Origin of the sequence: Capillibacterium thermochitinicola, assembly GCF_013664685.1 — a bacterium.
GTDB lineage: Bacteria > Bacillota > UBA4882 > UBA10575 > UBA10575 > Capillibacterium > Capillibacterium thermochitinicola.
This window is the reverse complement of the sequence record NZ_JAAKDE010000012.1, coordinates 1-56,322: the sequence shown is the minus strand read 5'-3', so window position 1 is coordinate 56,322 and position 56,322 is coordinate 1. Positions and strand designations below refer to the sequence as shown.

62 protein-coding genes and 1 tRNA gene (1 of these 63 only partly in view) are annotated in these 56,322 nt (G+C 54.5%); 50 read left to right on the top strand and 13 right to left on the bottom strand.

The features are described 5' to 3' along the window. The 3 genes in view from G5B42_RS06205 to recN are tightly spaced (at most 46 nt apart) and all read left to right on the top strand, a layout consistent with a single transcriptional unit that may run on beyond the window. Positions 1-144 carry the 3' portion of an NAD(+)/NADH kinase gene (locus tag G5B42_RS06205; protein ID WP_181339591.1) on the top strand. It extends 714 nt beyond the left edge of the window, so the window shows 144 of its 858 coding nt (coding positions 715-858); the start codon falls outside the window, past its left edge; its stop codon occupies positions 142-144. A 46-nt stretch (positions 145-190) separates the two neighbouring features. Next, entirely contained in the window at positions 191-643 is a 453-nt protein-coding gene (gene argR, locus G5B42_RS06200) for an arginine repressor (RefSeq protein WP_181339590.1), read from the top strand. 4 nt (positions 644-647) lie between these two features. After that, positions 648-2,393 carry a DNA repair protein RecN gene (gene recN, locus G5B42_RS06195; RefSeq protein ID WP_181339589.1) on the top strand — a complete coding sequence of 582 codons (1,746 nt, stop codon included), beginning with the start codon at positions 648-650 and terminating at the stop codon, positions 2,391-2,393. Positions 2,394-2,465: 72 nt separating this feature from the next. Here recN and G5B42_RS06190 read toward each other — a convergent pair whose 3' ends face one another. Beyond that, complete coding sequence (locus tag G5B42_RS06190; protein ID WP_181339588.1) at positions 2,466-2,651, bottom strand: hypothetical protein; 186 nt, start codon at positions 2,649-2,651, stop codon at positions 2,466-2,468. Here G5B42_RS06190 and G5B42_RS06185 point away from each other — a divergent pair. From G5B42_RS06185 to holA, 3 genes are read left to right on the top strand one after another with little or no spacing between them, the layout of a single operon-like run. Continuing rightward, positions 2,650-2,958, top strand: coding sequence for a ComEA family DNA-binding protein (locus G5B42_RS06185; protein WP_181339587.1), 309 nt, complete (start codon positions 2,650-2,652; stop codon positions 2,956-2,958). The two genes, G5B42_RS06190 and G5B42_RS06185, sit on opposite strands and share 2 nt — an antisense overlap. Next, positions 2,955-5,291, top strand: a complete 2,337-nt coding sequence (locus G5B42_RS06180) for a DNA internalization-related competence protein ComEC/Rec2 (RefSeq protein WP_181339586.1) — start codon at positions 2,955-2,957, stop codon at positions 5,289-5,291. The genes G5B42_RS06185 and G5B42_RS06180 overlap by 4 nt, the downstream gene beginning before the upstream one ends. After that, the gene (gene holA, locus G5B42_RS06175; RefSeq protein ID WP_181339585.1) at positions 5,288-6,301 is read left to right on the top strand and encodes a DNA polymerase III subunit delta; all 1,014 of its coding nucleotides are present in this window, start codon (positions 5,288-5,290) and stop codon (positions 6,299-6,301) included. The genes G5B42_RS06180 and holA overlap by 4 nt, the downstream gene beginning before the upstream one ends. A gap of 48 nt (positions 6,302-6,349) precedes the next feature. Here the strand turns inward: holA and rpsT are convergent, their stop codons facing one another. After that, positions 6,350-6,625 (bottom strand): 30S ribosomal protein S20, encoded by a 276-nt coding sequence (gene rpsT / locus G5B42_RS06170; RefSeq protein ID WP_181339584.1) that lies wholly within the window; start codon positions 6,623-6,625, stop codon positions 6,350-6,352. 142 nt (positions 6,626-6,767) lie between these two features. Here rpsT and G5B42_RS06165 point away from each other — a divergent pair, with 142 nt between their 5' ends. Genes G5B42_RS06165 through G5B42_RS06155 form a run of 3 tightly spaced genes read left to right on the top strand, consistent with a single transcriptional unit; the run spans position 6,768 to position 8,412 of the window. Further along, positions 6,768-7,094, top strand: a complete 327-nt coding sequence (locus tag G5B42_RS06165; protein WP_181339583.1) for a phage holin family protein — start codon at positions 6,768-6,770, stop codon at positions 7,092-7,094. A 25-nt stretch (positions 7,095-7,119) separates the two neighbouring features. Continuing rightward, entirely contained in the window at positions 7,120-8,079 is a 960-nt protein-coding gene (gene gpr / locus G5B42_RS06160) for a GPR endopeptidase (RefSeq protein ID WP_181339582.1), read from the top strand. Between the two features lie 60 nt (positions 8,080-8,139). Continuing rightward, a complete protein-coding gene (locus G5B42_RS06155; protein ID WP_181339581.1) occupies positions 8,140-8,412 on the top strand; it encodes a hypothetical protein in 273 nt (90 codons plus the stop codon). Between the two features lie 106 nt (positions 8,413-8,518). Here G5B42_RS06155 and G5B42_RS12125 read toward each other — a convergent pair whose 3' ends face one another. Then, entirely contained in the window at positions 8,519-8,647 is a 129-nt protein-coding gene (locus tag G5B42_RS12125; protein WP_269206176.1) for a hypothetical protein, read from the bottom strand. A 17-nt stretch (positions 8,648-8,664) separates the two neighbouring features. Here G5B42_RS12125 and murJ point away from each other — a divergent pair, with 17 nt between their 5' ends. From murJ to mtnA, 15 genes are all read left to right on the top strand, one after another. Continuing rightward, positions 8,665-10,116: a murein biosynthesis integral membrane protein MurJ gene (gene murJ / locus G5B42_RS06150; RefSeq protein WP_331274056.1), complete on the top strand. Its 1,452-nt coding sequence runs from the start codon at positions 8,665-8,667 to the stop codon at positions 10,114-10,116. Between the two features lie 140 nt (positions 10,117-10,256). Next, entirely contained in the window at positions 10,257-10,937 is a 681-nt protein-coding gene (locus G5B42_RS06145; protein WP_181339579.1) for an RNA polymerase sigma factor, read from the top strand. Further along, positions 10,912-11,382, top strand: a complete 471-nt coding sequence (locus tag G5B42_RS06140; RefSeq protein WP_181339578.1) for a hypothetical protein — start codon at positions 10,912-10,914, stop codon at positions 11,380-11,382. Before G5B42_RS06145 ends, G5B42_RS06140 begins: the two co-directional genes overlap by 26 nt. Positions 11,383-11,573: 191 nt before the next feature. Then, entirely contained in the window at positions 11,574-12,104 is a 531-nt protein-coding gene (locus G5B42_RS06135) for a hypothetical protein (RefSeq protein WP_181339577.1), read from the top strand. Positions 12,105-12,170: 66 nt separating this feature from the next. Beyond that, positions 12,171-12,614, top strand: coding sequence for a GreA/GreB family elongation factor (locus tag G5B42_RS06130; RefSeq protein ID WP_181339576.1), 444 nt, complete (start codon positions 12,171-12,173; stop codon positions 12,612-12,614). 119 nt (positions 12,615-12,733) lie between these two features. Continuing rightward, positions 12,734-13,471, top strand: a complete 738-nt coding sequence (locus tag G5B42_RS06125) for a DUF554 domain-containing protein (protein WP_181339575.1) — start codon at positions 12,734-12,736, stop codon at positions 13,469-13,471. Positions 13,472-13,659: 188 nt separating this feature from the next. Next, the gene (locus tag G5B42_RS06120; RefSeq protein WP_181339574.1) at positions 13,660-15,255 is read left to right on the top strand and encodes a spore germination protein; all 1,596 of its coding nucleotides are present in this window, start codon (positions 13,660-13,662) and stop codon (positions 15,253-15,255) included. Beyond that, positions 15,245-16,426 carry a Ger(x)C family spore germination protein gene (locus G5B42_RS06115; protein ID WP_181339573.1) on the top strand — a complete coding sequence of 394 codons (1,182 nt, stop codon included), beginning with the start codon at positions 15,245-15,247 and terminating at the stop codon, positions 16,424-16,426. The genes G5B42_RS06120 and G5B42_RS06115 overlap by 11 nt, the downstream gene beginning before the upstream one ends. A gap of 21 nt (positions 16,427-16,447) precedes the next feature. Continuing rightward, positions 16,448-17,539: a GerAB/ArcD/ProY family transporter gene (locus G5B42_RS06110; protein ID WP_181339572.1), complete on the top strand. Its 1,092-nt coding sequence runs from the start codon at positions 16,448-16,450 to the stop codon at positions 17,537-17,539. Next, on the top strand, positions 17,536-17,760 hold the full coding sequence (locus G5B42_RS06105) for a hypothetical protein (protein WP_181339571.1): 225 nt from the start codon (positions 17,536-17,538) through the stop codon (positions 17,758-17,760). Before G5B42_RS06110 ends, G5B42_RS06105 begins: the two co-directional genes overlap by 4 nt. Positions 17,761-17,894: 134 nt before the next feature. Further along, positions 17,895-18,749 (top strand): DegV family protein, encoded by an 855-nt coding sequence (locus tag G5B42_RS06100; RefSeq protein WP_181339570.1) that lies wholly within the window; start codon positions 17,895-17,897, stop codon positions 18,747-18,749. A gap of 54 nt (positions 18,750-18,803) precedes the next feature. Then, positions 18,804-20,156 (top strand): glucose-6-phosphate isomerase, encoded by a 1,353-nt coding sequence (locus tag G5B42_RS06095; protein ID WP_181339569.1) that lies wholly within the window; start codon positions 18,804-18,806, stop codon positions 20,154-20,156. Between the two features lie 168 nt (positions 20,157-20,324). Beyond that, a complete protein-coding gene (locus G5B42_RS06090) occupies positions 20,325-21,620 on the top strand; it encodes a serine/threonine-protein kinase (protein WP_181339568.1) in 1,296 nt (431 codons plus the stop codon). A 170-nt stretch (positions 21,621-21,790) separates the two neighbouring features. Next, entirely contained in the window at positions 21,791-22,588 is a 798-nt protein-coding gene (gene mtnP, locus G5B42_RS06085; RefSeq protein WP_181339567.1) for an S-methyl-5'-thioadenosine phosphorylase, read from the top strand. 2 nt (positions 22,589-22,590) lie between these two features. Continuing rightward, complete coding sequence (gene mtnA / locus G5B42_RS06080) at positions 22,591-23,646, top strand: S-methyl-5-thioribose-1-phosphate isomerase (protein ID WP_181339566.1); 1,056 nt, start codon at positions 22,591-22,593, stop codon at positions 23,644-23,646. Positions 23,647-23,648: 2 nt separating this feature from the next. Here mtnA and G5B42_RS06075 read toward each other — a convergent pair whose 3' ends face one another. Together G5B42_RS06075 and G5B42_RS06070 are read right to left on the bottom strand one after the other, a co-directional pair. Then, positions 23,649-24,098, bottom strand: a complete 450-nt coding sequence (locus G5B42_RS06075; protein ID WP_181339565.1) for an ImmA/IrrE family metallo-endopeptidase — start codon at positions 24,096-24,098, stop codon at positions 23,649-23,651. A gap of 48 nt (positions 24,099-24,146) precedes the next feature. Next, on the bottom strand, positions 24,147-24,524 hold the full coding sequence (locus G5B42_RS06070) for a helix-turn-helix domain-containing protein (protein WP_181339689.1): 378 nt from the start codon (positions 24,522-24,524) through the stop codon (positions 24,147-24,149). Positions 24,525-24,785: 261 nt separating this feature from the next. Here G5B42_RS06070 and G5B42_RS06065 point away from each other — a divergent pair, with 261 nt between their 5' ends. From G5B42_RS06065 to G5B42_RS06035, 7 genes are all read left to right on the top strand, one after another. After that, positions 24,786-26,036, top strand: coding sequence for an adenosylhomocysteinase (locus tag G5B42_RS06065; RefSeq protein WP_181339564.1), 1,251 nt, complete (start codon positions 24,786-24,788; stop codon positions 26,034-26,036). A 24-nt stretch (positions 26,037-26,060) separates the two neighbouring features. After that, complete coding sequence (locus G5B42_RS06060) at positions 26,061-27,371, top strand: amidohydrolase (protein WP_181339563.1); 1,311 nt, start codon at positions 26,061-26,063, stop codon at positions 27,369-27,371. Positions 27,372-27,784: 413 nt separating this feature from the next. After that, entirely contained in the window at positions 27,785-29,008 is a 1,224-nt protein-coding gene (locus G5B42_RS06055; RefSeq protein WP_181339562.1) for a BaiN/RdsA family NAD(P)/FAD-dependent oxidoreductase, read from the top strand. Between the two features lie 195 nt (positions 29,009-29,203). After that, positions 29,204-29,671 carry a transcriptional regulator NrdR gene (gene nrdR / locus G5B42_RS06050; protein ID WP_181339561.1) on the top strand — a complete coding sequence of 156 codons (468 nt, stop codon included), beginning with the start codon at positions 29,204-29,206 and terminating at the stop codon, positions 29,669-29,671. Positions 29,672-29,770: 99 nt separating this feature from the next. Continuing rightward, a complete protein-coding gene (gene nrdD, locus G5B42_RS06045) occupies positions 29,771-31,792 on the top strand; it encodes an anaerobic ribonucleoside-triphosphate reductase (RefSeq protein WP_181339688.1) in 2,022 nt (673 codons plus the stop codon). Between the two features lie 540 nt (positions 31,793-32,332). Continuing rightward, complete coding sequence (locus tag G5B42_RS06040; RefSeq protein WP_181339560.1) at positions 32,333-33,760, top strand: alpha-amylase family glycosyl hydrolase; 1,428 nt, start codon at positions 32,333-32,335, stop codon at positions 33,758-33,760. A gap of 139 nt (positions 33,761-33,899) precedes the next feature. Continuing rightward, positions 33,900-33,975 (top strand) — tRNA-Thr (locus G5B42_RS06035). 115 nt (positions 33,976-34,090) lie between these two features. On the opposite strand, the gene G5B42_RS06030 is transcribed toward G5B42_RS06035, so the two are convergent. From G5B42_RS06030 to G5B42_RS06015, 4 genes are all read right to left on the bottom strand, one after another. Next, positions 34,091-35,251 carry an ABC transporter permease subunit gene (locus tag G5B42_RS06030; RefSeq protein ID WP_181339559.1) on the bottom strand — a complete coding sequence of 387 codons (1,161 nt, stop codon included), beginning with the start codon at positions 35,249-35,251 and terminating at the stop codon, positions 34,091-34,093. A gap of 6 nt (positions 35,252-35,257) precedes the next feature. Continuing rightward, positions 35,258-36,334 carry an ABC transporter permease subunit gene (locus tag G5B42_RS06025; protein ID WP_181339558.1) on the bottom strand — a complete coding sequence of 359 codons (1,077 nt, stop codon included), beginning with the start codon at positions 36,332-36,334 and terminating at the stop codon, positions 35,258-35,260. A gap of 1 nt (position 36,335) precedes the next feature. After that, positions 36,336-37,937, bottom strand: coding sequence for a sugar ABC transporter ATP-binding protein (locus tag G5B42_RS06020; RefSeq protein WP_181339557.1), 1,602 nt, complete (start codon positions 37,935-37,937; stop codon positions 36,336-36,338). 115 nt (positions 37,938-38,052) lie between these two features. Further along, positions 38,053-39,186: a DUF3798 domain-containing protein gene (locus G5B42_RS06015; RefSeq protein WP_181339556.1), complete on the bottom strand. Its 1,134-nt coding sequence runs from the start codon at positions 39,184-39,186 to the stop codon at positions 38,053-38,055. Positions 39,187-39,480: 294 nt separating this feature from the next. Between G5B42_RS06015 and G5B42_RS06010 the strand changes: the two genes are divergently transcribed. Beyond that, a complete protein-coding gene (locus G5B42_RS06010; protein WP_181339555.1) occupies positions 39,481-39,693 on the top strand; it encodes a DUF3006 domain-containing protein in 213 nt (70 codons plus the stop codon). Here G5B42_RS06010 and G5B42_RS06005 read toward each other — a convergent pair. Genes G5B42_RS06005 through G5B42_RS05995 form a run of 3 tightly spaced genes read right to left on the bottom strand, consistent with a single transcriptional unit; the run spans position 39,669 to position 42,141 of the window. Further along, entirely contained in the window at positions 39,669-40,430 is a 762-nt protein-coding gene (locus tag G5B42_RS06005) for an ABC transporter ATP-binding protein (protein WP_181339554.1), read from the bottom strand. The two genes, G5B42_RS06010 and G5B42_RS06005, sit on opposite strands and share 25 nt — an antisense overlap. Before the next feature lie 6 nt (positions 40,431-40,436). Next, positions 40,437-41,192, bottom strand: a complete 756-nt coding sequence (locus G5B42_RS06000; RefSeq protein WP_181339553.1) for an ABC transporter permease — start codon at positions 41,190-41,192, stop codon at positions 40,437-40,439. Then, positions 41,167-42,141: an ABC transporter substrate-binding protein gene (locus G5B42_RS05995; protein WP_181339552.1), complete on the bottom strand. Its 975-nt coding sequence runs from the start codon at positions 42,139-42,141 to the stop codon at positions 41,167-41,169. Before G5B42_RS05995 ends, G5B42_RS06000 begins: the two co-directional genes overlap by 26 nt. 504 nt (positions 42,142-42,645) lie before the next feature. Here G5B42_RS05995 and G5B42_RS12120 point away from each other — a divergent pair. From G5B42_RS12120 to G5B42_RS05905, 18 genes are all read left to right on the top strand, one after another. Beyond that, positions 42,646-43,083 carry a biotin operon repressor gene (locus G5B42_RS12120; protein WP_181339551.1) on the top strand — a complete coding sequence of 146 codons (438 nt, stop codon included), beginning with the start codon at positions 42,646-42,648 and terminating at the stop codon, positions 43,081-43,083. A 1-nt stretch (position 43,084) separates the two neighbouring features. Then, positions 43,085-43,618: a biotin--[acetyl-CoA-carboxylase] ligase gene (locus G5B42_RS12115; RefSeq protein WP_269206175.1), complete on the top strand. Its 534-nt coding sequence runs from the start codon at positions 43,085-43,087 to the stop codon at positions 43,616-43,618. A 119-nt stretch (positions 43,619-43,737) separates the two neighbouring features. Beyond that, entirely contained in the window at positions 43,738-44,223 is a 486-nt protein-coding gene (locus G5B42_RS05980) for a biotin transporter BioY (protein WP_331274053.1), read from the top strand. A gap of 332 nt (positions 44,224-44,555) precedes the next feature. Beyond that, on the top strand, positions 44,556-44,933 hold the full coding sequence (gene gcvH, locus G5B42_RS05975; RefSeq protein WP_181339548.1) for a glycine cleavage system protein GcvH: 378 nt from the start codon (positions 44,556-44,558) through the stop codon (positions 44,931-44,933). Further along, positions 44,933-45,799: a lipoate--protein ligase family protein gene (locus G5B42_RS05970; protein ID WP_181339547.1), complete on the top strand. Its 867-nt coding sequence runs from the start codon at positions 44,933-44,935 to the stop codon at positions 45,797-45,799. Before gcvH ends, G5B42_RS05970 begins: the two co-directional genes overlap by 1 nt. Beyond that, on the top strand, positions 45,796-46,017 hold the full coding sequence (locus tag G5B42_RS05965; protein WP_181339546.1) for a DUF951 domain-containing protein: 222 nt from the start codon (positions 45,796-45,798) through the stop codon (positions 46,015-46,017). Before G5B42_RS05970 ends, G5B42_RS05965 begins: the two co-directional genes overlap by 4 nt. A 108-nt stretch (positions 46,018-46,125) precedes the next feature. Beyond that, positions 46,126-46,410 carry a 30S ribosomal protein S6 gene (gene rpsF, locus G5B42_RS05960; RefSeq protein WP_181339545.1) on the top strand — a complete coding sequence of 95 codons (285 nt, stop codon included), beginning with the start codon at positions 46,126-46,128 and terminating at the stop codon, positions 46,408-46,410. A 33-nt stretch (positions 46,411-46,443) separates the two neighbouring features. Continuing rightward, positions 46,444-46,866 carry a single-stranded DNA-binding protein gene (locus G5B42_RS05955; protein WP_181339544.1) on the top strand — a complete coding sequence of 141 codons (423 nt, stop codon included), beginning with the start codon at positions 46,444-46,446 and terminating at the stop codon, positions 46,864-46,866. A 25-nt stretch (positions 46,867-46,891) separates the two neighbouring features. Further along, on the top strand, positions 46,892-47,119 hold the full coding sequence (gene rpsR / locus G5B42_RS05950; RefSeq protein WP_181339543.1) for a 30S ribosomal protein S18: 228 nt from the start codon (positions 46,892-46,894) through the stop codon (positions 47,117-47,119). A gap of 122 nt (positions 47,120-47,241) precedes the next feature. Then, positions 47,242-47,562, top strand: coding sequence for a MazG-like family protein (locus G5B42_RS05945; protein WP_181339542.1), 321 nt, complete (start codon positions 47,242-47,244; stop codon positions 47,560-47,562). A gap of 61 nt (positions 47,563-47,623) precedes the next feature. Continuing rightward, positions 47,624-48,076 carry a 50S ribosomal protein L9 gene (gene rplI, locus G5B42_RS05940; protein WP_181339541.1) on the top strand — a complete coding sequence of 151 codons (453 nt, stop codon included), beginning with the start codon at positions 47,624-47,626 and terminating at the stop codon, positions 48,074-48,076. 73 nt (positions 48,077-48,149) lie between these two features. After that, positions 48,150-50,072 (top strand): Lon family ATP-dependent protease, encoded by a 1,923-nt coding sequence (lonC, locus tag G5B42_RS05935; protein ID WP_331274066.1) that lies wholly within the window; start codon positions 48,150-48,152, stop codon positions 50,070-50,072. 109 nt (positions 50,073-50,181) lie between these two features. After that, positions 50,182-51,528 (top strand): replicative DNA helicase, encoded by a 1,347-nt coding sequence (gene dnaB, locus G5B42_RS05930; RefSeq protein ID WP_181339539.1) that lies wholly within the window; start codon positions 50,182-50,184, stop codon positions 51,526-51,528. 17 nt (positions 51,529-51,545) lie between these two features. After that, a complete protein-coding gene (locus tag G5B42_RS05925) occupies positions 51,546-51,875 on the top strand; it encodes a hypothetical protein (protein ID WP_181339538.1) in 330 nt (109 codons plus the stop codon). Between the two features lie 93 nt (positions 51,876-51,968). Then, positions 51,969-52,529: a GerMN domain-containing protein gene (locus G5B42_RS05920; RefSeq protein WP_181339537.1), complete on the top strand. Its 561-nt coding sequence runs from the start codon at positions 51,969-51,971 to the stop codon at positions 52,527-52,529. Positions 52,530-52,672: 143 nt separating this feature from the next. Then, positions 52,673-53,305 carry a transcription factor FapR gene (gene fapR, locus G5B42_RS05915; protein ID WP_181339536.1) on the top strand — a complete coding sequence of 211 codons (633 nt, stop codon included), beginning with the start codon at positions 52,673-52,675 and terminating at the stop codon, positions 53,303-53,305. Continuing rightward, positions 53,298-54,227, top strand: coding sequence for an enoyl-[acyl-carrier-protein] reductase FabK (gene fabK / locus G5B42_RS05910; protein ID WP_181339535.1), 930 nt, complete (start codon positions 53,298-53,300; stop codon positions 54,225-54,227). The genes fapR and fabK overlap by 8 nt, the downstream gene beginning before the upstream one ends. Before the next feature lie 25 nt (positions 54,228-54,252). Continuing rightward, a complete protein-coding gene (locus G5B42_RS05905; protein WP_181339534.1) occupies positions 54,253-54,918 on the top strand; it encodes a DUF6062 family protein in 666 nt (221 codons plus the stop codon). A 118-nt stretch (positions 54,919-55,036) separates the two neighbouring features. Here G5B42_RS05905 and G5B42_RS05900 read toward each other — a convergent pair. Next, positions 55,037-56,322, bottom strand: a 1,286-nt coding sequence (locus G5B42_RS05900; RefSeq protein ID WP_181339533.1) for a xylulokinase, incomplete at its 5' end; no start/stop codon positions are given.

The following is a 56,322-nucleotide window of genomic DNA, read 5'->3' as shown; positions in this document are numbered from 1 at the left end:
GCCGATGGCCAGGAATGCCTGGGCTTGGAGGCTGAAGATGGGATCAAAATCTACACGGCACCGCACCGGACCAAGTTTATTCGTTTTAAGGAGAAAAGCTTTTATCATATTTTGCGCGAAAAGGTTAAAGAAGGAAAATTGTAAAGCTTTTGCGTTGTAAAACGCAGCAAAGGAAAAGGGAGGGTGAAGCATGAAAGCCCGTCGCCACGGTTTGATCCTGTCGATCATTAAGGAAAAACCGATCGAAACCCAAGAAGCGCTTGGTGCAGCGTTGAAAGCCGAAGGGATCGAAGTGACCCAGGCCACCCTTTCACGGGACATCAAGGAACTTGGCCTCATCAAAGTGCCAACGCCCAGTGGCGGCTACCGTTATTCGCTGCCTTTGGACCGCAGTTTTCCCGATCTTTTAAAGCGGGCGGAACGGATGTTTGAGGGTGCGGTGATCAGTATTGACCACACCGATAATCTGATCATGATCAAAACAACCAGCGGGGCCGCCCATGGCGTGGCGGCGGCTTTGGATGATTTGGATTTGAGCGAGGTAATGGGGACAATCGCCGGGGACGATTCGATTCTGGTGATTGTCCGGCGGAAAGACCAAGTCGAGCAAGTACTGGAGCGGTTGTATAAGCTGAGGAGGTAAGAGGATGCTGCGCGAGCTGATGATCGAAAACTTTGCCCTGATTGACCGGTTAAGCCTGGAGTTTGGGCCAGGGTTTAATGTTTTGACCGGCGAGACGGGTGCCGGGAAATCGATCATAATTGATACGGTCAGCTTGCTTTTGGGGGGACGTTCTTCTTGGGAACAGATCCGGGCCGGAGCCGAATCGGCCAGGATTGAAGGGGTGTTTGAACTGGAAGAGCGTCCGGAGATCGACAACCTCCTTGCCGGCTGGGGGATCCCGGTGGGCGACGACCGCCTCCTGGTGGTCAGCCGGGAAATTAAAATGTCGGGGCGCAGCCGTTGCCGGATGAACGGCCAAAATGTGACCGTCCTCACCCTCAATGAGGTCGGTCGTTTACTTATGGATATCCACGGCCAGCATGAACACCAGTCCCTGTTCTCCCCCGTTTTCCAGCGGGCGCTTTTGGACCGGTTTGGCGGGGAGCATTTAAAACAAGAAGCCGCCCGGGTGGCGGAGTTATACACCAAATGGCAGGGGGTTAAGAAGGAGCTGGCCGACCTGGAGATGGACGAAGCCGAGGAAAAGCGGCGGGTGGAATTGTACAGTTTTCAGTTGCAGGAGATTGAAGCCGCCCGGTTGCAACCGGGAGAAGAAGAAGAATTAAGCCGGGAGCGGAATCTCCTGGCCGGCGCCGAACGGCTTTATACATATGTTTCCGAAGCTTACCACCGTTTTTACGGGAGAGACGACGGGGGCGCCATCCTGGATCATTTGGGGACCAGTGTTGAAGCCCTGAGCAGAGCAGCGGAGATTGATCCCCAACTAAGACCGTGGGTTGAGACGGCAAACCGGGTGGCCTGCGAGGTCGAAGAAGTGGCCCGGGAGCTTCGCGCCTACCGGGATCAGATCACTTTTGATCCGGAACGCCTGAACCAGGTGGAAGAACGGCTGGATGAGATTGCCAAGTTGAAAAGGAAGTACGGCCCGGGAATCCCGGAAATTCTGGATTACGCGGCGAAATTACGAAAGGAACTGGCTTCCCTCAGCGACCGTACCGCACGGCAGCAGGAGCTCACGCAGCAGCTGGCCACCCTGGAAGCGGAATTAGGCCGGGCCGTACAGGCCCTTTCCGCTTTGCGGCGGGAGACGGCAGACCGCTTGGAGACGGCCGTTATGGAGCAACTGCACGAGGTGAATATGGGAAAAACCGTCTTTAAAGTGGCGTTGAACCGGATTCCCGATCCCCGGGACGGGCTTGAAATAAATGGGGAAAAAGTTGCGGTGGGCAAGGACGGTATCGACCAGGTGGAGTTTATGGTGGCCCCGAACCCCGGGGAAGGCCTGCGGCCTTTGGCGCGGATCGCGTCCGGCGGTGAGCTCTCCCGGTTAATGTTGGTGCTGAAGGTGATTTTGGCCGAAGCCGACCAGATTCCGGCGATGGTTTTCGACGAAATTGACACTGGGATTGGCGGGCGGACGGCGCAGGCGGTGGCGGAGAAGCTTTTACTTTTAGGCTGTACCCACCAGGTGATCTGTGTCACCCATCTGCCCCAGATCGCCAGTCTGGCCCATCACCATTATTATATTGAAAAAACAACGCACGACGAACGGACAACGATAAAGGTCCGCGCTTTGGACCAAGAGGAACGGGTGGAGGAACTCGCCCGGATGCTTGGTGGTGCGGAGGTGACAACAACCACGCGCGAACATGCCCGTGAGATGCTGCAGTTGGCAGCGACCCTGCGTTCGGACAGGAACAGAACATAGTTTGTCCCGCAACCTTGACGACGCTCAGGACCTAATGGGTGACGTGAGGTGAAAAGGATGCTTAACGAACTCTCAAGGCAGCAAAGGAGGGTTCTCCTTCTGCTGGTAGCCGCGATTCTCCTTGGTGCGGGCCGGTTGGGCTTTCGTGCCCTCTCCCGGGGGGATCTGGAGGTGCATCTGGTGGCGCCGGTAAACGTGGCTTGGCCCGGCCCGGTCCGGGGGGGGAACGGAACTGGTTGTCGGGCGGGCGGGGGCCATGACCCCTCCGGACGAAAGCGGACCGGCGGCGGGGGCACAGGGGGAACCGGCCGAAGAAACGGCACCGCCTGCCCCCGGCGACCAGGCGGTGGAAGAGGAAGCGGCTTCCTTCCGTCTTGATCCGAATACGGCCAGCTACGAAGAGTTGCAGACTTTACCGGGGATCGGACCGGTCCTGGCCGCCCGGATTATTGAATACCGGGAGACGATGGGTAAGTTCCGGACCATCGACGATCTGCTGGCGGTGAAGGGGATCGGCGAAAAAACACTGGCCAAAATCCGGCCTTATCTTGTGATTAAAGAATGACCTCCCGCTCCCCTCTCCTGTGGGCCCCCTTTTTCCTGGGCGGCGGGATCATCACCGGATGGTACAGCGGATGCTGGCGGACGGCCATCTTTCTCCTTATTGTTATCGGCCTTGTCCTGTTCCTTGGCGGGTGGCGGTTCCAGCGGCGCAAAGGAACCGGACTTGTTTTTTGTTTGCTTTTGGGGGTTATTTTAGGCGGGACCGAAGCCATGCTCCACCTTCGTTACCGGGCGGTCCTTGACGACCACTACGGGCAGCTGGTTGAGGTGGCCGGGACGGTCCTTGAGACCCCGGCCCCGTGGCGCGAGGGTTTAAGGTTTGTTTTTCGGGTCGAAGCACTGTCCGGCGCAGATTTAACCGTCCGGCCGAAAGTAGAAGTGTTCCTGCCGGTCCCGGGGACCTATCACTATGGTCAGCGTCTGGCGCTCAAGGGCCGTTTGTTCGGCGCCGAGCAACATGCCGGTTCGGAATGGGTCCGGGAACGGATTACCGGCGGGCTACTGGTCCAAGGCTTGCCGACGGTGTGCGGCCGTGGGAAGGTCCCGGGGGTGGGCCGCTTGGTCAACGCTGTGCAACAGAAGATAATTGCGGTTGGGGAGGCGACCTTACCACCGCAGGCGGCGACGATCCTCCACGGGATGCTTTTGGGACGACGGGAACCTGGCCTGTCGGCGCTGACCTTCGAACGGGTCGGGGTTGCCCATTTACTCTCCGTCAGTGGGCTCCATCTTACGTTTTGGCTTAGCCTGTTTTGGGGGTTGGGGAAAGCTTTCCGGCTACCCGACCGGGTGCTCGCCATCCTGGCGGTGCCGGCCGTGGTCCTTTTTCTCTTGGTGGCGGGCGGCGGTGCCCCGGCCCTACGGGCGGGGATCATGGGTTTACTGGCTTTGTTTGGTGATCTGATGCAGCGGCGCACGCAACGACCGCTGCACCTGGCGGTCGCGGCTATGATCATCATGCTCCTGCGTCCCCTGGAGGTTTTTGCCTTTGGCTTCTGGCTGTCGTTGGCGGCCTGTGTTGGCTTGTTGGTGGTTTATCCCCGTTGGGAGCAATCTTTCGCCGCTTATCCTTGGTTTGTAAAGGGCCGCCCGTTTTTTCTTTCTTTAGCCGCCCAATTGATGGTGGCACCATTGATCGCCAAGGTTTACGGCGGATTTTCCCTAGTGGCACCGCTGGCCAACTTGCTGCTGGTCCCTTTGGCCGGTTTCGCCGTGCAAATCGGTTTGGTGGCGGCCCTGGCCGGCATGGCCTATCTGCCGTTGGCACGCCTTTTGAATGCCGGAAATGCGGTCATTATAGAAGGTTTTTGGCAGCTAACGGTTTTTTTGGCGTCCTGGCCGGGATATCTTCGATTTCCCCCGTGGCCGTGGTTGACGGTGGGGGCGAGTTATGGGGTGATCTTTTTGCTCACTTGGGGCCTGACGGTTAATCCGGTGACCAAAAAAAGAAGGTTGCCTTTATTCCATGCCTTGCTGGTCTTGCTGTTGGTGGTCCTGGCCGTTACCGGCTACTATCTGGTGCAGGATCTAACACCCTGTCTCGAGCTGGTCTTCTTTGATGTAGGGCAAGGCGATGCGGTTTTAATCTCCGTCCCGGGGGATTATCATCTTTTGGTGGATGGTGGGGAAACAGGCGCTTACGCGCAGGAGATCCGCCCGTACCTGCAGGCCCAGGGGATTCGGGCCCTTGATCTGGTGGTGGTAACCCACGCCCATGAGGACCATCTGGGCGGGGTGGTACGCCTTTTGGAAGACGGCCGGATCGAAGTAGCCCAGATCCTGGAGAGCGGTTACGCCCACACGACCCGGCTCTACGAAAGGTTCCTCGCGTTAGTTCTGGAACGTGGAATTCCCCTGCGTCAGGGCGTCGAGGGGACGACGCTGCAAGTAGGTGGTCTGAAAGGAATGGTACTCCACCCGCCGGTCACCGCCTGGACGGGGACGGATCTGAACAACAATTCCCTTGTTTTACTTTTGGACTGGCATGGAGTGCGGATCCTTCTCATGGGGGATGTGGAGGCCCAGGGCGAAGGACGGTTACTGGCGGTTTACGGGGACGGCCTCCGTGCCAACCTCCTGAAGGTAGGCCACCATGGCAGCGCGACCGGAACCGGACGGGCGTGGCTGGAGAAGGTCCAACCCGAATTAGGAGTGATCAGCGTGGGTGCCGGTAACCCCTTTGGGCATCCGGAGCCAACTGTTCTTTCCCGTTTAGAGGAAGCCGGGGTTAAAGTTTACCGCACCGACCAAAGGGGCCGGTTAACCTTCCGGATTCGCCCGGGTCGCCGAGGCGGTCCGGCCCAGATCCAAGTCCGAAGCGAGGTTAGAAAATGAAAGCATCCGATTTTCTTTACAGTTTGCAGCAGAAGGGGGTTGACCGCCTGACCCGTCCGGTCTTGTTTTTGGGAGAGGAAGAATACTGGATGGTCGCCGGGATAAACCGGATAAAACAGTTGCTTTTTCAAAGCGCGGAAGAGGATTTTAACGTAGTGGTGATGGAGACCAAAGAGGTGGAAGCGTCGTTGCTCGGGACCGAACTGGCGACCGCCCCCTTCTTTAGTAGCCGGCGTCTTATAATTCTAAAAGGGTTGGAGGAGCTGAAAGCAGCCCACGAAGAGACGCTCCTGGCGGCGCTCCCCCACTTGCCGCCGGAGGTTTTTCTCGTCTTAACCGCCCGGAACCTTGACCAGAGAAAAAAAGGGGTCAAACAGTTAAAGACTTTCGTCGAGACCGTGTACTGTGAGCCCTTAAAAAGTTATGAAGCAAAGGGATGGCTCCGCCAGGAAGCAAAAGCACTGGGGCTTGATCTGGCCCCCCATGAGCTGGATTTGTTGTTGGAAGCCAAGGGGACTTCGTTGTTTAGTTTAAAAAATGAATTGGAGAAGATTAAAACCTACTGTGCGCACGGGGCGAAACCGGCGTCAATGGCGGAGTGGCATACGCTGCTGGGGGAAGCGGGGGAGACGAATATCTTTGCCATGATTGACGGGGCGATCGAAGGAAAAACCGGCGTGGCGCTTAACCTCCTCCAACGGCTGCTAGCTGCGGGTGAGCCGGAGACGAAAATTCTGGCCCTTTTGGGAAACGAGGTACGCCGGATGCTTTTCGGCTGGTTCCTGCTGCAGAATGGGCGAGGCCATGAAATCCAGAAGGAGTTGGGTTGCCATCCCTACGTGGCGGAAAAAATAAGAAAAAAAGCCGCCGGTTTGACCTTTACTCAGCTACGCCGGGCCCACCAGCGGATCCTGGCCGCCGACTACCGCTTGAAGACCGGCCAAACCGAGCCCGGCTTGGAACTTTATGCCGTGGTGCTGGATTTGGGTTCCTGTTTAACAGAAAAATAACCTTAAGCCCTAAGAAAGACTAAACCGCCCGTTTAAACGGGCGGTTTATTACGCATTAACGGCCGCTGTCCGCTGGTTGAATTTGCGCATCAGGCGGCTTTTTTTCCGTGCCGCGGCATTTTTGTGGATCAGCCCCTTACTGGCGGCTTGATCCAGCTCTTTTATGGTAAGGGTAAGTAGGTTTTGCGCTTTTTCAAGGTCAGTTTCCATCGCCAGTTGGGTGTTTTTGATCAGGGTTCTCAGTTTGGAGCGTTGACTCCGGTTCCTTAAACGGCGTACTTCAGAAACAGCGACCCTTTTTTCGGCGGATTTGATATTGGGCAACAAGTTCACCTCCCACTATTCCTTCGGCTCACTATATTTTACCCTTTTTCGCCAACGAATGCAAGGTCTTTCTTGATTTCAGCATAATTTGCCTGACGCCGGGGGAGGATAACAATAAGAATTCGAAAAGGGAGGTAGTTCTATGATTGGGGCAGTAGTTCGCTTTGTGGTCTCCGCTTTAGTCTTGTTGTTTGTTAGCTTTCTGGTTCCAGGGTTTAAAGTGGGAGGCTTTGTTGGGGCGTTAATTGCCGCCGTGGTGATCTCGGTCCTCGGTTATATTGTCGAAAGTCTTTTCGGCCGGGAAGTTTCCCCTCAAGGGCGGGGGCTGGTCGGCTTCTTCACCGCGGCGGTTGTTATTTATCTGACCCAGTTCATCGTGGCCTCGATGGAAGTGTCGATCATCGGTGCCTTGTTGGCATCCGCAGTCATCGGGGTGATTGATGCCATCGTCCCGACGGAACTGAGATAAACGTAGGGCAAAGGAGGCCGGTTAAATGAGTTATGCACAGACCCTGGGCGAGATCCGCACCGACCTGGCAATGGAGACCCACCAGCTCGTGGCGGGAACAAGTGGCTCTTCCGTACCGGGAGTCGAATCTTACACCGAAGAGAAAGGGACAACAAAGATTACCCGGGTGATCATCCAAACCCCCGAAGCCAGTCAAGCTTTAGGGAAAAAACCAGGCTATTATGTGACGGTCGAATCCCCGGCCTTGCGCGGGCGGGATAAGGATGAGCTGGAAGAGGTCGCTCAGGTGATCGCGGCAGAGCTCCGCACCTTCATTAGCGGTTTTAGGCTAAGTGACGAAGCCAGCTGTTTAGTTGTGGGTTTGGGGAACTGGAACGCCACCCCGGACGCCCTCGGTCCCAAAGTGGTGGAGAAGATCCTGGTGACCAGGCATCTCTTTGAGAGTGCCCCGCCGGAAAAACGCGGCGGTCTGCGCCCGGTCTGTGCCGTTTCGCCGGGTGTTTTAGGGATCACCGGCATCGAAACCAAAGAGATCGTTGCCGGAATTGTCCAGCGGGTGAAACCCGCTTTCCTCCTGGTCATTGATGCGCTGGCCTCCCGGAGCACGGAGCGGATGGGGAGCACGGTCCAGATTGCCAACACCGGCATCAATCCCGGGTCTGGGGTGGGAAACCACCGGCTGGGACTAACCTACGAATCCTTGGGGGTACCGGTGATCGCGGTTGGTGTCCCAACGGTGGTCGAAGCCCGGACAATTATCCACGACGCCCTTGAGCAAATTACTAGTATGGGTGGGCCTTCAATGCAGGCGTACCGGAAAGAGGTCATTGACCGGGTGCTTTCCCCCTATTTCCAGGATCTCATCGTGACACCGAAGGAGATTGACGTGCTGATCAACGATATTGCCCGGGCGTTGGCGGGAGCGATCAATATTGCTTTGCACCCGGGGGTCACCGCCGAAGAGGTCTTCCGCTACCTGGAGTAAGAAGCAAGACGTATAACACCTCCCCGGCTTACATAGAATAAAGGGATAGGGGGGGTGGCCATGGGAGCTAACCGGCATCCGGTGCGGATTCCTCCGGCGGTCGTCAAAAACTTCTTGTGTTTAAACTTGCTGATCATCTTAACTTTAGCTTTTACCGCCTTCGGTTTGCATTATTTTCTCCGGCCGAAAGCCCACCCCACCCTCGCCCGGACCGGTGGGCGTAACGACCGGGCCAGCCATGGGGTTATGGTTTTCTGGGAGATTGAGACCGAACGGGCCAAACGGATCCTTTTTGAAGGGATGCCAATTTTAAAACGTCGTTACAACCCCTAGCCTTATTTAGGTATGGGGTTTTTTGCTAAAGTTTTCGTTTCCTTGTTTTACGAAAGGAAGGAGTTTTCACAAGCACAGGGAATGTTTGGAGAGATAGAGATAGATTTTAGTAAGGAAGGATATGGAAATTGAAGACAACACCTGTTTCATCGGGGCAACTGGCCCGGGCCGCCGGGATGATCTCCGGGATGATCCTGTTCAGTCGTTTATTGGGTTTTGTCCGGGAAGCCCTCACCGCCAATTTATTTACCCGTGCCGAAACGGACCCCTTTTTTGCCGCGTTTATTATTCCGGACTTTATGTACTATCTTTTGGTGGGGGGGGGCCTTGTCGGCCGCCTTTATTCCCCTCTTTTCGGAATACTTGGCCAAGGGGGAGGAAACCGAGGGGTGGAAGATGGCCAGTACCTTTTTGAACGTGACCATCATTCTGCTGGCCTGCTTTTCGCTGCTGGGAATGGTCTTTGCCCGTCAGCTCGCTCCCCTGCAGGCTTACCAAATGAAAGAAGGCAAACTGGAGCTCCTGGTGGAACTGACCAGGATGATGTTTCCGGCCGTCTTTTTTACGGCTTTAGCCGGCTTGATGGGCGGGGTCCTCAATTCCTACCAACGGTTTTTTATTCCGGCCTTTGGGCCCATCTTATATAACGTGGGGATTATCTTGGGCGCCTGGTTTTTGGGACCCCGTTTCGGGATTAAAGGAATGGCCTTTGGGGTGGTGGCGGGGGCGATTACCAACTTTCTGACCCAAGCCTTTGCCGTGAAAAAAATCAGCGGTTACAACCCATTTTATATAAACCTGCAACACCCGGGGTATAAAAAAATGATCCGGCTGATGGTCCCGGCCATTTTGGGGCTGTCCGCCACCCAACTGAACATTTGGGTAACCACCAATATGGCTTCGGCGTTGCCGGAAGGAAGCATCACTTATCTCCGTTTAGCCCAGAGGCTGGTCTTGCTTCCATTGGGAATCTTTGCCTCCGCGGTCTCCACCGCTTTCTTCCCCACCTTGTCGCAGCTGACTGCCGTTGGCAAATGGACGGAGTTTAAAGAGAATCTTATTTTGGGCATCCGGGTGATCCTCTTTATTACTATCCCGTCCGCCTTTGGTTTTATCAGCATGCGGACGGAGATCATCCGTTTACTTTACGAAAGGGGCGAGTTTACCCCCCTCCAGTCGGAGCTGACCGCCTATGCCTTGTTCTTCTACAGTTTGGGCTTGTTTGCCCATGGGGTGATTCAGATCTTGCCCCGCGGTTTTTATGCCCTGAAAGATACCGTTACACCGGTGAAAGTCTCCCTGGTCACCGTGCTGTTAAGTATCGGCCTGAACTTTCTGTTCTTAAAATATACTCCGTTGCAACATGGCGGTTTGGCCCTTTCCTTTTCCTTGATGGGGGTTGCCAATATGTTGCTCTCTTTCTTTCTTTTGCGGCGAAAGGTCGGCGGTCTCCGCAGCGGGAAACTGATCAAAACCGGCCTGCAATCCATCCTGGCGGGACTCGGGATGTCCGTGGTCATCCGGTTGTTTTTACCGTTTTGGAACCGGTTCTTGGCCGGAATGGGACTTACCGTCAACCTGTTCCGCCTGCTCCAAGTGATGGGTGGGATTGGGATTGGTGTCATCTTTTATCTGGCGTTGGCGGCTGTTTTACGCATGGAAGAGGTTAAGCTGATAGAGAAAATAATTCGGAAAAACGGCTAAGTAACGGGAGGACCCGCGTGGGGAGTGGTTGGGATAGAGCCAACCACTATTTTTATTTTTTGGGAAAAGAGGGAGTGAAGAAGGATTTCCAGCGCGGGGAGAGAAGGAACAAGGGAAGAGAGGTCTAAGGGGGCGTCTGTTTGCGCAAAAAAAAGATCCTTAACCGACTGCTTAACTCCACACTCCGGCGGAAATCCTTGGTTTTGGCCACACCCGCCGGGCAGGCAAAGGCCGGAACAGATCAGAAGGAAGCCCTGTTAATCAGGAAGGCGAAAGCCCGTGATGAGGAAGCCTTCCGGTCTTTGGTCGAGTTGCATAAGGCCAAAGTGTACCATCTGCTTTTAGGGATGCTCCGCGATGAAGACCAAGCGCAGGAACTCACCCAGGAAACCTTTGTTAAGGCTTGGAAGGGTTTGCCGTCTTTCCGTGGGGACTCCACCCTTTGGACCTGGTTATACCGGATTGCTTACCATACGGCTCTGGATTTTTTACGGAAAAAAAAGCGGCAGGAAGATCTGGTTGTCTTGGAAGAGACCGGCGGTGAGCTTCCGAAAGGACCGGAGAACGACCCCTTGGAATTGGTGATCAAGCGCGACAAAGAGGAAGACTTGCACCAGGCTTTATCCCGTTTGTCGTTTCGACAGCGCGCCGTATTGATCCTCTATTATTTTCAGGGTCTCTCCTACCGGGAGATCGCCGCGGTCACCCGTCGCCCTTTAGGCTCGATCCGGGCTGATTTACACCGCGGAAAAGAGCGGTTGCGCCAACTGATCATTAAAAAATGGGGGTTGCGAGATGCAGAAACGCGACCACGGGCTTGAACAAGGGAAAAATGACCAAGTCGATCTGCTTTTGGCCAATCTTCACCGGCTGCAACGTCCTGATAAGTTTACCCCGCTCGCCGAGGCTTGCGGTTGGGTAAAAAAGGAAGTCCCCTCCGGTCTGGTGGAGGGGATCATCCTCAGGATCCAGCGGGAGGAAAGACGACGCCGTTGCAGGCGGCTTTGTCTTTCCGGAAGCCTCACCTGTCTGCTTCATGTCTATATTTTTATCGCGGCGGACCGGGTAATGAATGCGACGGAAACCGGCAAGTACGCGCCTGGACTGGTAGGAAGCTTTTGGTTACTGGCCAGTCTCTTGGTGGGCTTTCTGCTTCCCGTCTGGTTTTTCTTGGCCTATGTCGTACGGCAAGAAGGAAAAGTGCAATCGGGGTTTACCGCTTCGGCACGGAATTTTCCTTATGCTCTTTCCCGAAAGAGTTCGTAATTAGTTCGCGTAAACCCGAGGTGTCCCCGCTGAGGATTAGATGTTTAATTAGTTTTTCAACCCCATTATTCTGCATCAATCAAACCTCCTTTTTGAACTACAAGGATTAGTTTATGCGGCGGCCAAGAAAAAGGTGACTCCCAGTACGATTAACTACTGGTTAAAAGGGCGCAATCAGGAGGTGAAAGGAGATGAGAGTTAGTATGTCTTTAAACGGTGTGTTTTGGGGTGTTTTCCTAATTATCCTTGGTTTGTTCGCGGTCTTCAAAACAGTTTTCCATATCAACGTCTCTTTGTTTCGAATCGGGTTTGCACTTTTGCTTATTTATATCGGCCTGAGTATGTTATTTAACGGGTCGCCCTGGCGGGGCGAAAAAAACACCGTGCTCTTCGACAACCGGGATTTTGTCCTGGACAAACAGGGTGAGTACAACGTGATTTTCGGGCGTGGGCTCCTTGATCTGACCACCCTCCCGTCTCAGCCCCAAGGCCAGCGCATTACGGTTAATGTGGTTTTTGGGGAAGGCGTGCTCAAGATGAAACGGGATATGCCGCTCACCATCAAGGTTAATGCGGCCTTTTCGGGAGTGAGGCTGCCCGACGGTAATCAGATTACCATGGGTGAGTATACTTACCGGGCGGGCGAGCCGACGGAGAACAGTGGCAGGATCCTGGTCGAGGTGAATGTGGTCTTTGGCAGTTTGGCATTTAAAGAAGAATAACTGGTCCGGGAGGACTTATCCATTGGCAAGGATAATCAGTATATATGAATTTAAGGAGGAAAGGTGATGGGCAAAAGTGTCTTGTTGGACGAGATTAGAGAAGCTTTAGTCGCGCACTTGGTAGCGGTGGAAGAGCAAAGTGCCGGTTTTATTGAGGAATTTTTCCCCGCTTCTCCGGAACGGGAGAAAGTCGAAGCGATCGTGGCGGAATACATAAAAAAGCTGGAAGGTCTCGTTCAAGAAGCACACTTACTGAACAACCCGGGGGCTTTCCCTCTGGTGATTATTGGTAGTCGTGTTGAAGTGGTAGACCTAAAAACCAACGAAAAAATGGCTTTTCAACTTATTTCTCCCCTTGGCGAACTGCCGGGCGAAAACGGCATCTCCCCCCTTTCGCCGGTGGGAAAAGCCCTGTTTTTAAAGGCGATTGGGGATGAAGTGCAGGTGGAAGCCCCGGGGGGTACCTTTTACTACCGGATCACCGCGGTTCACTACCCGGCGGCCGGATAAAGGTCAGGAAAGCGGTGTTTGTTCTTACCTATCTTCCGGAAGCCGGTTTTGGTTTCCGGTTTTCTCGTTTTAAAGTGGAACCAGATACAAGCCAAAGCAACAAAAACGGAGGCTGGGTAATGATCGGAAAAGGAACAATCATTAATGTGATCGCTATTATGGTCGGGGCCGGCGGCGGGCTCTTACTCAAAAACGGGATCCCGGAGCGGATGAAGCAAACGATTATGCAAGGAATCGGCTTGGCCGTGGTGATGCTTGGCCTGTCCGGTGCTTTGCAGGAGCTTTTTCAGATCACGGCGGCAGGCGGTTTGGAGCGCCGTTTTACAATGCTGATGATCTGTTGTTTAGTGGTGGGCGGGATGATCGGGACCGGTTTCCGGATCGAAGAACGGTTGGAGCGGTTGGGAAAACGTTTGGAGCGGAAGTTTAGCAGGCTTGGTGGTAATTTTGCGCGGGGCTTCATCACCGCCAGTCTGGTTTATTGTGTCGGAGCAATGGCCGTGGTCGGTGCCCTGGAAGACGGCTTAACCGGCAAGATCGAGATCCTGCTTTCCAAATCCATTCTGGACGGGATCAGTGCCGTCATTTTTGGGGCCAGTCTGGGACCGGGTGTGCTTTTTTCCGCGGTTTCGGTCTTTCTGTACCAGGGTACCCTGACCATTCTGGCCGGCTTGGTTAAAACGGCGATGAGCCCGGAAGTGCTTAGTCAGATGTCGCTGCTGGGCGGGATCTTGATCATGGCGATCGGCTTCAATCTCTTGGAGATCGGTAAAATAAAAGTGGGGGACTTCCTCCCAGCCATCTTCCTACCGCTCCTGTTTGAGCTGGTCCAAAAGGGATTACGGGTTTTAGGATAAAGAAAAGACCGAAAAGATCCGGTTCGTGGCGAGACCGGATCTTTTTAATATATGGGACACGGTTCCTGACGAAAGAGGAAGAAGATAACGTTCAAAAACCCCGGTGGGGGTTTTTCTTTTTGCCCTCCTCCCTGCCGGTTAGTTTGCCAAGTTACCGCCCATACTAAGATCAAATAAGGGGGAAGACGATGTTTGAGATGCTCTGGCGGAAGTTGCGCCTTGCCCATCACCGGAAAAGGGCACCGTCTTCGCGGTCGTACCGGGATTTAAGCCCAAGCCTGGAAGCGAACCTGACTGCTTTTTTCCAGGAACTGGGGAAGAGTCCGGATCTGATCGTCCGGCGTTTAACGTTGGGGCCCAGACCGGGAAGGACCGGGGCTTTGCTTTTCATTGACGGTCTGGTTGATCCGCAGGTCGTCAACCGGGATGTTTTGCTTCCGCTTTTGAACGATGGCAATTGGGAAAAAGGCCCAGGGGAGATTGATCTCCTGGCCTATCTGGCTGAAAACTTGCTGGCGGTCGGTGAAATCCAGCGGGAGACGAATTTTCGCCAAACGGTGCAAGCCCTTTTAACCGGAAATACCATCCTCCTGGTTGACGGCCGAGGCGAAGCATTGGTTCTGTCCACGAAGGGATGGGAAAAAAGGGCAATCCGGGAGCCGGAAGCGGAGCAGATTATCTTAGGGCCTCATGAAGGGTTTACCGAGAACCTCCGGACCAACACCGCGCTCCTGCGGCGGAAGATTGCCACAGCCGGGCTCCATATTGAAGAACTGAAGCTGGGGCAGCGGACGCAGACCACCGTCGCCATTGCCTACCTGAAAGGAGTGGTCAACCAGAAACTGGTCGAAGAGGTTAGAACCAGGTTAAAGCGGATTAATATCGATTCTATTCTTGACGCCAATTATCTTCACGAGTTTATTACCGACGCCCCCTACTCCCTCTTTCCGACCATCGCCTCGACGGAACGGCCGGATGTGGCGGCGGCGAAACTTTTGGAAGGGCGGGTGGCCATCTTTGTCGACGGGACACCGGTGGTCACTACAGTACCCGCTTTATTCGTGGAGTTTTTCCAAAGCCCGGATGACTATAATTTCCCCTATCAATACGCCACCATGGTCCGTTGGTTCCGCTACCTCTCTTTTTCCATTGCGGTACTGGCCCCGGCGTTTTTCGTCGCTTTAGGCTCTTACCACCAGGAATTGATTCCGACACCGCTTCTGCTCACCCTAACGACGGCGACGGAAGGAACCCCCTTCCCCTTGGTTGTCGAGATGGTCATGATGGGGTTGGTCTTTGAGATTCTCCGCGAAGCCGGGGTGCGCCTGGCCAGACCGTTTGGACAGACCATCAGTATCGTGGGGGCACTGGTCATCGGCGAGGCGGCGGTCACCGCCGGACTGGTGGGGGCACCTACGATCATTGTCATCGCTTTGACCGCGATCACCACTTTCGTGGTGCCGGGGTTATTGGGACCCGGGATCTACCTCCGCTTAATCTATACGATTCTCGCCGGGGTGCTGGGGGCTTACGGAATTTTGACCGGGGTGCTTTTTACCCTCCTCCACCTGGCTGCTTTGCGTTCCTTCGGTGTCCCCTACATGGCCCCGTTGATGCCGGTCATTCCCGCCGATCTGAAAGATGTGTTGGTAAGGGCGCCCGTTTGGGCGCTGTGGACCCGCCCCCGCTTGATTGGTTGGCCGCAACCGCAGCGCCAACCCTTTGGCTATGTTCCGGACCAGGAAGAAAAGGGTGAGGATGAGGAGGCCGAAGATGACGGGTGAAGGAGACCGGAAGCGACAATTGACCAAAAGACTCTGGCTATTACTCCTGGTGATAGTGGTTTTCGTCAGTGGCTGTTGGGACAGGCGGGAATTGGAGAATTTAGCGGTTGTCCTTGGGATTGGGGTCAACCGCCCGCCGGAGGGGGATGGTTATGAAGTTTCCTACCAAATTGTGCGGGCGGCGCAGATCTATAACCCGGGCGGCACCGGCGGCGGGCAGGATCTCCGGCCCTTTTGGATTCTGCGCTCCAGCGGGCCGACGGTTTTTGAGGCGATCCGTAACGCCACGTTTCAAAGCAGCCGCCGCCTTTTCTTATCCCATTGCCAGGTGATTGTGGTCAATGAAGCGGTGGCCCGGGAAGGGCTGACGTCCATCATGGATTTTTTCACCCGTGACCATGAACCCCGTTTTACCCAGTGGTTGTTGCTCACCCCCGAAGATCCGGTCCAGATCTTTGATGCCTCGGCGGGGCTGGAGCGGGTCTCGAGCCAGGCCATCTCCGACCTGTTACAACAGTATCATGTAACTTCCAAAATCCGACCGGTTCGACTGGCGGAATATGTGAGGTTGACCATGGCCAAAACCGCCGACAATACCTTGCCCATTATCAAAACAATAGAGAACGCGGGGAAAAAGGAGTTTGTGCTCGATGGGAGCGGGGTCATTAAGGGGGATAAACTGGTCGGCTACTTGGACCCGAGGGAAACGCGGGGTTTACTATGGGTCCTTGGTGAAGTACGAGGGGGTTTGGTCACCGTTGAAGTTCCCGGGGAAAAGGGCAAAGCCACTATGGAAATCTATAATTCGTCTTCCAAGGTGAAGGTTGAGGCGAAAGCGGATAAGGTACACGTGAAAATTGAAGTGCGGGTCCGGGCCGGGCTTGGTACCCAAACCACCACCGCCGACCTCTTCGCTCCGGACCGGTTCGAAGAGTTGGAAAAACAGCAGGAGGAAACAATCAAAGGAGAGATCGAAGCGGCTCTGGTAAAAGCACGGGAATATAAGGCGGATATTTTTGGTTTTGGCCGGTATCTCTTCAGCCATGACTACCGCGTCTGGCAGCGGTTGTCGGCGGACTGGGAGCGGCACTTTGTGGCGGCGACCGTCGAAATCAAGGTGAAGGCGACCCTGGATAAACTGGGCCTGATTACCAGACCGGCGCTGAAATAAAAGACCAAAGGAGGAGCCCGCGTGACAAAAGAACAGATCTCACCCCGGCAATTAACTTTTCTGGTGATGAGTTTTACCATTGGCAGTTGGATTGTGCTACCGTCGGGGATTGATGCTTGGCAAAACCTATGGTTGCTTATTCTGCTCGCCATGGGACAGTCCTTGGTCTTTGCCTATCTTTGCCTGTTCCTTTTCCGTCGTTATCCGGGGAAAACCCTCTTTGAGGTTCACGAGATCGTTTACGGGCCAGTAATCGGCCGCCTGTTTTCCCTCCTGTTTATGTGGTTTTTCTTGCAGATCGGCGCGAACGCCCTGGCGGTCTTCGTCACCCTGCTGAAGACGAGCGTCTTTACCGCCACCCCGGTCCTGGCTCTGGTGATTCCCTGGGTAATCACAGTGGTTTATGGTTGCCGCCGCGGACTGGAAGTCATCGCCCGGTGCAACGAACCTTTGCTCCTGGCGACCGTGGGGTTGATCCTGCTCTCCGTTTTCCTGGTCCTTAATATCTTCGAACTGGAGAACCTTTTGCCCCTTTTTAACCTGCCGCTGCCGACGGTGTTATGGAACACGCTGGGCATTTCCCTTTTTCCCTTTGGCCAGAATGTGGTCTTTTTAATGCTTTTGCCCCAGGTCAACCGGCCGCAGAAGGTGAGGACGGCGATTTTCTGGGGGATGCTGGCCGCCGGCGGTCTTTTGAGCCTGCTTCAATTTTTGGCCGTCGGCGTTCTGGGGAAAACCGGCGAGCTTTTTGTCTTTCCCACCTACGAATTTTACCGGATGATCAACATTGGACAGGTCTTTACGCGGTTGGAACTAATCCCGCTGCTCAACTTTTTGACGATGGGTTTCATCAAAATCATGCTTTGTTTATATATCCTGGCGGTGGGGACCGCCCAGGTATTTAACTTACGCACCTACCGGCCGCTGGTCTTTCCGTTGGGGATTATGATCTTATTTATTGCCCAGCAACTTTACCCCAGTATCAGCCTTCATCTGGAGTACATAAAATTTGTGCAACCCTTCTTCAGTCTCATTTTCTCTCTTTTCCTGCCCCTGCTTACCTTAGGGGTATCTTTCCTGCGGGGCGGTGCACGGCAGGAGACGGTGTCATGATCGTCCTTATCGTGTTGATCTTTGTCGGGATCTTCCTCTCCGAAGCCCGTGGTTTAGTGGCCGAAGAGTACTGGCGGGAACTGGCGGTCTTTACCCTGCTGATGCTTTTGGGCTTGTTTTTAAGCATTTTGTTGGCCAGCGGGGCGGATCTGCCGTATGTGGAAAGTCTTTGGCTTGACCTTTTTGCGGGATTACGCAAGGGACTGTTCCCCGGTTCTTAATTGGGCATCCTTACTGGCAAGTTGGCCTTACAGGCAAGTTGGGGAGTCGGCGCCGAAAAAAGCTGTAACTTTTCGGTGGCCGTCACGTCAAATAAAAGTAAACGTATCTTTTTGGTAAACGAAGGAGGGATTTAATGAATAAAGTTAAAATATTAACCGACACCGCTTGTGATCTAACCATGGATTTCCTAGCGACCGAGGGGATTGGCGTTGTCCCGATGACCATTAATTTTCCCGACCGGTCCTATCGGGACGGGTTTGACCTAGGCCGTGAGGAGTTTTACCGGCTCCTGACGTCCTCGGCGAAGCTGCCGACGACGGCGCAACCGACCCCCGGCGACTTTCTGCAGGTGATGCAGGAAGCGGTGGCGGCGGGTCAGGAGATTGTGGTGATTACGATCTCTTCCGCGTTGAGCGGTACTTACGAAAGTGCCTTGATGGCCCGGGAGCAGATCGACCAGAAGGAGCGGATTGCGGTCTTCGATTCCCGCACCGCCTCGCTGGGCCAAGGACTGTTAGTGCTCAAAGCGCAGGAGATGGCGGCGGCGGGCAAGGGTAAAAACGAAATTATCAAGGAATTGACGGGGATGCGCTCCCGTTTGTTCTCCGTTTTTACCCTGGACACCCTGGAATACCTCCAGAAGGGTGGCCGGATCAGCCGGGTTCAGGCGATGATGGGTGATGTCTTGAACATCAAACCCATTCTCGAAGTGAACAAAGAAGGCCGGATTGTTCCGCGGGAGAAAGCGCGGGGCCGGCGGCGTGCCATCAAACGCCTGCTGGAGATCATGGCGGCCGATGGACGCGAGTTGTATAACCAGTTGATCGCCATTGGCCACTCCCGTTGTGCGGAAGAAGCGGAGGCTTTGGCCGCTGAGATTAAAACGCTTTATAACGCCAAAGAGATCCGGATTGGCGAGATCTCTTCCACCGTCGGGACGCATACGGGCCCCGGCTGTATTGCCGTTTTCTTCCAAGGGGAAAGTTAGATCCGGTGCAAGCGGGGAAAAGAAACTACTAGCGGAAAGGGTTGTGGTGAAAAGTTGGGTCAGCGGGGCGTAGTTCTGGATTATAGCGGAGCATTGAAATTTTTCCGGCGGGAAGAATTGGACATGCTTGCCCCCCGGGTGCAGGCCATCCACCGGCAAATGGCGGAGAAGCAAGGCGCGGGGAATGATTTTCTGGGGTGGCTCGACCTTCCGGCCAGCATCGACCAAGCAGAACTGGAGGCGGTTAAAGCGGCGGCCGTCCGGATCAGGGAAAGCTCAGAAGTATTGGTAGTGGCTGGTATCGGCGGTTCTTATCTGGGTGCCCGGGCGGCGTTGGAGATCCTGAAGCCCTATTTTCGCCCCACGCCACCCCGGGTGGGCGATCCGGAAGTGATCTTTGTCGGCCACCATTTAAGCGGGGCCTATCTTGAGCAGTTGTTAAACTACATAAAAGAAAAAGAGTTCAGTATCAACGTGATCTCGAAATCCGGGACGACCACCGAGACCGCGGTGGCCTTCCGGTTCCTGAAGCAATTGGCGGAGGAGAAATACGGGAAAAAAGGGGCGGCGGCCCGGATCTATGCCACCACCGACCGCCGGCGGGGTGCTCTGCGGCGGTTGGCGGAGGAAGAGGGCTACACGACTTTCGTGATCCCTGATGACCTCGGCGGACGCTATTCGGTTTTATCACCGGTCGGGACCTTGCCGATTGCCGCGGCGGGCATTGACCTCGATCCGATCCTGGCCGGGGCGGCGGCGGCTTACGACGCCTGTTCCCAACCGGATCTGGAACGGAACCAGGCCTACCTGTACGCCGCTTTGCGCTACATCTTCTACCAGAAGGGAAAAAGCATCGAGTTAATGGTCAACTATGAACCGGCCTTGCATTATTTTGCCGAGTGGTGGAAACAGCTGTTCGGGGAGAGCGAAGGCAAAGACGGGAAAGGACTCTTCCCGGCGGCCGTTGATTTCACCACCGATCTGCATTCGCTGGGCCAGTACATCCAGGAGGGGCGGCGGTTGTTCTTTGAAACCATCCTGGCGGTGGAGCAAGACCGGTCCGCTTTAGTGCTGCCGGAGGCGCCCGGCGATCCGGATGGTTTAAACTACATCGCCGGTCAACGGGTTGATGAGATGAACCGGCAGGCGCTCCGGGGAACTCTTCTCGCCCACCAGGATGGCGGTGTTCCCTGTTTGGTCGTGAAGATTCCGGAGTTGTCTCCGTTCTTCTTCGGTTATCTGGTTTATTTCTTCGAAAAAGCCTGTGGGATGAGCGGTTATCTCCTGGGGGTCAATCCCTTCGACCAACCGGGCGTCGAGGAATATAAGAAGAATATGTTTGCCCTGCTGGGCAAACCCGGTTTCGAAGAACGGCGCCAACAGTTGCTGGCCCGCCTGGAGAAGTAAAAAGAAAAGAAAAACCGTCGGTCCGGCCGACGGTTTTTTGCTGTGCGGTGCGCCGTTTTCTCTTCGGGATTATGCGCTCCGGCTGCTTGCCAACTTTAATTCTCCGGATACGATGGAGAAAGATTTGGCAATGCTAACAAGAGAGCACTGATCACGAGGAGATGTTCGATGGCTGAATATATCTTTACACCGGTCAACTATATGGACGGGATTCCCTTTTATTACGCCAAAAGTGCCGGCGACCAAAGGTTATTACGTTGGGAACCGGTTGCCACCCGGTTGCGGTGGGGAGAAGCGGGGAACCTCCGCAGTAATGCACTGGCCCGGAAAGCGCTTGCCGGGGAAACAGGTGTAACGGACGGCATTCTTCTGGTGGAGGGCCCTGTAATCTATCAGGGGCAAACCCTCATCGGTTGGGAAGCCCGCCCGGGGCAACCCCTCTTTCCCAACCTGGCGGCGACGTTGTCACTGGAGGAAAGATTGACCGCCCTGGTACCCCTCCTCCGCTCCTACCATGCCTTTCACCGGCAGGGAGTGACCGTGGGCTGTCCCGACTGGCGGCGGATTAACTGGGGCCCGGGCGGGATCTATATGCCCGATCCTATACTCCTCCCCTATCTGCACCAGCCGAAACGGCAACTGCCAAGAGGGCTGGCAGCCTGCCATCCGCCGGAGGTTTACCGCGCGCAACCCCTCAGTCCGAAAGGGGATCTCTTTTACTTCGGCGTCCTTGCTTATCTGGTCATGACCGGGGAGTTGCCTTATCTCCTAGTACGGGGCTGGCCAACGGCCGCCCTGCAGGAAGGTTTGGTCATTCCGCCGGCCAGGTGGCAACCGGGCTTACCGGCGGTTCTGGCCCGTGCGCTGGAAGATCTGCTGGCGGTGGAACCGGAGAAAAGGCCGGACACCGATGAGCTGCTTTCTGTTTGGCGGGAAGCCAAAACCCGGCGGGTCCCTGTTGGGATGGGACAAAAGAAAAAGGCGGCCCTCGGCTGGCTCCGGGGCCGGTTGTTTTGGCGTTTATACCGTCGTCAGTGCGGGCTGGCCGCCCTGGCTTTCTCTCTCCTCCTCTTTCTCGGTGCCTGGGGGTTGGGACGAGACTCCTCCTCCGGTACGGCTCCGGTTCCGTTCCGGCCGGAAGATTTAACCGGACTCTTCCAAACGGTGGCCGACCCCGGTTTTCCCGATGAGCGGCTGCCGGGTGGCCGGGCGGTCTGGAGTGACCTGATAAGAGCAAAGGAAGAACGCCGCACGCTGGTCGCTTCCCTTCAGACCCATCCCTTGGTTGAAGTGGAACAAGTTGCTGTTCTGCGGCAGGACGAAAATTCCGCCCTACTGGAAGCGGACCTGATTTGGTACCACTGGCGGGACTTCCGCTGGCAGGCGACGAAAGTGCGGGAGCAAATTAAAATGGTCCGCGCCGGTTTACGCTGGGAGATTGTTGAACGGAGGCGGCTTCCGTAAAAGGTGGGCTTGCCCGTAAACCCATGCCAATGGGTTTTCTTTTTTGGCAGGAATCTTCCAGGCCGGACCCGAATGATCGATTTAATGGGTTTTTCTTATGTACCGCGGGAAAAAAGAGAGTATATTGTTTTTAAAGAAGGGCGAGGGAAGAGAAGAAAGGAGCGATTAAGATGGAAGTGGCAATTATCGGCGGGACCGGTGTCTATGACCCGGCGATCCTTACCAAGACGAGAGAGGTCAAGGTCCAAACGCCCTATGGCGAGGTTAGACCGACTGTCGGCGAGTACAACGGCGTTGAAGTTGCCTTTCTTCCCCGGCACGGCGCAGGCCATACCGTGCCGCCGCACCGGATTAATTACCGGGCGAACATCTGGGGACTACGGCGTTTGGGAGTGAAGCGGATTTTGGCGACTACTGCCGTTGGGAGTTTAAATCCGGAGATGCGCCCGGGGGAGATGGTTCTGATCGACCAATTCCTCGATTTTACCAAAGGACGGCCCAGTACGTTCTTTGAAGGGGGGCCGGATGGGGTGATCCACGTCGACTACACGGAACCCTATTGTCCGGAGCTCCGGGGGGCGGTGCTCAAGGCCGCTGCGGAGTTGGGCTATAAAGCTCATGACCACGGGGTATATGTCTGCACCGAAGGACCGCGGTTTGAGACCCCGGCCGAGATTCGCATGTTTGCCAAGCTGGGTGGGGATTTGGTCGGGATGACCAATGTCCCGGAGGTGGTTTTAGCCCGGGAAGCCGGAATCTGTTACGCCACCATCTCGCTGGTGACCAACTATGCGGCGGGGATCGCGGACGGGCCGTTGACCCACGAGGAAGTGGTCGCCTTGATGGCCGAGAATAACGCGCGCTTGAAACAACTCCTGATGCGTGTTCTGGTCGCCCTGCCTCCGGAGAGAAACTGCCGTTGCCTGCAGGCCTTTCCCAAGGTCGACCGGTTCTTTGAGGGGGAGTAACTTTGGGTGAGACTTTTGCCACGCTCCGGTGGGAAGAGCGGTCACTAATCTTGCTGGACCAGACGCAGCTGCCGGAGCAGGAGGTTTATCTGACCTGCCAGGACTACCGGGCCGTGGCCGAGGCGATCCGGCGCCTCGCGGTGCGGGGTGCACCGGCCATCGGTATCGCCGGGGCTTTCGGGGTGGTTTTGGGCGCGTATGAGCTCGTCCAGAAGAGAGAGGAGGATTTTTTCGCCGGATTGGAAGCGGTCTTTACCGAACTGGCCGGGACGCGCCCAACGGCGGTTAATCTGTTTTGGGCTTTGGACCGGATGAAAAAGGTCGTGGCCGCCAACCGGGACGGCTCCCCGGAAGCGGTGGCGGCGGCATTGGAAACGGAAGCCCTCCGTTTATACCAGGAAGATATTGAGGCCAACCGCCGCCTGGGGGCCCATGGCGCCGCATTGTTGACCGACGGGATGACGGTTTTGACCATCTGCAACGCGGGAGCGCTGGCCACGGTTGCCCACGGGACGGCGTTGGCGGTGATCCGGGCGGCCGTCCAGGAGGGGAAACGCCTCCAAGTGGTGGCCTGCGAAACCAGGCCGTTATTGCAAGGGGCCAGGCTGACCACTTGGGAGCTGATGAAAGACGGCATCCCGGTTACCCTAATCACCGATAATATGGCGGGTTACTTAATGCAGCAAGGACGGATCCAGGCGGTAATAACCGGAGCGGACCGGATTGCCGCCAATGGGGATGTGGTGAACAAGATCGGCACCTATACGTTGGCGGTCTTGGCCCACGCCCACGGGATTCCCTTTTATGTGGCGGCACCGCTGTCCACCTTTGACCTGACGCTCCCTGACGGGCAACGGATTCCCATCGAGGAACGGGCGGCGGAAGAGGTTACCAGCTTACGCGGGCACCAAATCGCCCCGGCGGGAGTGACGGTCTACAATCCGGCCTTTGATTTAACACCGGCCCGCTTTGTGCGGGCATGGATCACCGAGAAAGGAGTTATTCGGAACCAAGGAGGGAAGATTATCCTGGGGGATGAGGGTTTGCAAGAAGAGTAAATTCACGGCTGAGGGTTAACTTGTTTGAGGCAGTCCAGTAGCTTGTCTTTGGAGAGGCTTAATTTGAAGGCCATAAACTCCGGATCGACCCGGAAAAAGTCCTTCAGTTTCCACGGCGGCATAAGCTTATACGCCTTTTCTAGTTCATCGTCGGGGATGAGATAATTGACGGCCCAGACCAGCGCTTGGTACTCTTCACGGTAGATGCCGATCCGGTTCCGGCAGTGGTAGTGGATGATGTTCGTCTCCTGCCGGGTTGTAAAAAAGTGGCCAAGTTCTTCCGCGAGGACGCAACGGAAATGGTTTAAATCCTTTGTGATCCGGTAATCCAAACCGATGACCGGGTTTTTCCCCGGGTAGTAAAAATAAATTGCTTCCACCGGCGGATGGAACTCCCAAAACTTCAGCGTTATCTTGTTCTCTTTGGCGAGGGCGATTAAATCATCTGGCAAAGGCAACCCCCCACTTTTTGGAGCCAAGTTTTTCGCGGAGAGAGAAATTCAGTCTTCGATCCCCAACTCCTCTTTGACCATTTTTATAAAACTGAGCACGGATTTACGCGCGTTTTCCGGTAAATCCAGGATGGGGTCGTCGCTGCGGTGGGCGGCCACGATCTCGATTGGGCTCCGGATATCGGTGCGGTCGAGAAGGAAATCGATGGACACATTAAAGAAATCGGCAATCTTCCGTAAAGTGTTTTGGTCGGGAAATCTTTCGTTATTCTCGTAATTACTGATCGTCTTCTGGGAGAGACCTAATTTCTCTGCAAGATCTTTCTGGTATAATCCTTGTTCTTCGCGTAAAGCGCGCAGTCTTGCTCCAAAGGACACTTGATCACCACCGTTATCGACGCTTCGCTTGAATCCATCCGGTACCATCGGCACCGCAACAATACCGGTTGCTGTTCGCCGCCGGTATAATAGAACCTTGGCCATCCTCAATCAAGGAGACAAGGATTGAAAAGCTTACCTAAAGGTTTAAAAAGGAATCCCTGACTACTAATTTAATCGTAGCGTTGGCCTTAAAAGTTAATAGTTTTTTCGGCCAAAAATTTACCTGCTCTCCATTTCTTTTGGGCTTTGAATAATATAATTGGGTGATCGAGGAAATAAAAGATATGACCGGGAAGGAGTGGTTTGATGGTAGCCAATCAGATCCGCGATCTTAACCTGGCGCCGGCCGGGGACCAGAAGATCGAATGGGTTAGTAAACATATGCCGATTTTAAACCGGATTCGCGCGAAATACGCGGCCGGCCAACCTTTTAGGGGCCGCCGGGTGGCGGTCTCGGTTCATCTGGAAGCAAAAACGGCCTATTTGGCCTTGACCCTGAAGGAATTGGGCGCGGAACTGGCCGTGACGGGCAGTAATCCTTTGTCCACCCAAGACGACGTGGCAGCGGCTTTGGTGCGCCGGGGGATCCCGGTTTTTGCCTGGCACGGGGCGACGAACGAAGAATATTTCGCCCACCTGGCCGCCACCTTGCAACACAAGCCGGAGTATATCATTGATGACGGGGGCGACCTGGTGAACCTCCTCCACACCCACCTGCGGGAGCTGCTTCCCTTCGTCAAAGGCGGTTGTGAAGAGACGACCACCGGTGTGCATCGCCTCCGGGCGATGGCGGAACAAAAACAACTGGCATTTCCGATGATCGCGGTTAACGATGCCCTGTGCAAACACCTTTTTGACAACCGCTATGGAACCGGCCAGTCGACCTGGGACGGGATCATGCGCACCACCAACCTGGTGGTAGCCGGGAAAACGGTGGTGGTGGCGGGTTACGGTTGGTGTGGACGGGGCGTTGCTCTCCGGGCGAAAGGCTTGGGGGCCCGGGTTATTATTTGCGAGGTTGATCCGGTCAGGGCTTTGGAGGCCTTAATGGATGGCTATACGGTGATGCCGGCTTTGGAAGCCGCCCGGCTCGGCGATCTGTTCATCGCGGTGACCGGGTGCAAAGACGTTTTTACCGGGACTCATTTTGCACTGATGAAAGACGGGGCAATTCTGGCGAATGCGGGCCATTTTGATGTGGAGTTCAACAAGGAAGACCTGGCGCAGATGGCAACGGCGGTCACCGCAGCCCGTCCAAACATCACGGCCTATCATTTAAAAGACGGACGCTGCTTGTACCTGCTGGCTGAAGGGCGTTTGGTCAACCTGGCGGCCGGCGACGGTCACCCTGCCGAAATTATGGACCTCTCTTTTGCCTTACAGATTTTGTCCCTGCTGCACTTGATCGACGCCGAGAAAGAAGGAGGACTGGCGGCAGGAGTTTATCAGGTTCCGCAGAAGATTGATCACTTGGTAGCCCAGTTGGCTTTGGAGGCCAATGGGGTGAAGATCGATACATTAACCGAGGATCAGAAGCGATACCTTAATAGTTGGTAAGGTAGGACAGAAAGGAGTGGCGTGATGCCAACGGAGGTAATTCACTGTGCATGGCTCCTCACCATGGCCGAAGGGGCTGAGCCGATCCCCGATGCCTATGTGAAGATTGTTGACGATAAAATTGTCGAAGTCGGTCCCTGGCAGGATGGAGTGGCGGCCGATGCCGATGTGGTGACGGACGCGCGGACGAAATTGGTCTTGCCCGGATTGGTCAATACCCATACCCATGCGGCGATGGTGCTGTTCCGGAGTCTGGGGGATGATTACCCCCTGTACACCTGGCTACAGGAGAAAATCTGGCCCCTGGAGGCAAACTTAACCGCCGAAGATGTTTACTACGGAACCCGACTGGCCATCAATGAGATGTTGTGTTCGGGGACGACTACTTTTGCCGATCAGTATTTTTTCATGGATGAAGTGGCGGAAGCGGTTGCCGAGTCGGGGATCCGGGCCGTGTTGTCCCGCGGACTTCTCGGCTCCGACGCGGAAGTCGAAACAAAGCTGGAAGAGGCGATTGAACAGGCGAAGAAATGGAAAGGAAAGGCGGACGGGCGGATTACCGCCATGTTGGGACCCCATGCACCCTATACTTTATCGCCGGCGGCCCTCCGGCAGATAGTCACCGCGGCCCGGCATTATCAGTTGTCCCTCCATATCCATGTGGCGGAAACCCGGGATGAACTGGAGGAGATTGGGAAAAACTACGGGAAGCGTCCTGTTGCCTACTTGGCAGAACACGGGCTTTTTTCCCGTCCGGTCTTGATGGCCCATGGCGTATGGTTGGATGAAGGGGAGATCTCTTATCTGGCCAAACAAAAGGTGGCGGTGGCCCACAACCCATCCAGCAACATGAAACTGGCCAGTGGTATTGCCCCGGTGGCACAGCTGCTCAAAGCCGGGATAACGGTCAGTCTCGGGACCGACGGCGCGGCCAGCAACAACCGCCTTGACATGTTCACCGAGATGCGAACCGCCTCTCTCTTGCAAAAAGTGGCCAACAATGACCCCACGGTTCTACCGGCGGAGACCGCTTTAAAGATGGCGACGATCGACGGTGCCCGCGCTCTGGGTTTGGGCGACCAGATCGGCAGCCTGGAGCCGGGGAAGAAGGCGGATTTGATCATGATTGATCTGGAGCAGAACCATTTAACCCCCTGTTTCAACCCGGCCTCGCTCTTGGTCTATTCGGCACGGGGCAGTGATGTCGCGGCGGTGATGGTTAACGGCAAGTGGTTGGTCAAAGAAGGAAGGATTTTAGCGGGGGATGAGGAGAAGGTCCGGACGGCGGCCGCCGAGTGTGCCAAACGATTGGCCCAGCTACAACAGGGGAAATGAGGTAAACTGGGCGAAAAATGGAGGAAAAAGAAGTAAGAATGATTTAGAAGGAAGAAACAAGCCTTAAATCCCAATTATGGGCTGGTAACTAAATTGCGGTTTCGACCCTAATCTGTTAAAATCAGAGTACAAACTCTTTGCGGGTCCGTTTTCGCAAAGGGTTTGCAGAGCGTCATTCCGACGCCAGGCGCCAGCTGAGGGGTGAGGCTCGCCCTGCCTCTGACCACGCCGGCAGTCGGGGTAGGTGTCAAAATTTCCGGTAACTCTAATCTAAAGGTTGCAATTCGTTAGCCACCAAAAGGTGGCGCTTTTTTTTTTTGTTCCGGTCCGGTTCCGTTATTTGCGGGACAATGGTGGTAAAATGTAAGAGAACCGGTTATGTTTGTCGTCAATAAGACGAGGGGGGTATCGGCATGGCTGCGGATCAGGTTGTGGTGATCGGGGGTGGACCGGCGGGCATGATGGCCGCGGGGACCGCCGGGGAGCGAGGCCGCTCCGTCCTTTTGGTCGAAAAAAATAAACGGTTGGGACGGAAGCTTTTAATTACCGGGAAGGGCCGGTGTAACCTGACCAACATTACGGACATCGAAGGGATGATTGCCAACATTCCGGTGAACGGCAAATTCTTATACAGTGCTTTTCACCGTTTTACGAACCAAGATGTGATCGCTTTTTTTGCGGGATGGGGCCTGCCCACGAAAGTGGAAAGGGGCGGCCGGGTCTTTCCCGCCTCTGACCGTTCCCTCGATGTTTTGCGGGCTTTTGAAAAGTTCTTGGCCCATGCCCGGGTGCGGATCATGACCGGGGTTGCGGTGGCGGTGCTGGTCGAAGAAGGACGGGTGTGCGGAGTTAAACTCGCCAGCGGCGAATTTCTCCCGGCCGGCCGGGTTATTATTGCTACCGGCGGCTGCTCCTACCCCCAAACGGGTTCGACCGGCGACGGTTATCGCCTGGCGGCGGCGTTGGGCCATACCATTACCCCGTTAAAACCGGCTTTGGTCCCGCTGGAAGCGGCCACGCCCTGGGTCCGGGAGGTGCAGGGTCTTTCCCTGAGAAACGTGGCCATCAGGGTCTTGACCACGGAAGGCAAGACCATCTACACCGACTTTGGCGAAATGCTCTTTACCCATTTTGGGGTCTCCGGGCCTATTGTGCTTTCGGCCAGTACCCATCTGGCGCCCAATACCAAATACCGTCTGGTTATCGATCTGAAACCGGCGCTCACCGCCGAACAGTTGGATCTGCGACTACAACGGGATTTTGCCAAGTATGCCCGGCGGGTTTTCCATAATGCCCTCGACGATCTCCTGCCGCGGGCTTTGATTCCGGTGATTGTGACGCTGGCGGGCATTCCGCCCGACAAACCGGTTAACCAGATTACCAGAGCCGAACGGGAACGGCTGGGGGCGCTCCTTAAAGGTTTGGAAGTGGAGATTGTCGGGCTGCGGCCGCTTACGGAGGCGATCGTCACCGCCGGTGGCGTCTCGGTCAAAGAGATCAATCCGGCGACCATGGAGTCAAAGCTGGTCAAAGGCCTTTACTTTGCGGGGGAAGTGATTGACGTGAACGCCTATACCGGCGGCTTTAACCTCCAGATTGCCTTTTCCACCGGATACCTGGCCGGAAGCAATTGCTGAGGGCGGCCTGTTTCGAAAACGGTGAAAAAGCTCGGTTTGGATAAGAATTTAGCGTAAAACAGACCAAGCGGGGAAAAAAAAGGAATAAGGGATGGAAAAAAGGATCGACAAAACAATATATGGGGGTTATAATAAATAGTACCACTAAATATAGGGGTGAATGCCGTCTGGCGTTGATGACAAGGGGGGTAAAAAGTGCGATGCCCATATTGCCATCATTCCGAAAGCAGGGTGGTGGACTCCCGCGCCTCCGAAGAAGGGGTGGCGATTCGACGGCGCCGGGAGTGTTTGGCGTGCGAACGCCGGTTTACGACCTATGAACGCATTGAAGAAGAACCCCTGATTATCATTAAAAAAGACGGACGGCGGGAGCCCTTTAAGCGGGAGAAGATCATTAACGGACTGCGCAAAGCCTGTGAAAAGCGGCCGTTATCCTTCGAAACCTTTGAAAAGATTGCCGATGAAGTCGAACAAGAAATCCGGAAGCGGAATGAGACCGAAACGCCCAGCAGTGTGATTGGTGAATTGATTATGGAGCGGTTGAAAGAGATTGATGAAGTGGCTTATGTCCGTTTTGCTTCGGTTTATCGGCAATTTAAAGACCTTGATATTTTCATGCGTGAGCTCCAGCACCTCCTCGGGGCGAAGAAAAAACAGGAATAGCGGGTGATTGTGATGGCGAAAGTCCAAGAAGAACTGGAAAAGGAGATGGGGAAAGCCCGGCTGGTTCAATTCCGTAACCCAGCCGCGTCGCCGGAACGGATCTTTCGTTCGATCCAGAAACGGGACGGCCGGATTGTGCCCTTTGAGATCAGCAAGATCACCGAGGCGATCTTTAAAGCGGCCAAAGCGGTTGGCGGCGAAGACAAACAACTGGCGGAAGAATTGGCGCAGGTTGTCGTGAAGTACCTGGCCAAAACCAAAACCACCGGGATCCCGACCGTCGAAGAAGTGCAGGATGCGGTCGAAAAGGTTTTGATCGAAACCGGACATGCCAAAACGGCCAAGGCCTATATCCTTTACCGGGACCGCCGTACACGCTTGCGGGAGACCAAATCCGATCTGATGGATGTGGTGGAAGAGATCCTGGTTGAGACCAGCCGGGAAAATGCCAACGTCAGTAACTCGCCTTCGGCCAAGATGTTGCAGATTGCATCGGCGGCCAGTAAAAGGTATTACCTGTACCGTTTAATCCCGGAGGAATTTTCCGAAGCCCACATTAATGGCGATATCCATATTCATGACCTGGATTTCTACGGTAAGACCTTGACTTGCATTCAGATTCCTTTGGGCCGGCTGCTCACGGAAGGTTTTAATACCGGACACGGCTATATCCGCCCTCCGAAACGGGCTACTTCGGCTGCGGCGTTAGCCGCCATTATTCTGCAAAGTTCGCAGAATGACATGCACGGCGGCCAATCCTTTGCCTTTTTCGACCACGACATGGCCCCCTTTGTCCAGGGGAGCTCCGAAGATGATGTTTACCAGGCGATGGAGGCGCTGATCTATAATTTAAACTCCATGCACAGCCGGGCCGGAGCACAAGTGCCGTTCAGCAGTATCAACTTGGGGACCGATACATCGCCGGAGGGCCGGTTGGTGACCCGTTCGTTGCTCCTGGCCCACGAGAGAGGATTGGGACGGGGCGAGACGCCGATCTTCCCCAACATTATTTTCCGGGTGAAGAAGGGGATTAACTTTGAGCCGGGCGATCCCAACTATGACCTCTTCCAACTGGCGATGCGGGTGGCGGCGCAGCGGCTGAATCCCACTTTCAGCTTTATGGATTCGTCATTCAATGCTCCGTACGGGACGGAAGTGGCTTATATGGGCTGCCGGACCCGGGTGATTGGCAACCGCCACGGGGCGGAAGTCTCCACCGGAAGGGGGAACCTCTCCTTTACCACGATCAATCTCCCCCGGATTGCCATCAAAGCCCAGGGTAACCTGGAGGCCTTCTATAACGAGCTGGACCGGATTATTGTACTGACCTGCCGACAACTTTACCACCGCTACCGGGTCCAAAGCAAACTGAAGGTCAAAGACATGCCGTTTTTAATGGGGCAGCACTTATACCTTGATTCCGAAAAACTTAAACCGGAAGACCCGATCGGTCCGGTTATCAAGCACGGGACCCTCTCCGTCGGTTTCATCGGGCTGGCCGAAACATTAACGGCACTGGCCGGTGCGCACCATGGGGAAGACATCGGTGCCCAACAACTGGGGCTGGAGATAGTCAGTTATATGCGCCAGCGGGTCGATGAGATGGCCGATGAGTACGATCTGAACTATACTCTCCTGGCCACCCCGGCGGAAGGGCTATCCGGACGGTTTGTCGCGATTGACCGTAAACAGTTCGGGGTTATCCCCGGTGTCACCGATAAGGAGTACTACACGAACAGTTTCCATGTCCCGGTCGACTATGAGATCAGTTGTTTCGACAAGATTAACCTGGAGGGCTCCTACCACCGGTTCACCAATGCGGGCCATATCAGTTACGTGGAGTTTGATGCGCCGCCCATCGACAACCTGGAGGCTTTTGAGAAGATCCTCCGGCACATGGCGGCGGCCGATATCGGTTACGCCGGGATTAACTTCCCCATCGATGAGTGTTTGGTCTGCGGCAACCGGGGCATCTTTAAGGAGGAATGTCCTTCCTGCCAGTCGACGGAGATCCGGAGAGTACGCCGGATTACAGGTTACTTGTCCACCGTCAACCGGTTCAATGACGCGAAAAAGGCGGAGTTGTACGCGCGAAAATCTCATATTAAAGTGTCAAAGTAATGTGCATATCGGGATTAAAGTGAGAAGAAGCACGCATTGATGTCAATTTGCAAAGGATTATGTCGAATAACAGATGACAATTACGTTAATTAATGGTATAATTAGGGCGTAGGCAATCTTAGTGGTTGGTTCTACGCCCTTTCTTTTCAGACTCCCTGGTGCGTGGTAAATGACAGTGGAAGGGCCTGCATGTAAGTGCAAACGATTTCATTAAATAAATGTGTTACTGTTCATAGCTTGGCATTTTCAGAAGGCGCTGTACAAGATTGTGATCTTTAATAACATTATAAAGGCTGGAAAATTACCGCCGAGTGGGCGGAAGATTTGAATATAATTTGCGCACAAAATGACGAAAGGAGGAGAGAAGAGGCCTTCTGGAGGAAAACGATTGCACAACAAACTGATCTTCTTAGTGGTCAAAACTCTGGATGGCGAAAATGGGGATTAGTTTGCTTGCTGTTTGGTTTGGGTAATTTGAAGAAAAGCTGGACAGATTGAAGATTTTTGTTTTCGAAGCTTATCGAAAAGGGGGAATTTGAGATGCGGGTATCCCGAAAAGTCAGTCGGATTGTTGTCTTGCTAGTCCTAATTTCCATGCTCTGCAGCCCATCAGTGCTGGCTGGTGTTATGATGCAGGGCTTCTACTGGGATGTGCCAGGAGGCGGAAACTGGTATAATACGATGAAGTCCAAGGCCTATGAATTACGTTACATGGTCGATGGGTATGGCATCGACCGGATTTGGTTTCCACCGCCCTCCAAAGGGCAAAGCGGCGGTTATTCCATGGGCTATGATCCAGCCGACTATTACGACCTTGGACAATATAATCAGTATGGCTCCACTGAGACCCGGTTTGGGTCACAAGCCGAACTGAAGTCGGCCATCGCCCAATTCAAGAGTTATGGCATATCCTGTATGGCCGACATCGTCTTGAACCACCGATCAGGCGGAGCCAGTGAGTACAACCCAAGAACCGGTTCCAACACTTGGACGGATTTCAGCGGCGTCAAGAGCGGTAAGTGTACCTGGCACTGGGATTCGTTCCATCCCAACAGCTACTGCGGTGGAGATCCGGGCTCCTTCGGCGGTTTTCCGGATATTTGCTATAGAGCCGGTAGCGCCTACAATGACATGAAAGACTGGATGAATTGGCTTAAGAGCTCGTCGAACGCCGGTTTTGACAGTTGGCGCTTTGACTACGTGAAAGGGATTGAGTCTTGGGTCGTGAAGGATATGCGGGCAGCCACGGGCAATCCCTTCAGTGTTGGCGAATTATGGGATTCCAATACGAATCTCCTTGCCGATTGGTGCAACGCCACCGGAGCTTCGGCCTTTGACTTTGCGCTTTACTATACCTTAAGGGATATCTGCAATAATCCCAACGGCGGCGGGTACTTGCCGAACGTGTTTGATCACAGCAAATCCTTCGCGGCAAGATGGCCGATGCGTGCGGTTACGTTCGTTGCCAACCACGATACCGACGAGATCTATCGCGACAAAATGATGGCCTACGCCTTTATCCTTACTTACCAAGGTTATCCTTGTATCTTCTGGAAGGACTATTTTGACTATGGCTTGAAGGATGGGGGCGGAGCCGGAACCCGGCAATGGGGTAATGGTATCCGGCAGCTGGTTTGGTGCCGGGAGAAACTGGCGAACGGAAGTCCGAATATCGAGATTCTGAAGAGTGACGATGGCGACTGCATTATCTACGGTAGTTACGGATATTCCTCATCCGCGCCCGGTTATATTGTTGTCATCAACGACCATCCGAGCGAATGGAAGGGTTACTGGGTAAAAACGAACAACTCCTACCTGAAGAACAAAATGCTGAAGGCTTACGCGTTTTCGTCGACCGTCCACAACCAAAATGTGCAACCTCAGAATAAATACTGCGATGCCAACGGTAATGTCGAAGTTTGGGCACCGCCCAGGGGTTATGCAGTCTACTCGGTCGATGGGCTATAATCCTTGACGATGGCAGAAAAAGCAGCAAAGGTAAGTAGTCCCGGCGTATATCCTTCAAAAACCATCTCTCCGCTTATTGATTGGTTCTTGAAGGCACTAATAAATTGTGCTATAATACATTAATGTTAGGATCAGAAAAGCCAGCGTAGCTCAATTGGCAGAGCAGCTGACTTGTAATCAGCAGGTTATCGGTTCAAGTCCGATCGCTGGCTCCAGGAAAAAATAAAGGTTTCCGGAAACGGAAACCTTTTTTTAGTGAAAAAAGAAGTTGTTCGGTAAGACGAACAACTTCTTTTTCCCTTTTAAGCCCCGGCTTTTATGAATCCTTGATTAATCCTCGGGTACCTGTTCGGCTTGGGCGGCCTGGATTTGTGCGGCTTGTTTCCTGCTCTGCCAAGCGTGGAGGGCCAAGGCGACGGCGATCACACCGTAAGCCAGGAAGCTCCGGAAGTACTCACCGACTTGGGGAATGCCCAGAATGCGCTGGCCGGCCAGGGGGGAAACCACGAACAAGGTGTGGAAGAGCAAGACGCCGAAGATCGCGTTCCAGATGGTGGCTTTGGAGATGGAGGCGCCACCAATCAAAAGGGCGGCGATGGAGAACATCCCGACTTGCTCATGGCTGTTATAGGTGTTAAAGGTGCCGAGGTTTTGCAGGTAGATCAATTGGCCCCAAGCGCCCAGGACGGTCGAGATGATGATGGCAATCAACCGGGTACGGTTGACATTAATCCCGGAAACCTCGGCAATGTGCCTGTCTTGTCCGACGGCGCGCATTTGCTGGCCTAACTTTGTCTTCGTAAAATAAGAGGTGAACAGGCATAAAAGGCCAATGACCAGGAAAGTGGCCCAGGGGATGGCAAAGGGCCCCAGTTTAACGGAACTAAACAAGGCACGGTCCAGAGCCCGGTTGATGGCGATTAAGTCCATGGTATTACGGAGCCCAATCCCCGAAGAAAGCATCATCTTCGGATTGTTCATGGGGATCAGGGTTCCGACCAGGACTAAAAAGACCAGTTGGTAAACGCCGTTGGCGAAGAACCCTAAAATATAACCGGTAACCATCTCCCGCCCCTTGGCGCGGTTGAGCACCAGACCGGTTAACCAACCGAAAAAAACGGAGAAGGGAACGGAGATCAAGGCCGCCAGCAAGAACCCGGGAAGGCCCCCGATCTCCAGATGGGTAACGATGATCAAAGCCGCTTGCCCGGACATGGCCCCGATCACGATCCCAAAGTTTAGCCCTAACCCGGCAAGGACAGGGATGATCAGCGACAAGACCAGAAAGAGGTTCCGGGCTAAACGGGTAATGATCTCATTGACCAAAAACTGCGGGCTAAGGCCGGCGGCGATAATTCCGGCCAGACAAAGCAGAGCAAAGAAAAGCGGAACGGACAGCTCGCTGAGGACGTGGTCAAAGCTTGATTTATTACCTTGTTTGGCGGGTTCCTTCTTTAATATGGTTTTTGGTGCAACTTTTGCGTCAGCCATTATCTTTTACCCCCTTTCGTTCCTTGTTAAAGCGTATAGGATCATACCGTTACTGATAATCATGCGCGCGATCTCGCTGATGTCGGTACCCCGCAGTACGGTTTGGGTTACCGGCAAAGCGATGGTCAGTAAGGTTTGGAAGAGAACAGTTCCGATGATGATATGGCTGACGGTCGCTTTTTTCAGCGAAGCACCGCCGATGAGAGCTGCGGCGACCGCCGGAAAAGCCATATATAAAGGTGCGGTGTACAATTGAAGGAACCCGTAACTTTGCGCGTAAACCAGAGCACCAATGGCGGCGAGGACATTGGAGATGATCACACTGGTATAGCGCATGGCGCGGGTGTCAATCCCGGAAGATTTGGCATACATGGGATTCGCGCCGGTGGCAAGCATGGCCAGTCCCGTGCGGGTGCGGAAGAAGAGATGGATCAGCCAGCAGAATAACCCAAAGAACAACAACAATCCGGTCGGGATGGTCACCCCAAAAAGTTTAAACGCCAGGAAGTTATTGAGAACTTTACTATAGTGTTCATACAAGGTTATCGTAACGCGCAGTCCCTGACCGCCGATAGCCCAGATCATGGACGGATTATTAAAGGGGGCCGTCAACCAGAAGATACACATGCCGGCCACCACCGCAAAACCGACATAGGTCCCGACCATCATCTCCTGGCCACGGACCCGGTCCAGCAGTGAGGCGTATAAATAGCCGGTAATAACGGCGAGCGGAATGGCGCAAAGAATGGCGACGAAGAAGCCGGTAAACCCGGTTAGATTATACTCCAGGCTGATGACGCCCCCGACCAAGCCGCAAACGAAACCGACGGGGAGGCCGAAGTTGAGACCGACCCCGGTTACCAAGGTTGGCAACATGGCGAGGACCAGGAGGCCGTTCATGCCGATCCGCGCCAGGGAGTCGCTCAGCAGGATGGTGATGTCCATTTTCATAACAAAGGCCAAAATAAAGAGGGCCAGGAGGAAACTGCTGATAATCAGGCGTGGCAAGCCGAGTTTTTCGTAGAATGCTTTGAGATGGTGGGAGGTAAAGATATTAGTAACTTTGTTCGTGTTCAATGCCATCTCAACCCACCTCCTTTGTTGGGTGTGTACCGGCGATCATGAGACCAAAGTCCCGGTCGGAAGCATCCGGGGGCAGAATCCCGGTAATTTTCCCGTTGTAAACCACGGCAATCCGGTCGCAGATCCTTCTTAACTCGTTGAGTTCACTGGAGGTCATGATAATGGTCATGCCGTATTCCCGGTTGAAACGGACCAAAAGATCAAGCACCAGTTTTTTCGCGCCGATATCGATCCCCCGGGTCGGTTCCGAGACCCAAAGGATCTCCGGTTGCAGTGAAAAAGCCCGCGCCAGACAGACTTTCTGTTGGTTACCGCCGGATAAGCGGCGGACCGGTTGGTTTGGCCCGGTGCACCGGATATCCAAATCTTTAATCATTTTTAAGGTGTAGTCGTGAACTGCCTTGCGGTCAAGGAGACGCACACCGGGAATTATGGTTGAGCGCAAGAATTTGTTTTGCGCTTCAATGCTGGACAAGACCACGTTGATTGCGATTGATTCGTCCAGTAATAAACCGACCCCGCGGCGGTCTTCAGAAACGAACGCCATTTTGGCATCAAGCGCCGCTCTCGGGTCATTGAGTTTGAGCGGTTGTCCGTCTTTAATGATCCGGCCGCTGGCTGGGTATAAGCCCATGACGCCGTTGGCAATCCCGATTTTGCCCTGGCCGGCCAGTCCGCCAAGGCCCAGGATTTCACCCCGGCGTACTTTCAGGTTTAGTCCCTTGACCCGTTCGCCGGGCATCTCCACTCGCAAATCTTCGATTTCAAGGATAATATCTTCATCGCTGGGGGGAACCGTCCGGGACGGAAGCTGTTCGCGTTCCAGTTTGCGACCGACCATCAATTCGGCGATCTCTTCCACACTGGTTTCGTCCCGTTTTAACGTTTTGACCAGTTCCCCATCGCGCAAGATGCTGATGGTATGGCTGCAGGCCATCACTTCATCCAAACGGTGGGTGATGAAAAGGATGGCAATACCCTGCTCCGCCAAGCGTTTCATCGCTGCGATCAAATGATCGGCTTCACTTTCGGCCAAGACCGCAGTGGGCTCATCAAACACCAACAAGCGGGAGTGGGTTTTGTCAATCTCCCGGGCAATCTCCACAAATTGCATATAACCAACGGGTAATTGGGAGACCAAGGTGCTCTCATCGATGGCTAAACCCAGTTTCTCCAGGGCCTGCTGGCTATCGCGGCGCATGGCGGGGTAATCCAGGGTTTCCATCGCAGAGCCCAGGATTTTACTGGCCAGGTTGGGTCTGGTCCGTTCCCGGTTGAGTTTGATATTCTCCGTAACCGTAAAGCCGGGAATCAGCATAAACTCTTGGTGCACCATGCCGATCCCTAATTCCATGGCTTGACGTGGAGAGGTAATATTGACTATTTGGCCATCCATGAGAATATCGCCTTCAAAGCCACCGGTCTCATGAATAACAGGCATCCCGAAGATCAAGTTCATCAGGGTTGATTTGCCGGCGCCATTCTCTCCGACGATCGCATGAATCTCTCCTGGCTTGACAGATAGGTTGATTCCTTTTAGAACCGTTGTGCCAAAAAATTTCTTCGTAATATTTTTCAGTTCCAGAACTGTAGATTCAGGCAACTTGAAAACCCCTCTCGGTAATAATTATGGCGCCATAGGGGGCGCCATAAGGGAGAAAAGGCGGGGCTGTAAAGCCCGCCTTTTGCATCTCCTTTGGTCAAATGGAAACAGAACTTTATTTTCCAAAGATGTAAGAATCGCCAACGTACATGTAGAAGTTTCCATTATCGCTTAAGCGGGTCATGACGATCTCAGTATCGGCGACTTCACTCAGAACCTTGGAAACCGCGTCGATGTCGTTGAGGTCTAACTTACCTTCCAAAGCCAACTTCGCAATCTCGACACCACCGATGGAGTGGAGGTACCCGGTGGCTATTGGCCAGGTGGCAAAACGGCCGCCTCTACCCATCTCGACGATTTTCTTGTCGATTGCTTTGAGGATCGCGGGGAAGTTACCCTTGATCTCATCGGTAATTTCCAGGGCTAAAGCGCCGGGATAACCGTGGGTCGGGCTCGGGCAGCATTGTTCCGGGAAAATGGCCCCGGTCTGCAAAGCGGCGGCAATGAGCGGCTCCTGCATCGCGCAGTTAGTGGAGAAGAGCGCGATATCCTTACCGTACTGAGCGACCTGACGAGGAACGTCTTCTAAAATAAACTGTTGCGCAGCGGGGATACCGCCTTCACCCATGGGGTCGGGCGCATTAACAAAGACGAATTCGATCCCCAGTTTTTCGCATTCTTCTTTCATCAGGTCACGCCGCTCGGCCAATTGAGCGTAGGACATATGCCGCGGGAAAGAATAGTGCAAGAGCGCTTTGGCACCCATCTCTTTAGCCAGTTGCGGGATGGTCTTACCCCGGGCTGGTTGATTCGGGATAAGGGTCACATCAACAACCGGCTCGACCAGGGGGGGATCCTCGTGGGGTTCACCAGCAATGAAGATCATGTCTGGACGGGTTTCCCGTACCCGGCGGATCGCGGCGACTGTACCGGGAACAGCTTGGTTGATCACGATCGCTTTGATTTCCGGATCGGCCGCCATCCCGGTCACTTGGGCGATGAAGGTTTCCTGTTCCTGCATGAAGTTATCCGGATAAGTCACGTGTTTGATCAGACCAGGATATTTGGCGATAGCCGCCTCTGCTCCCCGGTACTCGTCTTCGTTTTGGGAGACGGTACCAGTGATCAGCCCAATCTTAAAACTGGTTGTATCCGTGGCGACTTCAGGCGCGGAAGATCTTGTGAAATAAAAGGCGAGGGCGCCAACGAGAACAACCGCCAAGATAAGAATGAGAACCTTTTTCGACACAACACCAACCTCCTATGTTTTCTAGTGTAGCTTGAAGTCTTAGAACTGTGAGTTCTATATTAAGCAATCTAATTCTCCAACCAACGGTATTCTCCTCCTTTGATTTGGATAATAACAAAAGTTGTTAACAGGTAAAAAGAGGAGCGACTAAACGAAAAAGGAAGTTATCCCAAAGAAAGGGCGGCGGGTTAAATCTTGGTTGCCGGGCCGGGCGGAAATTGATAAAATTAATACGATATAGGTAAAAAGAGGAAAATCCGGCGGCGCCTTATGGTTGGGAAGGGGGAGGCTAAGATGCGGGTGATTATCGACCGGTTTGAAGAGGAATATGCCGTCGTCGAACTGGAGGACGGTTCCATGGCTTATCTGCCGGCAAAGCTGTTACCCGGGGCCAGGGAGGGGGATGTGGTTGAGATCAAAGTGGACCAGGCGGAGACGGCGCGGCGGAAAAGGCTGATCCAGGAATTACGAAAAAAGGCGGTTCAAGGAGAAGACGGACGAGGGTAACCCGTTAATGTTTCCTCTTCGCCAATCAGGTCGGCGGAGATCCGTTGCTCAAGTTGGAGGAGGGGCAGGGCGGTTGGCTTCCGTTCCGGGCGCGGGAGGTTAATGACGTGGTGACTTTTGACCACGGTGGGTTTGGGCGACAGAACATACACTTCATCCGCCAGCAGGAGGGCTTCTTTGGGGTCATGGGTGACGAAGACCACAGTGCGGGGGTCCGCCGCCCACAACTGCAGGAAACGGGTCATCAATGCCCATTTCAAACTCAAATCCAATGACTTGAAAGGTTCGTCCATCAGGAGAAGGCGGGATGGGTAAGCCAGGGCCCGCGCGATGGCGACCCGTTGTTGCTGCCCGCCGCTGAGTTTGCGGGGATAGGCGTCCCGGTAGGCGGCGATCGCCATCTGTTCCAAATAGTAGTTAATCCGCCCCGTCAGTTCGGAACGGGGAATGTGATCCTTTAAAACAAAGGCCAGGTTTTCGGCGACGGTTAACCAGTCCAGCAGGCGCGGTTCTTGAAAAAGGTAGCTGATGGGTTTGTTGTCCACCCCGGTGACCTGTCCCTGGTCGGGCTTTTTTAGACCGGCAATAATCGAAAGCAGGGTGGTTTTCCCGCAACCGGAAGGACCAAGCAAGGCGACGATGCTGTTGGTCTTCACGGTTAAGGACAGGCCGGCCAGAACCTGGAGCGACCCGTAGGACTTGGTAATTCCGGATAACGTAAATTCGAACTGGTTCACTGGTCGTTACTCCCAATACAATAATCGCTTCCGGATCAGGGCATTCAGGATCCGGTCAAAAAAAAGGCTGATCGCAATCACCACAATGGTCCAGGCAAAAACTTCGGGGGTCTGCAGATAAGTACGGGCCGTATCCATCCGTGCCCCGATCCCCCAGCGGGGATAGGCCAGAACCTCGGCGGCGATCATGACCTTCCAGGTCAAACCGAGCCCCGCCGCCGCGGCGGTGGCCAGATAGGGGAGGATGGCGGGTAAATACATCCGGTAAAGGGTGGTCGGAAAACGGACGCGGTAAAGGCGTGCCATCTCTTTCAGTCTGGGGTCGACCTGGCGGACACCTTCGGTGACGTTCTGCGTGATCAACGGAAAGACCACCAGAAACGTGACGAAAAGGGTGACGGCATCTGATTCGAACCAGATGAGGGCAAGGAGAATCAGGGCCATGGAAGGGGTGCTCCGGATGACCGTGAGCCAAAGGTGGAAAAAGGTTTGGAAGCCCGGGTGTAACCCGGAGAGCAGACCCAAAAACAGGCCCGCCAGAAAAGATAGGCCGAAGCCGGCCAGGCCGCGGCTGAGGGTGGCGCTCAGATGCGCCCAGAAGCCGCCCGAGGTAAGCAGGCGGCAGAGTTGGTTTAGGGTCACCACCGGGTTGGGAAGGATGATCTCCTTCCCAACCCACCTGGCGGCCAAAGACCAGACCACAAAAAGCGTCAGAAGTGAGCCGACGGTGATTACTTTATTTTTGTAGATAGAAACCTTCATCCGGCAGTTTGCCTCCAATTGATTGCGGCTGGAAAGAATGGAGTTTCGCCAGGAAATATTCGATCTCGGCTTGGACCTGGTGGGCCTCGTCAAACCGGAGATTGCACCGGGGAATCGCCTCGGTGGCCGCCGCGGCGGAGATGAAAAGATGTTTTTCCGCCAGACTACCGGCGGCACCCGGATTATTGACCACCCAGGCACTGGAGTCGGCCGCCGCGTTTAGAAAAGCGCGGACTACGGCCGCTTTTTCTTTGACGAGCAGTGATCTGACGACCAAAGCACTTTGGGGGTAGGAGACATCCCGCTTTTCCAGGCGCGCCCATTCTTTTTGGTAATCAAGGAGCACGGACAAAGCCGTATTGCGGGCCAGGGCTTCCGTGACCCAGGGTTCGGGCAGGGTTGCCAGGCGGACCTTATCGGCGATGACCAGTTGCGTCAGCTCGGCCGGGCTGGCATAGTACTGGATCCGGACATCCCGTTCCGGATCGATCCCGTTGGCCTCTAAGAAGTACCGGAAGAGCAGATCCGGGGTGCTTCCTTTCCCGGTGACGCCGATCTCTTTTCCTTTCAGGTCGGCCCAGGACACGATCGTCGGATCATGGCCCACTACGTACATGACACCCCAGTTGGTGATCGCGGCCAGTTGCACCGGGATGCCGCGGTTATAAAGGATGGCGGCGAGGTTGGTGGGTACGGCGGCGATGTCGGCCTCCCCCGCGATGATCTTGGCGCTCATCTGGTCCGGACTCTTGATGACGGTATAGTTAAACGTAACCCCCGGCACAATCGCCGGTTGTTCTTCCAACAGTTTAACCAGAGAGAGTCCGGTCGTCCCGGACAGGACCATCACATTAATCGACGTTTCCGCGGCCTTGTTAACGGTCGGCAGCGGAGAAGCGACCACAAGGGCGAGGATTAAACAGGCGGTGAACAAAGTTTTTTTCCACATCGCAATCCCTCCAGCTTTCGTTCTTTGCCAAAGGCCCTGACCTGACGGTTTGTTATCTTGACGAAAAAAGCCTGTCCACGGACAGGCTTGTCTTGATGGCGACGAACTCCCTTTGCTTCAGGACAAGCCTTGGCCTCAGGTAATGACGGTCGGTTCTGTGGGGTAAGGCGTACCTTTTCCCGTAGAACTATGCAATCCTATTTTATCCCGCTTTGGGCCGAAAGGCAAGAAAAAGAGGTTAAGAATTGGATAACAGCGCAACATATGTCAACCATGATTGCAATAACGGTTGACAAAGGGGAAGCTTTTGAGTAGACTAGAAACGATTTCCGCGCCATTCGATCGGGATGGCGAACGCCACCGGGACCGGAAGGTATTCCTACGGTACCAAGAAATTCAAGGCAGTCGGGAATTTCATCCGGTCTGTGCCGGATAAATAAAGGTATATGGAATCAAGCATATGATTCCACGCACAACCAGTAACGAAAAGCGAGGGGCGGTAAGATGTCGGAATTGGGAACTTTGGTTGACCTCCTTGACCAGGGGACGTTTGTCTCGGGCGAGGAACTGGCCGCCCGGCTGGGCGTCAGCCGGACGATGGTTTGGAAGCAGATTAAAGCCTTACGGGAACTGGGGTACAAAATTACGGCCCATCCCCGGCGGGGCTATCATTTGGTCGGCCGGCCCGATAAACTCTACCCCTGGGAGGTGGCAAAAGGCCTGGCAAACCGGCTGATCGGGCGGACCATCGAGTACTACGATGAACTTCCTTCCACCAACCAGCGGGCGAAAGAGCTGCTTAACTCGGCAGACGAAGGGACGGTGGTCCTGGCCGAGGCCCAGACCGCCGGCCGTGGCCGGTTGGGGCGCAGTTGGTTTTCACCGCCCGGCACCGGTATTTGGCTCAGTATCATCCTGCGCCCCCCCCTTTTCCCCGTTTGAGTTGCCCAAGCTGAACTTACTGGCGGTGGTGGCCCTTTCGCGGGCCGTCAAAGCCGCCCTGGACTTCCGCCCGTTGGTGAAATGGCCCAATGACCTTTATTATCAGGACCGCAAACTCTCCGGGATCCTGACCGAGGTCAGCGGGGAGCTGGGCCGGATGGAACACGTCATTTTAGGGGTGGGGATCAACGTCAACCAACGCCTGAACGATTTTCCCCCTGAGCTAAGGGGCAAGGCCGGCTCGCTCCGGATGGTCACGGGCCGTTTGGTGGACCGTAAAGATTTGCTCCGCAAATACCTGCAGTGTTTTGAGGAGGAGTATTTCCATGCATTGGAGCACGGGTTTGACCGCTGTTTGGCGTACTGCCGGCAGTACACGGCCACCTTGGGGCGGCCGGTGGAGGTGGACGACGGCAGGAACGTCTACCGGGGCGAAGCAGTGGCCATTGCCGACGACGGGGCCCTGATCATTGACCACGACGGGCAACGCTCCCGGGTTGTGGCCGGTGACGTGCAGCCGCTCTTTGACCGGTAAGGATCGGTTTTATGCTTTATGATTATGGCGAGGAGGGATCTTTTTGTTTTGGTTGCAAAAACGCAAGCGGACGGAGAAAATGGTTTTGGTGGCGCTTTTTTCCGCTTTGACCTGGCTCGGTGCCTATCTGCGGGTGGAGATTATCCCCCCCCGTTCCGTTCACCCTTCAGAATTTAATGGTGATTATGGCCGGAATTATGCTTGGTCCCCGTTACGCCCCGCTGAGCCAGTTGGTCTACCTACTCCTTGGGCTCGTCGGCGTTCCGGTCTTCAGCCAGGGGGGCGGGCTTAACTATGTCTTCCGGCCCGGTTTCGGCTTTATCCTCGGCTTTGTCGGAGCGGCAGCGGTGGTGGGTGCCTGCAGTCCGTTGATCCGGAAGCCCACCTTTCTAAAGTGTTTCGGCCTCACTTTAACGGGGATGCTTGTTATTTATCTCATCGCCCTCCCCTATCTTTATTTCCTCAACCACTTGGTCTTGAAGCAGCCGGTGGCCTTCACGCAACTCGCCTTGGGCATGACCCCCTTTCTCCTGGGCGATCTCGTGAAGGCGCTCTTGATCGCCGGACTGGTGCCGCCCTTGTGGCGCCGCCTTCCGGAGCTTTAAGCCTCCGGAGCTTAAGCCGCGGGCAGCCGGTTTAAAGAGTTATGCTTTATCCGCAATAAAATAACCTGGTCCGGAGAGAATAATAAGGTAAAAGAAGACCTCCGAAGCGGAGGCGTCAATTTACCGATGGCGTTGTTTGATGATAATCATGGTTTTTCCCTTCATTTTGAGGAGCGGATTTAAAAAGGCAGCCAAAAGACGACACATAATATACCCTCCTTTTGGGAAAAATCTCTGCTGACCCTTTACAAGTTATTCCCTTCATTATATGATAAACATAAAAGTCTGGTACTTAGTCCGCGTGCGGAATATAAAAAATGGGGGTTTGAGAGATGATTCCGTCCGATTTAAAGTATACTCCGGATCACGAGTGGGTCAGGGAAAAAGGTGACCGGGCCACCGTTGGGATCACCGAATATGCCCAAAAAGAACTAGGTGACGTTGTGTATGTGGAACTACCGGCGATTGGCGAAAAGGTAAAGGCCAAAACAGAAATGGGCAGTATTGAATCGGTAAAAGCGGTTTCGGATATTTATGCCCCTCTGTCCGGAGAGGTTTTAGCAGTGAACGAAGAATTACAATTCAACCCCGAACTGGTCAACCAGGATCCTTACGGTAAAGGCTGGATTGCCGAGATTGAGATTACCGACCGCGAAGAGTTGAAAAAACTGCTGAGCGCTGAAGAGTACCGGAAATTGATTGGTGAGTAATGACCGGACGTTTTCTTCCGTGGACGGCCGGCCCGGCCGCCTGGAATATGGCAGTGGACGAAGCGCTGCTGACCAGCTACTTACAGGGGACGGCGCCGGTCACCCTCCGTTTTTACGGCTGGGATCCGCCCGCCCTTTCCCTGGGTTATCTGCAGGCTCCTTTGTCGGCGGCCCGGCAAGCCCGTTGCCGGCAAGCCGGCGTGGAGTGGGTCCGCCGCCCGACCGGCGGACGGGCGGTCTTTCACCAACACGAGATTACATACGCTTTGGTCACCGGGGAACGCGAGGGGTTCTCCGGTTCAGTTTTAGCTGATTACCAGAAGATTGGCCTGGGTTTGCAGCGCGGTTTCGCCCTCCTCGGGCTCACGGTCGAAATGGTGTCCGGGCTCCGGTGCGGCAAGGGGGTACGCTCCGAGGATTGCTTTGCCGCTCCGTCATGGTATGAGTTGACCTATCAAGGAAAGAAACTGGTGGGCAGTGCACAGTTGAGACGGGGAAAGGCCCTTCTGCAGCACGGGTCGATTCTGCTCACTTATGACCCCTGGTTTTGGCAGGAGGTTTGGAGGGAGGAAGCGCGGCTGGAGGCGGCCGAAACGGCAGCCGTGCCGGAGAAGGTTATTGGTCTCAAGGAAGCCTTTGGTGCGCTGCCCGATCCCCCTGTGGTGATCGCCGCCTTGCGCCAAGGGTTAAGCGAAGTGCTCGGAATTAACTGGGAGGAGGGTTCTTTAACCGCGGAAGAACGACGGTTGGCCGCCCGGCTCCAGCGTGAGAAGTATGCCAACGCCGATTGGAATAACCGGCGGGGAAGAAGGGAAGTCGCCGGTGGCGGAATTTGCCCTGCCCGGAAGGAGGGAGCAAGCGGATGAAGGAACCACTTAAACTTGCCCTTGGTGACCAGGTGCAACTCCGGAAACCGCACCCCTGCGGCGGTACGGAATGGGAAGTTTTACGTGTCGGGATGGATATTCGGCTTAAATGCCTGACTTGCGGACGGTTGGTGCTCATTCCCCGCGTAAAACTGGAGAAAGGCATAAAAAAGATTGTCCGTGCCGAGTATCCGAACAACACTTTTAATAGCCTCTAAACGCGCAGACTTGTCTATTTTAGTATTAAATGTTATAATTTTAGCCGTGTGCTTCCCTGCCTCGCGAAGAGCGAGGCCGCAAGTCCAGAGGGAGGAGGTGTCTACCGAATGACTTATGAAAGCGTCATCATCCTTTCTCCTCAATTAGATGAGGAGGCTTTGGAGAATGCCATCAACCGGATTCAAGACGTCATCAAAAATGGCAATGGTGAAGTAACCAAGGTTGACCGGTGGGGCAAACGGCGCCTGGCCTATGAGATTAAAGACCTGACGGAAGGTTATTATCTGCTGGTCGAGATGGACGCGCCAAGTGCGACCGCGCAAGAACTGGACCGGGTGCTCAGGATCTCCGATGATGTGATCCGTCATTTGATCGTCCGTCGAAACACCTGAACAACCTGTTTATAGGTAAAGGTGGTGTTTTTCATGAATCATGTCATTTTAATTGGCCGATTGACGCGGGACCCGGAATTGAGGTATACGCCCAACGGGGTTGCGGTTGCCAATTTTACGCTGGCGGTGGATCGCCCGTTTTCCAATCAGGAGGGGGCGCGCGAAGCCGATTTTATCCCCGTTGTCGTTTGGCAGAAGTTAGCCGAGACCTGTGCTAACCATCTGCATAAGGGACGATTGGTGGCCGTGGACGGACGATTGCAAATCCGGAGTTATGAAACACAAGATGGCCAAAGACGTCGCGTGGCGGAAGTGGTGGCGGCCAATGTGCAATTTTTGGACCGGGCCGGCGAGGCGCGGCGAACCACGCCCACCGGTGATGCCGGTAGCGACGCTTCCGATGATCTAGGCGGCGATGATTTTGGCGAAATTAATCTTGACGATCTTCCCTTCTGAGTGAGGGTTGGATGGAGGTGAAATTTTGGTACGGGAAAGAGGCCGGAAGAAAAAACGGGTCTGTAATTTCTGTGTCGATAAAATCGAATATGTTGATTATAAAGATGCTGCTCGATTACGGAAGTTCATTACGGAACGGGGTAAAATTCTTCCCCGTCGGATCTCCGGGAACTGTGCCCGCCACCAGCGGCAATTAACGGTGGCAATTAAGCGGGCGCGACAAATTGCATTGCTCCCCTATACCAGTGATTAATGGGGTAAGAAAACGGAGGCCTTTAAGCGCCTCCTTTCTTTTTCCTCCGCTTTTTCCCAAAGGAGGCCGGAAGGAAAATCTACTCTGGTGTGGAATAGAAGTTTTAGCAAGGAGGGTTGCTCATGACCCGCCCCCAACAGGAAGTAGATATTGCCCGTAAGCTTCACACCATAGAATGGCTCAAGAGCGAACTGTTGGAAGGGGTGTCTTTGTTTTTCAAGGCCTTGCTCGGGAATAACCGGCAAGTGATCACGAAAGCCTTGGCGACGATCATCCTGACCTGTTATTTCCTGGGACGGCGGCTGGGCATCGGCCTCCAACAGGTAGACCAGGCGATTGAGGAACAACTCCGCCACCATTTGGCGGAGGAACATCAACTGGAAGACTGGTACGGCGATTTATCCGCTTGTTTAAATTACCTGCAAGGGAAAAAACGAGGATAAAATTTGAGTGAAGCCGGGCGAGCTAATGTTGTATGCTGTGATATAGGAGGTGGTGTTGACGATGAAGGTGATTCTCTTAAGTGATGTTAAAGCGCTGGGTAAAAAAGGCGATTTAAAAGAGGTGAGCGCGGGTTACGCTCGTAATTTTTTATTTCCGAAAAAACTGGCAATGGAAGCAACACCAGGGAACCTGCGGAAGCTGGAGGAAGAACGGGAGCGGCAGAAAGTGCAAGCGGCACGTGACGAAGCAACCGCCCGTCAACTGGCCGCGCAGTTGGACGGTTTGACTTTGACTTTCCAAACCAAAGCGGGTGAAGGAGGAAAACTGTTCGGCTCCATTACCGGAAAGGATATTGTCGACCGGATTCAGCAGGAAACCAAGATTGAACTTGACAAAAAACAACTTAACCTGCCTGAGCCAATTAAAACCGTTGGTGAACATGAAGTTGTCGTCAACCTCTACCGGGGAGTGAAGGCTACTTTAAAGATCCAGGTGACAGCGGCTGAAGGTTAAGAAGAGTTACGCATTATCTCTGCACGCGTAAAGCCACGGGATAAGGTCTAGGGAGGAATTAATTGTGAAAAGTGTGCTCAGAGGGGTCGACGAGGAGAATTCGGTTTCCGGGGTGACCTGGCGGGACCAGTTCTCCCAGGAAGATCAGTTGCAACGACAAGTGACAGCCCTTTATACGCTCTTGGCCAATCTTTACGGATCGGACAAACTGGTGATGAAAGCAGGGAAACTTGATGCGCTTAAACTGATGCGTTCGAAAGTTTTAACCGAACGCGTCCTTGCTTTACAACGGCTGGTTTACGAAGATCCTACTTTGGATAAAGTGCCGCAGGAAACGGAGATCCCTTCCGTTCTGGACGATATTGAAGAAGAGATTGCCGATCTGATCGCCCGCAAAACAGTGGAAGACAAGATCGAGAAGAAGATTGCCGAGCGGATGCAGACCCGGCATGAAGAGTATGTCAAAGAGATCAAACTGCAAGTATTAAAGGAAGTTTCCGGGCCGGATAACCCTTACACCTTAAAAAAATATGCCGAACTGGAGAAACTGGAGCAAATTTCGTTATCCCGCTCCGCCCTGGAGAAGCTGCGGCCCGCTTCTTTGGACCAGGTGGTCGGGCAGGAAGCGGCCATCCGGGTGCTCCTTTCTAAGTTGGTCTCGCCCTACCCGCAGCATGTGATCGTTTACGGCCCGCCCGGGGTGGGGAAGACCACCGTGGCCCGTCTCGTTCTGGAAGAGGCGAAGCGGGTCGCATACACCCCGTTTGCGGCGGATGCGCCCTTTGTGGAAGTCGACGGGACCACGCTGCGCTGGGACCCGCGGGAAGTGACCAACCCGCTCTTGGGTTCGGTGCATGATCCCATTTACCAAGGGGCGCGGCGGGACCTGGCCGAGAGTGCCATCCCCGAACCCAAGCCCGGTTTGGTGACGGAAGCCCACGGGGGGATCCTGTTTATCGACGAGATCGGTGATATGGATCCGATCCTGATGAACAAGTTATTAAAAGTACTGGAAGACAAAAGAGTCAAATTTGATTCGGCTTATTACGATCCGGATGATCCGGGTGTTCCGAAGTATATCAAAAAGCTCTTCGAAGAAGGGGCCCCCGCCGATTTTATTTTGGTGGCGGCGACGACCCGGGATCCGTCGGAGATTACCCCGGCACTCCGTTCCCGTTGTGCCGAGGTCTTTTTCGAACCGTTGTCGAAACAGGCGATTGAACAGATTGTCATCGGGGCGGCCGAACGCCTCGGCGCGCAGCTGGATCCGGAGGTTCCCCGGATCATCAGTGAGTATTCGATTGAAGGCCGGAAAGCCGTGGGGATGTTGGCCGATGCTTATGGGTTGGCCCTGTACGAGCAGTACAAACACAAGCCCGACCTGACCGTGCATATCCGGAAGGAGGATTTGTTGGAAGTGATCCGCACCAGCCGGATGACACCCCTCACGAAAGCACGCGGGAGCGAACAGGGCGAGATTGGCAAGATCTACGGTTTAGGGGTCAGCGGGTTTGTCGGGTCGATTATTGAGATCGAAGCGGTCAGTTTTCCGGCGGAAAAAGGCAAAGGGAAGATGCGGTTCAACGAAACGGCCGGTTCCATGGCGAAAGATTCGGTCTTCAATGCCGTTTCGGTGGTCCGGCTCTTAACGGGCCTGGATGTAAATGATTATGATCTCCATGTTAATATCATCGGTGGCGGGAGGATCGACGGACCCTCGGCCGGGGTTGCGATCACGCTGGCGATTATCAGTTGTCTCCTGCAGCGGCCGATCCGCCAGGACATCGCCGTGACCGGTGAAGTTTCGATCCAGGGCAAGGTGAAAGAGGTCGGCGGCATCTTCGAGAAGATTTATGGTGCCAAACAGGCCGGGGTGAAGGAAGTCTTTATCCCGGCGGAGAATAAAGAGGAAATTCCTTCTCTGCTGGACGGGATCCGGGTCCGGACGGTGTCGACGGTGAAGGAATTGATGGACTACGTTTTTGTCACCCATTGAAACGGGCCAGATAAAGGTGGATGTTGTGGATGATGAGAGCCGCAGTTTTGTGCGGCTTTATTTGTCAATGGAGTAGCAAAAGATTACCTTTGCGCAAGGAGGGGTAGACATGAGTGATGGGATGTTGCTGGACCGGATCCCTCCCCAGAATCTGGATGCGGAGCGCTCGACGCTTGGCGCGATGTTTCTGGAGAAAGAGGCTATTTACCGGGCAATGGAGATCTTACGCCCGGAGGATTTTTATAAAGACGCCCACCGTCTGATCTACCAGACGGTTCTGGACCTGACCAACCGGGGTGAACCGGTGGATCTGGTGACGGTCACGGAGGAACTCCGCCAAAAAGACCTGATGGAGAAGGTTGGAGGGGTTACTTACCTGACCGAACTGGCCAATGCGGTGCCGACCGCCGCGCACATTGAGTTTTACGCCCGGATTGTGGAAGAAAAATCTCTGCTCCGCCAGTTAATTCACGCGGCGACGGAGATTGTGACCCTCGGCTACGATTCCCAGGACGAAGTGGGCAATATCCTTGACCGGGCCGAACATCTGATCTTTTCCATTGCCAACCGGCGAAGCGGCCGGAACATGGTTAATCTGAAAAACATATTAATCGAGACCTTTGAACAGATCGAAAAGCTTTACGAATCCCGGGGCTCGGTGACCGGTATTCCGTCGGGTTTCAGCGATCTGGACCGCTTGACCGCGGGGTTTCAACCTTCCGATTTAATTATTCTGGCCGCCCGCCCCAGTATGGGAAAGACGACTTTTGCTTTGAATATCGCCGGCCATGTGGCGGTTAATCTGAAGATTCCCGTGGTCATCTTTAGCCTGGAAATGTCCAAGGAACAGCTGGCGATGAAACTGCTTTGTTCCGAAGCGGGCGTTGATAACCAGCGGATCCGGACGGGAAACCTCCAAGAAGAAGACTGGCCCCGCCTCTCCCACGCTCTGGGCCGGTTGAGCGAATCGACCATGTTTATTGATGACTCCCCCAGTATTTCGGTGTTGGATGTGCGGGCTAAAGCCCGCCGGATCAAATCCGAGTATGGCTTGGGTTTGATCATCATTGACTATCTCCAACTGATGCAAGGGCCCAAACGGATCGAGAACCGGCAACAGGAAGTCACCGAGATTTCGCGGGGTTTGAAAGCGTTGGCCCGGGAGCTTTCCGTCCCGGTAATTGCCCTTTCCCAGCTATCACGGGCGGTCGAACAGAGACAGAACAAACGGCCGGCCTTGTCCGATCTGCGCGAATCCGGCTCTCTGGAACAGGACGCCGATCTGGTCTGTTTCCTTTACCGGGAGGATTATTACGAACCGGAGACCGAGAAGAAAAATATCACCGAGTTTATCCTGGCCAAGCACCGGAACGGGCCCTTGGGGACGGTTGAATTCCTCTTCCAGAAAGAGTATAGTAAATTTATGAGTTTGGAAAAGTTCCGTAAACCAGTTTAAATAAGGAGGCCTCCGGATTGACACCGTTTGAGATCATCATTATTGCCGACGGGGAGGCCAAGGCCAGTTGTACCCAAGATCTTGATTTGAAGACACAGATCCGGTATCTGGCGCAGGGACTGCTCCTGGCCTACGGGGAGCAACTGGCGGTAGAATTCCTTGATTTACAACGGGATCAGGACCATCCCCTCGTCCGGCAAGCGCTGGCCGCCGGGAGAAAGTTTCCGCTCCTCCTTATAAACGGGGAGGTTAAGTTTGAAGGGGGGATCCCCCTGTTGGCCTTGAAGACCCTTTTCGACCGGGCGGGTTTGGTCCCTTGGACGGCGAGAGAAGAAGAGAGAAGATAAAAAGTGGCTCCAGGGGTAGAATAATAAGCGGAAAAACGTACTTTCTTCAGGAAAAAGCTTGAATTAAAGTTTAAAAGACGGAGGGGATTGCTGATGCGAAAAACCGGCTCTTTGGTCGGGGTCCTCCTGGTGCTGGCTCTGTTGTTTGTACTCTTTATATCCCCCGGTTACCTGCGGCGCGCGGCAAATCCACCGGATAGCCCACAGCTTCCGGAAGAACCGGCCCCGACGGAACGTGAACGGGAAGTAACCCTCTACTTTCCGAACCAAGAGTATATTCAGACCGGCCGGTCCGACCTGCCGATGCTGAAGACGGTAACACGTAAAATAAAAGCCACCGACGAAAACTTGGTCGTAAAAGTCCTGGCGGAACTCCGCAACCCGCCGACGGAAGAAGGACTGACCACGGCCCTCCAGGATAAACTGAAGATCCTCTCCGCTTGGCAGGATGGGCGCCGGGCTTATGTCGATTTTTCCAGCGAAAACCTGTCTGGAGGTTCGCTCCAGGAGACCCTGCTGGTGCACCAGATTGTGAAGACCTTGACCGGCCTCCCCGGAATCGAAGAAGTGCAATTTCTGGTGGATGGGGAAAAACGGGAAAGCTTGATGGGGCATATCGCCACCGATGAACCGCTGGGGGCCGAGCGTCTATAAAAGAAAGAAGGGAAGCAGAGCCTCTCCCCAACGGGAAGAGGCTTTTTGCATGGGCGGAAAAGAAAGACTGTTCAAAGGGGAAATTTTCCGCTATAATCATAAGTAGATCTTAGGACTTAGTAATAAAATAAAGGGATGAGAAGATGACGGGAAAACGCCTGACAAAAGAGGTGCGCCACCAGACTCTGCTGAGCAAACTGGAGGAAAATCCGCTCCTCACCGATGAGCAGTTGGCCAAGGAGTTGGGCGTCAGCATCCAAACCATTCGCCTCGACCGTTTGGCTTTGGGGTTGCCCGAAATGAAAGAACGGGCGAAAAACCTCGCCTCGCGGGCGCTCAGCGGTGAGTACTATCCGGCTTCCCTGGAAGTCGTGGGTGAGTTGCTGTACTGTGAACCGGGGGTTGGCGGCTTATCCCGGATGGTGGCGGAACCGGGGATGAGTTTAACCAGGTACAATGTGATCCGCGGCCATTACCTGTTTGCTCAGGCCAATTCGTTAGCGGTGGCGGTGGCCGATGCGCCTCATGCCTTAACCGGCTCGGCCAAGGTGGAGTTTCCCAATCCGGCCAAAGTCGGAGAGGTCCTCACGGCGCGGGCCCGGGTTTTGGAAAGGCGGGGACGCCGCTTTATGGTCGAAGTGGTGACCAAAGTTGAAAGTAAAGAGGTTTTCCAGGGTAAGTTCTTGATTTTGGCCTTGGACGAAAAATCCCTGGCCGAAGGGAAGTTTGGTGTCGCAGGAAAAGCAACCGGCAACGGGAGGGAAAAAGATGATTAAAAAATCACGAATCACGACGTTACTGGGGATCAAATACCCGATTATCCAAGGGGGTATGGCCTGGCTCGCCACGGCCGAGCTGGCGGCGGCGGTTGCCAACGGTGGCGGCTTGGGGCTGATTGCGGCGGGGAATGCGCCCGGCGACTGGGTCCGGGAACAGATCCATAAGGCACGCGCGCTGACGACAAAGCCTTTCGGGGTAAACGTGATGCTGCTCTCCCCTTACGTCGACGAGGTTATCCGGATCATCATCGAGGAGAAAATACCGGTGATTACGACCGGGGCGGGGAACCCCGGTAAATATATGCCGGCCTTGAAAGAGGCCGGGGTGAAAGTGATTCCGGTCGTCAACTCGGTAAGCCTGGCAAAAAGGCTGGAGAAAGCAGGAGTTGATGCGGTGATCGGCGAAGGAATGGAAGCGGGCGGACATATCGGGACGGAAACCACCATGGTTCTCATCCCGCAACTGGCCGATGCCCTTGAGGTTCCGGTGATCGCAGCCGGTGGCATTGCCGATGGCCGCGGGATGGCCGCCGCTTTTGTCCTGGGGGCCGAAGGGGTCCAGGTTGGTACCAGATTTATCTGCGCGGAAGAATGTATTGTCCATGAAGACTATAAAAAGATGGTGCTCAAGGCGACTGACCGTTCTACGGTCATTACCGGCCAGAGCACCGGACACCCGGTCCGGGTCCTCAAAAACAAGCTGGCTAGGCGGTTCCTGGAGGCTGAAGCGGAAGGGGTACCCCCGGCCGAATTGGAAGCGATGGGCGCGGGCAAGTTGGCCGCCGCCTTCCATGGCGATGTGGAGGAAGGATCGGTGATGGCGGGACAATCGGCCGCTCTGGTCAACCGGATCGAACCCGCCGCCGCGATCATTGAAGAGATGGTCAGTAAATGCCGGGAACTGCTGGGCGACTGCTGACGAAGCGTAAGGGAGAAGGTTGAATTTGAAGCCAAAGGATGTCATTGTTTATAATCTGGAGCAAGCCTTGGGAGCAAGCCGGTGTCCGCTTTGCCACTGTCTGGCCGCAGCGACCAAACGGTATCTGGCCAATTTTCTTTATGAATCGGTCAACGACCCCCGGATCCGGGATCAGCTGCGGGCGGCGGGCGGTTTCTGCCGCGAACACTCCCGTGTTTTGCAACGGATGGGGGATCCTTTGGCCCATTCCATTATCTATGCGGATTTAATTGAGGCCTGCTGTGCTGAACTGGACCAGACCGCAGGGGACGCGCGGAAAGGCCATTCCCTCTTGCGGGCGGATAAGGAACGGGCTTGTGCCGTCTGCCAGGAAGAAGCAGCGATGGCAGACCGCTATGTTGATGGGTTGCTCGGCGCACTTCGCAATAGTGCCTTCCGCGAAAAATACCGGCAGGAGGGTTGTCTGTGCCTGCCCCATTTCCGGCAGGTTTACGACCGGAGCCGCAATAATGAAGAGCGGGCTTTTCTGGTCGAAGTACAAACCAGTTACTTATCCCGCTTAAGCGGCGAACTGAAGGAGTTTATCCGGAAGTCCGATTACCGGTATGCCCACGAACTGCCGGGAACCGAACGGGATGCCTGGATCCGGGCGGTCCGTTTCTGGGTTGGCCCGTTGGATGGGGAGGCTTAAACGAAACGGTAAACGGTGACAAAAAGATAGCATAAAAAAAAACGGCCCTGGTTAAGCGGGGCCTTTTTTATGGGCAGCATGGGCGCACTTGAACCGCCAAGCGAAATGTCATCGCGGGTCAATAGTTTTCGACGGCGGCTTTTTCGATCTTCAGCCCGGCCTTATAGCGCCGGAGAAACAGGTTAAAGCCTTCCACATCCTCCGCTTTGGGTGCGATGAAACTCAAGGCCTCTTGGGCGAAGACTTTTTGGTCCAGGTAGGCCTCGAGGGTTTCTCCGTACGTTTTATTTTGCATATAGGCTGCCAACAAGGCAATACCCCAGGCCCCGCCTTCGCCGGCGGAAGCCATCACCGCCACCGGGACGTTGAGGGCTCCGGCCATTAACTGTTGGGCGACGTCTTTTGTTTTAAAGAGACCGCCATGGCCCAAAAGGCGATCGATCCGTACTTGTTCCTGGGCGAGGATATCCATCCCGATTCTTAAGGTACCCAGCGTGGAAAAGAGAAGAGTGCGCATGAAGTTCCCCAGGGTAAAACTGCTGTTTTGCTTGCGTAAAAATAGCGGGCGCCCCTCCTCGAACCCGGTTATATGCTCGCCGGACAAATAGTTGTAGGACAGAAGGTTGCCGCCGTCCGGGTCCGCCGTAAGCGCCTTGTTATACAACACAGAATAAAGTTCATCCTTACCCGGGTTCTGCCCCATATTTTCCAGAAGTTCCTTGAACAGGTTTATCCACGCGTCGATCTCCGAGGAACAGTTGTTGCAATGGACCATGGCCACCGGTTTGCCGCACGGGGTGTTGACGATGTCAAGTTCGGGATAGATCCTGGATAATTCTTTCTCCAAGACCACCATGGCGAAGATCGAGGTTCCGGCGGAGACATTGCCGGTCCGGGGCGCGACGCTGTTGGTGGCTACCATCCCGGTTCCGGCGTCGCCTTCGGGCGGGCACATGGGGATACCCGGTTGCAAAGTACCGGTGGGATCGAGCAGTTTTGCCCCTTCGGCACTTAAGTAACCGGCATGGTCGCCCGCGGTTAGCACTTTAGGCATAATTTCTTCCAATTTCCAGTTGTAGTTCTTACCGGCAATAAGCTGTTCGAACTGGCGTAACATGCGGGGGTTATAAGTATTTAAATTACTATCGACCGGGAACATCCCGGAAGCGTCCCCGACCCCCAGAACTTTTTCCCCGGTCAGTTGCCAGTGGACATAACCGGACAAGGTTGTCATATAGGCAATGTCTTTCACATGTTCCTCACCGGAGAGAATGGACTGGTAAAGATGGGCGACACTCCAGCGCTGAGGAATGTTGAAGTTAAATTCCTTACTTAAAATTGCGGCCGCTTCGCCAGTTATGGTGTTCCGCCAGGTGCGAAAGGGAACGAGTAATTCTCCGTTTT

Coding starts and splice junctions, on each gene's coding strand:
- argR (WP_181339590.1), top strand. CDS start 191: ATGAAAGCCCGTCGCCACGGTTTGATCCTGTCGATCATTAAGGAAAAA.
- recN (WP_181339589.1), top strand. CDS start 648: ATGCTGCGCGAGCTGATGATCGAAAACTTTGCCCTGATTGACCGGTTA.
- G5B42_RS06185 (WP_181339587.1), top strand. CDS start 2,650: ATGACCCCTCCGGACGAAAGCGGACCGGCGGCGGGGGCACAGGGGGAA.
- G5B42_RS06190 (WP_181339588.1), bottom strand. CDS start 2,651: ATGGCCCCCGCCCGCCCGACAACCAGTTCCGTTCCCCCCCCGGACCGG.
- G5B42_RS06180 (WP_181339586.1), top strand. CDS start 2,955: ATGACCTCCCGCTCCCCTCTCCTGTGGGCCCCCTTTTTCCTGGGCGGC.
- holA (WP_181339585.1), top strand. CDS start 5,288: ATGAAAGCATCCGATTTTCTTTACAGTTTGCAGCAGAAGGGGGTTGAC.
- G5B42_RS06165 (WP_181339583.1), top strand. CDS start 6,768: ATGATTGGGGCAGTAGTTCGCTTTGTGGTCTCCGCTTTAGTCTTGTTG.
- gpr (WP_181339582.1), top strand. CDS start 7,120: ATGAGTTATGCACAGACCCTGGGCGAGATCCGCACCGACCTGGCAATG.
- G5B42_RS06155 (WP_181339581.1), top strand. CDS start 8,140: ATGGGAGCTAACCGGCATCCGGTGCGGATTCCTCCGGCGGTCGTCAAA.
- G5B42_RS06140 (WP_181339578.1), top strand. CDS start 10,912: ATGCAGAAACGCGACCACGGGCTTGAACAAGGGAAAAATGACCAAGTC.
- G5B42_RS06135 (WP_181339577.1), top strand. CDS start 11,574: ATGAGAGTTAGTATGTCTTTAAACGGTGTGTTTTGGGGTGTTTTCCTA.
- G5B42_RS06130 (WP_181339576.1), top strand. CDS start 12,171: ATGGGCAAAAGTGTCTTGTTGGACGAGATTAGAGAAGCTTTAGTCGCG.
- G5B42_RS06125 (WP_181339575.1), top strand. CDS start 12,734: ATGATCGGAAAAGGAACAATCATTAATGTGATCGCTATTATGGTCGGG.
- G5B42_RS06120 (WP_181339574.1), top strand. CDS start 13,660: ATGTTTGAGATGCTCTGGCGGAAGTTGCGCCTTGCCCATCACCGGAAA.
- G5B42_RS06115 (WP_181339573.1), top strand. CDS start 15,245: ATGACGGGTGAAGGAGACCGGAAGCGACAATTGACCAAAAGACTCTGG.
- G5B42_RS06105 (WP_181339571.1), top strand. CDS start 17,536: ATGATCGTCCTTATCGTGTTGATCTTTGTCGGGATCTTCCTCTCCGAA.
- G5B42_RS06100 (WP_181339570.1), top strand. CDS start 17,895: ATGAATAAAGTTAAAATATTAACCGACACCGCTTGTGATCTAACCATG.
- G5B42_RS06090 (WP_181339568.1), top strand. CDS start 20,325: ATGGCTGAATATATCTTTACACCGGTCAACTATATGGACGGGATTCCC.
- mtnP (WP_181339567.1), top strand. CDS start 21,791: ATGGAAGTGGCAATTATCGGCGGGACCGGTGTCTATGACCCGGCGATC.
- G5B42_RS06070 (WP_181339689.1), bottom strand. CDS start 24,524: ATGGTACCGGATGGATTCAAGCGAAGCGTCGATAACGGTGGTGATCAA.
- G5B42_RS06065 (WP_181339564.1), top strand. CDS start 24,786: ATGGTAGCCAATCAGATCCGCGATCTTAACCTGGCGCCGGCCGGGGAC.
- G5B42_RS06060 (WP_181339563.1), top strand. CDS start 26,061: ATGCCAACGGAGGTAATTCACTGTGCATGGCTCCTCACCATGGCCGAA.
- G5B42_RS06055 (WP_181339562.1), top strand. CDS start 27,785: ATGGCTGCGGATCAGGTTGTGGTGATCGGGGGTGGACCGGCGGGCATG.
- G5B42_RS06040 (WP_181339560.1), top strand. CDS start 32,333: ATGCGGGTATCCCGAAAAGTCAGTCGGATTGTTGTCTTGCTAGTCCTA.
- G5B42_RS06030 (WP_181339559.1), bottom strand. CDS start 35,251: ATGGCTGACGCAAAAGTTGCACCAAAAACCATATTAAAGAAGGAACCC.
- G5B42_RS06025 (WP_181339558.1), bottom strand. CDS start 36,334: ATGGCATTGAACACGAACAAAGTTACTAATATCTTTACCTCCCACCAT.
- G5B42_RS06010 (WP_181339555.1), top strand. CDS start 39,481: ATGCGGGTGATTATCGACCGGTTTGAAGAGGAATATGCCGTCGTCGAA.
- G5B42_RS06000 (WP_181339553.1), bottom strand. CDS start 41,192: ATGAAGGTTTCTATCTACAAAAATAAAGTAATCACCGTCGGCTCACTT.
- G5B42_RS05995 (WP_181339552.1), bottom strand. CDS start 42,141: ATGTGGAAAAAAACTTTGTTCACCGCCTGTTTAATCCTCGCCCTTGTG.
- G5B42_RS12120 (WP_181339551.1), top strand. CDS start 42,646: ATGTCGGAATTGGGAACTTTGGTTGACCTCCTTGACCAGGGGACGTTT.
- gcvH (WP_181339548.1), top strand. CDS start 44,556: ATGATTCCGTCCGATTTAAAGTATACTCCGGATCACGAGTGGGTCAGG.
- G5B42_RS05970 (WP_181339547.1), top strand. CDS start 44,933: ATGACCGGACGTTTTCTTCCGTGGACGGCCGGCCCGGCCGCCTGGAAT.
- G5B42_RS05965 (WP_181339546.1), top strand. CDS start 45,796: ATGAAGGAACCACTTAAACTTGCCCTTGGTGACCAGGTGCAACTCCGG.
- rpsF (WP_181339545.1), top strand. CDS start 46,126: ATGACTTATGAAAGCGTCATCATCCTTTCTCCTCAATTAGATGAGGAG.
- G5B42_RS05955 (WP_181339544.1), top strand. CDS start 46,444: ATGAATCATGTCATTTTAATTGGCCGATTGACGCGGGACCCGGAATTG.
- G5B42_RS05945 (WP_181339542.1), top strand. CDS start 47,242: ATGACCCGCCCCCAACAGGAAGTAGATATTGCCCGTAAGCTTCACACC.
- rplI (WP_181339541.1), top strand. CDS start 47,624: ATGAAGGTGATTCTCTTAAGTGATGTTAAAGCGCTGGGTAAAAAAGGC.
- dnaB (WP_181339539.1), top strand. CDS start 50,182: ATGAGTGATGGGATGTTGCTGGACCGGATCCCTCCCCAGAATCTGGAT.
- G5B42_RS05920 (WP_181339537.1), top strand. CDS start 51,969: ATGCGAAAAACCGGCTCTTTGGTCGGGGTCCTCCTGGTGCTGGCTCTG.
- fapR (WP_181339536.1), top strand. CDS start 52,673: ATGACGGGAAAACGCCTGACAAAAGAGGTGCGCCACCAGACTCTGCTG.
- fabK (WP_181339535.1), top strand. CDS start 53,298: ATGATTAAAAAATCACGAATCACGACGTTACTGGGGATCAAATACCCG.